At 63.2% G+C, this 46163-nt stretch carries 43 protein-coding genes and 1 tRNA gene (1 of these 44 running past the window's edge); 17 read left to right on the plus strand and 27 right to left on the minus strand.

Translation table 11 applies throughout. The features are described 5' to 3' along the window. Window positions 1–203: the 3' portion of a hypothetical protein gene (locus tag P3T23_RS29210; RefSeq protein ID WP_429319569.1), read on the plus strand. Its footprint begins 964 nt before the window's first position; only the last 203 of its 1167 coding nucleotides appear in the window; its start codon lies off the left edge, out of view; it ends in the stop codon at window positions 201–203. A gap of 244 nt (window positions 204–447) precedes the next feature. Here the strand turns inward: P3T23_RS29210 and P3T23_RS29215 are convergent, their stop codons facing one another. The 5 genes from P3T23_RS29215 to P3T23_RS29235 form a co-directional block, all read right to left on the minus strand. Beyond that, window positions 448–729, minus strand: coding sequence for a hypothetical protein (locus P3T23_RS29215; protein WP_429319570.1), 282 nt, complete (start codon window positions 727–729; stop codon window positions 448–450). Further along, window positions 717–878 carry a hypothetical protein gene (locus P3T23_RS29220; RefSeq protein WP_429319571.1) on the minus strand — a complete coding sequence of 54 codons (162 nt, stop codon included), beginning with the start codon at window positions 876–878 and terminating at the stop codon, window positions 717–719. The genes P3T23_RS29215 and P3T23_RS29220 overlap by 13 nt, the downstream gene beginning before the upstream one ends. A 385-nt stretch (window positions 879–1263) precedes the next feature. Next, window positions 1264–1422 carry a dihydroxy-acid dehydratase gene (locus tag P3T23_RS29225; RefSeq protein ID WP_429319572.1) on the minus strand — a complete coding sequence of 53 codons (159 nt, stop codon included), beginning with the start codon at window positions 1420–1422 and terminating at the stop codon, window positions 1264–1266. Between the two features lie 181 nt (window positions 1423–1603). Continuing rightward, the gene (locus P3T23_RS29230; RefSeq protein ID WP_429319573.1) at window positions 1604–2833 is read right to left on the minus strand and encodes a tyrosine-type recombinase/integrase; all 1230 of its coding nucleotides are present in this window, start codon (window positions 2831–2833) and stop codon (window positions 1604–1606) included. Window positions 2834–3005: 172 nt separating this feature from the next. Continuing rightward, window positions 3006–3092, minus strand: a tRNA-Leu gene (locus P3T23_RS29235). 367 nt (window positions 3093–3459) lie between these two features. On the opposite strand from P3T23_RS29235, the gene P3T23_RS29240 reads away from it, so the two are divergent. After that, window positions 3460–4293, plus strand: a complete 834-nt coding sequence (locus P3T23_RS29240) for a squalene/phytoene synthase family protein (protein WP_429319607.1) — start codon at window positions 3460–3462, stop codon at window positions 4291–4293. Window positions 4294–4315: 22 nt separating this feature from the next. On the opposite strand, the gene P3T23_RS29245 is transcribed toward P3T23_RS29240, so the two are convergent. The 3 genes from P3T23_RS29245 to P3T23_RS29255 all read right to left on the minus strand — a co-directional run bounded on the left by P3T23_RS29245 (window position 4316) and on the right by P3T23_RS29255 (window position 7710). After that, a complete protein-coding gene (locus P3T23_RS29245; protein ID WP_429319574.1) occupies window positions 4316–5542 on the minus strand; it encodes a DUF1501 domain-containing protein in 1227 nt (408 codons plus the stop codon). Between the two features lie 53 nt (window positions 5543–5595). Further along, window positions 5596–7194 carry a DUF1800 domain-containing protein gene (locus tag P3T23_RS29250; RefSeq protein WP_429319575.1) on the minus strand — a complete coding sequence of 533 codons (1599 nt, stop codon included), beginning with the start codon at window positions 7192–7194 and terminating at the stop codon, window positions 5596–5598. Between the two features lie 189 nt (window positions 7195–7383). After that, entirely contained in the window at window positions 7384–7710 is a 327-nt protein-coding gene (locus P3T23_RS29255; protein WP_429319576.1) for a hypothetical protein, read from the minus strand. A 228-nt stretch (window positions 7711–7938) separates the two neighbouring features. On the opposite strand from P3T23_RS29255, the gene ompR reads away from it, so the two are divergent. The 4 genes from ompR (at window position 7939) to P3T23_RS29275 (ending at window position 11462) form a co-directional block, all read left to right on the plus strand. Beyond that, the gene (gene ompR, locus P3T23_RS29260) at window positions 7939–8673 is read left to right on the plus strand and encodes a two-component system response regulator OmpR (protein ID WP_429319577.1); all 735 of its coding nucleotides are present in this window, start codon (window positions 7939–7941) and stop codon (window positions 8671–8673) included. Window positions 8674–8719: 46 nt separating this feature from the next. After that, window positions 8720–10069 (plus strand): ATP-binding protein, encoded by a 1350-nt coding sequence (locus tag P3T23_RS29265; protein ID WP_429319578.1) that lies wholly within the window; start codon window positions 8720–8722, stop codon window positions 10067–10069. Window positions 10070–10312: 243 nt separating this feature from the next. Further along, window positions 10313–10861: a peroxiredoxin gene (locus tag P3T23_RS29270; protein ID WP_429319579.1), complete on the plus strand. Its 549-nt coding sequence runs from the start codon at window positions 10313–10315 to the stop codon at window positions 10859–10861. A gap of 76 nt (window positions 10862–10937) precedes the next feature. Then, complete coding sequence (locus tag P3T23_RS29275; protein ID WP_429319580.1) at window positions 10938–11462, plus strand: carboxymuconolactone decarboxylase family protein; 525 nt, start codon at window positions 10938–10940, stop codon at window positions 11460–11462. A 146-nt stretch (window positions 11463–11608) separates the two neighbouring features. Here the strand turns inward: P3T23_RS29275 and ispF are convergent, their stop codons facing one another. After that, window positions 11609–12088 carry a 2-C-methyl-D-erythritol 2,4-cyclodiphosphate synthase gene (gene ispF, locus P3T23_RS29280; RefSeq protein ID WP_429319608.1) on the minus strand — a complete coding sequence of 160 codons (480 nt, stop codon included), beginning with the start codon at window positions 12086–12088 and terminating at the stop codon, window positions 11609–11611. Between the two features lie 81 nt (window positions 12089–12169). Continuing rightward, window positions 12170–12880 (minus strand): 2-C-methyl-D-erythritol 4-phosphate cytidylyltransferase, encoded by a 711-nt coding sequence (ispD, locus tag P3T23_RS29285; protein ID WP_429319581.1) that lies wholly within the window; start codon window positions 12878–12880, stop codon window positions 12170–12172. A gap of 118 nt (window positions 12881–12998) precedes the next feature. Here ispD and mfd point away from each other — a divergent pair, with 118 nt between their 5' ends. Further along, a complete protein-coding gene (gene mfd, locus P3T23_RS29290; RefSeq protein ID WP_429319582.1) occupies window positions 12999–16472 on the plus strand; it encodes a transcription-repair coupling factor in 3474 nt (1157 codons plus the stop codon). A gap of 68 nt (window positions 16473–16540) precedes the next feature. Here the strand turns inward: mfd and P3T23_RS29295 are convergent, their stop codons facing one another. After that, window positions 16541–16714 (minus strand): hypothetical protein, encoded by a 174-nt coding sequence (locus P3T23_RS29295; RefSeq protein ID WP_429319583.1) that lies wholly within the window; start codon window positions 16712–16714, stop codon window positions 16541–16543. On the opposite strand from P3T23_RS29295, the gene argE reads away from it, so the two are divergent. The 3 genes from argE to mscL all read left to right on the plus strand — a co-directional run bounded on the left by argE (window position 16707) and on the right by mscL (window position 19481). Then, window positions 16707–17843 (plus strand): acetylornithine deacetylase, encoded by a 1137-nt coding sequence (gene argE / locus P3T23_RS29300; protein ID WP_429319584.1) that lies wholly within the window; start codon window positions 16707–16709, stop codon window positions 17841–17843. The genes P3T23_RS29295 and argE overlap by 8 nt on opposite strands. A gap of 45 nt (window positions 17844–17888) precedes the next feature. Further along, window positions 17889–18914, plus strand: coding sequence for a threonine ammonia-lyase (locus P3T23_RS29305; RefSeq protein ID WP_133663341.1), 1026 nt, complete (start codon window positions 17889–17891; stop codon window positions 18912–18914). 120 nt (window positions 18915–19034) lie between these two features. Then, window positions 19035–19481, plus strand: a complete 447-nt coding sequence (gene mscL / locus P3T23_RS29310; RefSeq protein WP_429319585.1) for a large conductance mechanosensitive channel protein MscL — start codon at window positions 19035–19037, stop codon at window positions 19479–19481. An 81-nt stretch (window positions 19482–19562) separates the two neighbouring features. On the opposite strand, the gene P3T23_RS29315 is transcribed toward mscL, so the two are convergent. From P3T23_RS29315 to P3T23_RS29325, 3 genes are all read right to left on the minus strand, one after another. Next, complete coding sequence (locus tag P3T23_RS29315; RefSeq protein ID WP_429319586.1) at window positions 19563–21557, minus strand: response regulator; 1995 nt, start codon at window positions 21555–21557, stop codon at window positions 19563–19565. Between the two features lie 99 nt (window positions 21558–21656). After that, window positions 21657–22136 (minus strand): response regulator, encoded by a 480-nt coding sequence (locus P3T23_RS29320; protein WP_429319587.1) that lies wholly within the window; start codon window positions 22134–22136, stop codon window positions 21657–21659. A gap of 39 nt (window positions 22137–22175) precedes the next feature. Further along, entirely contained in the window at window positions 22176–23789 is a 1614-nt protein-coding gene (locus P3T23_RS29325; protein ID WP_429319588.1) for a sensor histidine kinase, read from the minus strand. A 399-nt stretch (window positions 23790–24188) separates the two neighbouring features. Between P3T23_RS29325 and P3T23_RS29330 the strand changes: the two genes are divergently transcribed. After that, window positions 24189–24686: a hypothetical protein gene (locus P3T23_RS29330; protein WP_228878737.1), complete on the plus strand. Its 498-nt coding sequence runs from the start codon at window positions 24189–24191 to the stop codon at window positions 24684–24686. A gap of 120 nt (window positions 24687–24806) precedes the next feature. Here the strand turns inward: P3T23_RS29330 and P3T23_RS29335 are convergent, their stop codons facing one another. Then, window positions 24807–27227, minus strand: a complete 2421-nt coding sequence (locus P3T23_RS29335) for an AsmA family protein (RefSeq protein ID WP_429319589.1) — start codon at window positions 27225–27227, stop codon at window positions 24807–24809. A gap of 189 nt (window positions 27228–27416) precedes the next feature. Between P3T23_RS29335 and P3T23_RS29340 the strand changes: the two genes are divergently transcribed. Together P3T23_RS29340 and P3T23_RS29345 are read left to right on the plus strand one after the other, a co-directional pair. Beyond that, the gene (locus P3T23_RS29340; RefSeq protein WP_429319590.1) at window positions 27417–28163 is read left to right on the plus strand and encodes an ABC transporter ATP-binding protein; all 747 of its coding nucleotides are present in this window, start codon (window positions 27417–27419) and stop codon (window positions 28161–28163) included. After that, entirely contained in the window at window positions 28160–28975 is an 816-nt protein-coding gene (locus P3T23_RS29345; RefSeq protein ID WP_429319591.1) for an ABC transporter permease, read from the plus strand. Before P3T23_RS29340 ends, P3T23_RS29345 begins: the two co-directional genes overlap by 4 nt. A 39-nt stretch (window positions 28976–29014) precedes the next feature. On the opposite strand, the gene P3T23_RS29350 is transcribed toward P3T23_RS29345, so the two are convergent. Then, window positions 29015–29563, minus strand: a complete 549-nt coding sequence (locus P3T23_RS29350) for a DUF6013 family protein (protein WP_429319592.1) — start codon at window positions 29561–29563, stop codon at window positions 29015–29017. Window positions 29564–29826: 263 nt separating this feature from the next. After that, window positions 29827–30843, minus strand: coding sequence for a zinc-binding alcohol dehydrogenase family protein (locus tag P3T23_RS29355; RefSeq protein ID WP_429319593.1), 1017 nt, complete (start codon window positions 30841–30843; stop codon window positions 29827–29829). Between the two features lie 175 nt (window positions 30844–31018). Here P3T23_RS29355 and P3T23_RS29360 point away from each other — a divergent pair, with 175 nt between their 5' ends. After that, on the plus strand, window positions 31019–31963 hold the full coding sequence (locus P3T23_RS29360) for a LysR family transcriptional regulator (protein WP_429319594.1): 945 nt from the start codon (window positions 31019–31021) through the stop codon (window positions 31961–31963). Window positions 31964–32069: 106 nt separating this feature from the next. On the opposite strand, the gene ligD is transcribed toward P3T23_RS29360, so the two are convergent. Together ligD and P3T23_RS29370 are read right to left on the minus strand one after the other, a co-directional pair. Continuing rightward, the gene (gene ligD / locus P3T23_RS29365; protein WP_429319595.1) at window positions 32070–34871 is read right to left on the minus strand and encodes a DNA ligase D; all 2802 of its coding nucleotides are present in this window, start codon (window positions 34869–34871) and stop codon (window positions 32070–32072) included. Between the two features lie 19 nt (window positions 34872–34890). Beyond that, window positions 34891–36141 carry a cytochrome P450 gene (locus tag P3T23_RS29370; protein WP_429319596.1) on the minus strand — a complete coding sequence of 417 codons (1251 nt, stop codon included), beginning with the start codon at window positions 36139–36141 and terminating at the stop codon, window positions 34891–34893. Between the two features lie 178 nt (window positions 36142–36319). Here P3T23_RS29370 and serB point away from each other — a divergent pair, with 178 nt between their 5' ends. The 3 genes from serB to P3T23_RS29385 all read left to right on the plus strand — a co-directional run bounded on the left by serB (window position 36320) and on the right by P3T23_RS29385 (window position 38546). Continuing rightward, entirely contained in the window at window positions 36320–37159 is an 840-nt protein-coding gene (gene serB, locus P3T23_RS29375) for a phosphoserine phosphatase SerB (RefSeq protein ID WP_429319597.1), read from the plus strand. 166 nt (window positions 37160–37325) lie between these two features. Beyond that, window positions 37326–38117, plus strand: a complete 792-nt coding sequence (locus P3T23_RS29380; RefSeq protein ID WP_429319598.1) for a hypothetical protein — start codon at window positions 37326–37328, stop codon at window positions 38115–38117. A 12-nt stretch (window positions 38118–38129) separates the two neighbouring features. Beyond that, complete coding sequence (locus P3T23_RS29385) at window positions 38130–38546, plus strand: DUF4279 domain-containing protein (protein WP_429319599.1); 417 nt, start codon at window positions 38130–38132, stop codon at window positions 38544–38546. 93 nt (window positions 38547–38639) lie between these two features. Here P3T23_RS29385 and P3T23_RS29390 read toward each other — a convergent pair whose 3' ends face one another. From P3T23_RS29390 to P3T23_RS29425, 8 genes are all read right to left on the minus strand, one after another. After that, entirely contained in the window at window positions 38640–39824 is a 1185-nt protein-coding gene (locus P3T23_RS29390; RefSeq protein ID WP_429319600.1) for a cystathionine beta-lyase, read from the minus strand. 46 nt (window positions 39825–39870) lie between these two features. Beyond that, the gene (locus P3T23_RS29395) at window positions 39871–40527 is read right to left on the minus strand and encodes a hypothetical protein (RefSeq protein WP_429319601.1); all 657 of its coding nucleotides are present in this window, start codon (window positions 40525–40527) and stop codon (window positions 39871–39873) included. 41 nt (window positions 40528–40568) lie between these two features. After that, complete coding sequence (bktB, locus tag P3T23_RS29400; protein WP_429319602.1) at window positions 40569–41753, minus strand: beta-ketothiolase BktB; 1185 nt, start codon at window positions 41751–41753, stop codon at window positions 40569–40571. A gap of 96 nt (window positions 41754–41849) precedes the next feature. Then, window positions 41850–42800, minus strand: a complete 951-nt coding sequence (locus P3T23_RS29405; RefSeq protein WP_429319603.1) for a sugar kinase — start codon at window positions 42798–42800, stop codon at window positions 41850–41852. Between the two features lie 3 nt (window positions 42801–42803). Continuing rightward, a complete protein-coding gene (gene rimO, locus P3T23_RS29410) occupies window positions 42804–44195 on the minus strand; it encodes a 30S ribosomal protein S12 methylthiotransferase RimO (protein WP_429319604.1) in 1392 nt (463 codons plus the stop codon). A 226-nt stretch (window positions 44196–44421) separates the two neighbouring features. Further along, window positions 44422–44997, minus strand: a complete 576-nt coding sequence (gene phaR / locus P3T23_RS29415) for a polyhydroxyalkanoate synthesis repressor PhaR (RefSeq protein ID WP_429319605.1) — start codon at window positions 44995–44997, stop codon at window positions 44422–44424. 133 nt (window positions 44998–45130) lie between these two features. Further along, window positions 45131–45871: a 3-ketoacyl-ACP reductase gene (locus P3T23_RS29420; RefSeq protein WP_429319606.1), complete on the minus strand. Its 741-nt coding sequence runs from the start codon at window positions 45869–45871 to the stop codon at window positions 45131–45133. Between the two features lie 190 nt (window positions 45872–46061). Next, on the minus strand, window positions 46062–46163 hold a 102-nt coding region (locus P3T23_RS29425; RefSeq protein WP_429319609.1), incomplete at its 5' end, for a hypothetical protein.

Raw genomic sequence — 46163 nt, forward strand, 5'->3', positions numbered from 1 at the left:
TACGGTGGGCGGGCATGGTTGCGCTACCGGAAGCGTCGACTGTACTTATCTCGCTGCCAATCGCACTTGGGCTGGCAGCAGTGCTTCACCACCACATGCCTGCGACATCACGCGGCCCGGAACGATCAACGCATTCCATGCGGCCCGTGCTCATTCCGTGGCTGCATCTTCCCCCCCGGGCGGGCGGCACAGCAGACAACTGAATCAAGCTCCAGCGAGCATGGCTCATCACCAATTCGCTGATCGCCGTCGCATTGGGTGGTGCGGTCTCCCAATGATGCCAGTACAGATCGACAGGTATCTTGTGATGCGGCGCCAAAGAGATCAGATTCCCGGAATCTATCAGTGCCCGTGCCTGTATGGAGGGCACGAGACCATAACCGACCTCGGACTGAATCGCCGCAAGCAAAGCCGCCGGCGACGGGAAATAATGCGTGGCATAGCCGCTCACTGAGAAACCCAGCAAGCGCTCGAATACAGTGCATGCAAACCATCCTTACGATTAAACAGGACGGCAGGCACCGCCAGGATATCGCGCAAGGTGAGCCCCTGAGCAAAATGCATCCGGGCAAACGCCGGATGGGCTACGCATTCGTATTCCATCGCACCGATGGGTTCGGCAACGAATCCAATCGGAGCACTACTTTCCGTCGAAACACACCCCATTGCCTCCCCCCGAGCCAATATGGGCAACGTGTGATCCTGGTCGTCGACGATCAGTTCGAGCACGAACTCATCCTTCGCAATGGCACAGGCGACAGGTTCAAACCAGGTTGCCAACGAATCCGCATTGAATTCAGCGCGCTGGCCGCACGGCCAAAATGCCGCAACTCAACCACGACGGCAAAGGTTTCCAACTGCTGGTGGTCGAAAACCATACAACCTCCTTCCCGTAAGCGCTGTTCGCCGTTACCCAATCGCCTGATACGGGACTTGTATTCTGCCACCAGTCGAGTCAATCCATAGACAAATCGCTCCTATCCTTCGCCGACGTTGCGTCTCCGCTGCAGCACGCCTTTCGTCGATGCCGTAGCCCAGCGGCATATAGATCCTGCATGTAATGTTCGCCGGTTGGCTTCGGATTAACGAATACAGACGTCGTTTCCCCCACCTCCTTCACTCGGTTGAGATCGATGCCATATTCAACACAGCGAACGTTCCGTCGATGTAAGGCGGCGCAAGGCATTGATATCCTGAGCATCGATTTCGTCGCGCGGAATTTGCCCGGAAGCGGCGACAATCCGAGTTCCCCAGACGCTCGCCTTATTGCGGCCCGTCGGCATCGGCCTGGCGACGAAGCCGAATGACGGGAATGTCGGCCGACGCTGCCCCCATCGACCGAGCCGGAACGGTCTTATCGCATCCGCCGAGCAAGACGACCGAATCCATCGAATGCGCCCGTACCACTTCCTCGATGCCCATCGACACAAGGTCGCAAAACTTCAGGCTCGTGGGCTCAGGAACGTCTCACCCGGCGAGATCGTCGGAAACTCGATCTGCAAACCACCTGCAGCCAGCACACCGCGCGTGACGGCCTGGATCATCTCCGAAAAGTGCGGATGGCAGTTGTTGACCCCGCTCGCCGAATGCGCCGATACCTCTGTTATGTAGCAGTGCTCGCGGTCTCGATGGGAATGACTTCCGCTCCCACCTTGAGCCTATCCAGATAGTCGGCCCACTTCTGCATCATCGTGCGTCGTTCCTTGATGAACTTCGTTCGGTTGTACGCCGCGCCCAAGTTGTCGGGTACCGCATGAGCCAATTGATGTTCAATCACCTCCGGCTTCTGCTCCATTTCCTCATGCAGAATCGTGCGAGCCATGGCCCGGAATCCGTGGCCGGTGATTTCGGTGCGCGTGTCATAGCCGAGCCGCCGCAGCGCGGCGTTGATCGCCGCATTACTCATCGGTCGGTTTCGGTCGCGCGCACCGGGGAACACATAGCGGCCGTTGCCCGTTAGAGCGTGTAGCTGTCGCAGGATTACCACTGCCTGCGTCGCGAGTGGCACAAGATGCTCTGTCCTTGTCTTGGTGACGAGATAGCGCCACTCCCCTTTGTCCAGGTGGAACTGTGCCCACTCTGCCTGCCGCAGTTCCCCCGGCCGCACGAACAGCATCGGCGCGAGCTTGAGCGCACAGAGCACCGTGAACGTGCCGCCGAACCCGTCGAACGCGCGCAGCATCTCGCCCACCTTGAGCGGCTCTGTGATCGACGCGAAATGAGTAGCACGGGTTGGCGGAATGGCACCGAGCAGATCGCGCGCCGGATCAACCTTGCAGTAGCCTTCCTTGACGCCGTAGCGAAAAGCCTGACTCAGTTCGGCACGCACCCGGTGGGCGGTGTAGCGCGCACCGCGGCCGTCGATGCGCTTGAGCAGCGTGAGCAACTCCGGCGCGTCGATCTCGGCGATGGGCCGCTTGCCGACCCATGGGAACACGTCATTCTTGAACCGCGCCATCGTCTTTTCGTACTGAGCGGGCTCGACCGACGCCTGGCGCTCATCCATCCAGGCCAGCGCTACCGCCTCGAACGAATTCGCTGCAGCGAGCCGGGCGGCGCGCTTGTCCGCCTTCTTCGCCGCGCCCGGATCGATGCCCGCCGCGAGCTTCTCGCGCGCCTCGTCGCGCTTCTTGCGTGCCGCCGCCAGCGACACGTCCGGGTAGACGCCGAGCGCCAACGTCTTGTCCTTCCCGGCGAAACGGTAGTTCATCCGCCAGTACTTCGCCCCGGACTTGTCGAGCTGCAGATACATTCTGCCGCCGTCGGACAGGCGGTTGCCTGTGCCGTCCGGGTTGTAGCGGGCGTTCCTGATCTGCGTATCGGTGAGCGGCATGGTGGTATCTCCGGGCTGAAAGGCCGAAAATCGAGCCGATACCACCAAAAATACCACCCGATATCACCGGCTGTCCACGGACTTTCCCGAAACATCCCGGAATGAAAAAACCCGCGAAGCCTTGTGCTGTCGCGGGTTTCCGGAATTTTCCGGAACACTCCGGAATGTTGGATGGTGCGTGAGGCCGGACTCGAACCGGCACGCCATTGCTGGCGTCAGGACCTAAACCTGGTGCGTCTACCAATTTCGCCACTCACGCGTCGTCGCCGTACCGGCATCGACTTTATACGTAGTCTGGCATGACCGTCGCGATATCGCTTGCGGTGCATGCCGCTGCGATGTGCATCATTGCGCGCATTGATTCGTGCAACCCGTCCATACCGACGGGTAGCCACGGGTAAGCGCCGGTAAGCACTACGCAGCCAGGCAAAATGCGTTGCGCACCCTGCCCGATTTTCTGTCTCGCCATCGGCCGCCGACTGCCGTCCGAAAGCGTAAGCGCGAGATTCTAACCGATTGCCCACGGCTTGTCTGCCCCCGCCTGACGTATCGCGATGCTACAATTTTTGACTGGCCGCCCGACCCGGTGCGCGCCGTCTGCATCCACTCCCCTCACCCCCAATCCAGTGAATTTCGACGACTATTGCCAGCAGAAGGCAGCGCCACCCGGCTCGAGCACCTACTACGCACTCAGGCAGGCGCCGGCCGCCCGCCAGCCGCTCCTGACCGCCCTCTTCGCCCTGCGGCGGGAGTTCGAGGAAACAGTCAAGGAAACCAGCGATCCGACCGTCGGCCGCACCAAGCTCGCATGGTGGCAAAAGGAAACCGCAGCGCTGGCAGCCGGCGAGGCGTCTCATCCGGTATCGAAAGCGCTCGCGGCGCATCTGCCCAGCACCGCCTCCGAATACGCCTCCCTGCAGGCGCTGCTCTCCGGCTTCGAAATGGACCTCGATCAGGCCCGCTATCTCGACTATCCAAATCTCCGACGCTATGTCGAGAGCGTCGGCGGCGCGTTTGCCGCGCTGGTCGCGCGGGCAACGGCACGCGACCCTTCACAGGCGTCGGGCTGGGCCGTACCGCTCGGCAACGCCTTGATGCTTGCGCAGTTCGTCGAAGAAATCGGCGACGATGCGCGCCACGGGCGCATCTATATTCCGATCGACGAGATGCAGCGCTTCAACGTCACCGCCGCGGATCTGATCAACCGCAAATACACCGACGCGTTCACCGAATTGATGCGCTTCCAGACCGGCCGCGCACGGGACTCGCTGCACGGCGCGCTCGCCGCGATTCCGGACGCCGAGCGCGCCACGCAGCGCACGCTTCGCGCGCAGGCCGCGCTCGCACTCGCGGTGCTGGACGAAATCGAAAGGGATGACTACCACGTTCTGCATCAGCGAATCACACTGACGCCGATCCGCAAATTGTGGGTTGCCTGGCGGGCCGCGCGCAAACGCTGATCACACCGCGCACCGGATGACGCTATGCGCGCAGCAACGGCAGCGGCTCGAATCGTTGCTGCAGCACGTTCGCAGCATCGAGACCCCACCAGGACCCAAGCACCGTCGCGTACAGTTGCCGGAAGTCGATGCCGACCGGCAGGTTGCCGTTGCCATCGAGTTGCGCGAGGACCGGCGGCACGCCGTACAGTCCACCCCGCACCCGCCCGCCCATCGCGAAGTGCGGGGCGACCGTGCCGTGATCCGTACCGTTGCTCTGATTCTCGCGCGGACGCCGGCCGAACTCCGCGTAGGTCATCACGAGCGTGCTGTCCCAGCGTCCCAGTTCCATCAGCGCCGACTTCATCGCCACCAATCCTTCCGCCAGCTGTTTGAGCAACGCAGCCTGCTGGCCAGGCTGATTCTGGTGCGTGTCGAATCCGTTGAGGGTGAGCCGGATCACCGCAACGCCCTGGCCCGTGACAGGTTGCCCCTGCGCCGTGTCGCCGGCGGCCAGGACCTGCATCGCGGTTTTGATCGACGCCCCGAACGCGCCCTGAGGGAATGGGGTCTTCAGCGGAACCTGACCCTGCCGCGGCCGCAGCCGGTCGGCTGCTTTCACGATGTCATTCTCGACGTCGAGAATATGCGCGAGTTCGGGGTTGCGCTCATGCAGCGAGACAGGCGTCGCGAGCCGCGACGCCCGGACGAACTGGGCCGGATTGACGAGCGCGATCGCCCGCGCGCCATTCGCGAGGGGGCCCATTTCCGCGCTGCCGATCACCACGCCATCGGCCGCGAAACCGGCCGGCACCGGCCGTAGCGCAAACGCGCGCGACAGCCATCCTTCGCGCAGATACTGGTCCGACCGCGACGCGGTGTCCCAGATCTCGATCGAACGAAAATGCGACAGATTCGGCTGCGGATAGCTGACGCCCTGCACGATCGCCAGTTGCCGAGCCTGCCAGAGCGGCATCAACGGCTGGAGCGCGGGATGCAATGCCGTCCGTTCGTCAAGCTGGATCGCCTGCTCGCGTTTGATGCCGATGTTCTTGCGCAGTTGATAGTAAGCGGGATCGGCGTACGGAATGACGGTATTCAGACCGTCGTTGCCGCCCTTCAACTCGACGAGGACCAGCAGGTTGCCATAGCCGCCAGCGGGCGATGCGCCGCCGTCCGCGAGCATGCCCGTCTGCGCGGCAAACGCCGCCGGCAACCACAGCGAGGCGCCGGCTGCTGCCGTCATCGAAAGGAAATCGCGTCGCTTCATGCTGCACCTCGTTCGTCTGCTGGAGGCATGCCGCCTGTCTCGTGCACCGACTCTTATTTCAGCTGGTAGGCGGGGTCCATCAACAACGCTTCAAGATACGCGCTCCCGGTGGAATCCGTCTCGATAGCATCGACCGGCGCGAGCGGCAACACCGCGTGCTGCAACTGCAGTTCGATCGATAGACCCGGCTTCGCATCCGGCGTCGTGTTGTAGCGCGCGAGCCATCTGTCGATATCGAAGCGCACGCCGCCCTGGCCCACACGCGCCATCGCGCGCTGCACCGGCGCGTTGGCATTCATGTTCTGCGCCATGCCATTTTGCATCCGCTGCGGGCCAGTGGTTTCAGTGGCGCGAAATAATTGCTCGACAAACTGCTTGCGGGCAAGCAGCGTCGAGCTGTTGATCCACGTGGGGCCGCCCGGCCAGCCCTTCACATTCGGCGGATAAAAGAGGTTCTCGCCGAGATTGCGGAACACACCCGCGAACGGTGCGGTGTTGTCGTAGCCAATATCAAATGCGCGTAACGTGCCGACCACGAACTCCGCCGGCGATTTCACCAGCACCCCGCGGTTGCCGTCGCTCCAGAAAGCATCGGAAAGGAACAGGCCGCGCAGGGCAACCTTGATGTCGTAACGGCTGGCTCGAAACCGCTCCGCGACTGGAGCGATCTGGACTTCGTCGGGTGTGTCGGACACGAACTCGCGCCACAGTTCCGTGGTGATGAACGTGGCCGTCTCCGGGCGGGCGAGCAGGATGTCGAGCACCTGATCGCCGTCGAACGCGCCGGTCTGGCCGAGGACAGTCTTGATACCGTCGTCGTGCAGGTTCGGCCGAAAGACATAGGCTTGCGTATCGGGATCGAGGCTCCATCCGGTGTAAGCGCGCGCCGCCTCCGACACGTCCTGCTGGGAATAATGGCCCTCGCCCAGCGTGAACAGTTCCATCACCTCGCGCGCGAAGTTCTCGTTGGGCTTGCCCTTGCGATTGCTTGCGCCGTCGAGATACAGCAGCATCGCCGGGTCTTTCGCGACGTCATGCAGCATGTCGCCAAAGTGGCCGACTGCCTCGCGCCTGAGCAGCGCGTTCTGCCTCGCAATATTCTGCGGGAACTCAACCTTGTCCTGGCCGGACGTGAAATGGTTGGTCCAGAAAAGCGTCATGCGTTCAGTGAGCGGCGACGGCGTATTCAACATCTCGCGGACCCACCACGCACGCAGTTCCTCGTAACGTTCGCGATGCAGGCGCTGGTCGTCGCGTCGCTGGTCGGGCGTCCATGCCTTGCGCTCGGCGCGGGTCGGCAGCGGCTCTGACACCCATGCCGGCAGCGGCGTCAACGCTTCGGTGCGCACTGAAGCCAGCACCCTGTCGACGGCCTGCTGCCGCGTGAGGCCGACGTACGCCGCGACCTCGCTGCTATCGGGTGCAAAACCGGTGCGGGTGAGAAAAAAGCGCGCTTCGCTGGCGTCGAGAATAGCCTGCTCTTCGTCGCTCACGGCCGATGCGGCCCGGTGATCCTTGTGATCCTTGTGATGCTTTGGACGCGACCCGTGCGGCACACTGTCCTGCGCAGCCAGGGCCGGCACGGTGAACGCAACGGCCGTCGCACAGATTAGCGCCGACGTACCGCGCGTAAGCGTCAGAAGGGTGTTCATAGCCTGTAAGCCTGTCGTCGGTGAACGTGACTTCGCCCGTGAAGAGCTTGCGCGAATAAGCCGTGTACCTGTCCTCGCTGCTCAACGGCAGGCCGGTCGGGTCAGTTGACGATGGAATTGCTACGAAATCTTTCGTGCAGGCAAAAAGCAGGAACGCACGCAACCGATACGTCGAATATAAACACCCGACTAGCGCTTGTAGAGTTCGCGCACGGCGTCTTCGATATGCTGGCGCAGAAGGCGCCGCTCCTCCGGCGTCATGTGACCGTCGCGGCGCCGCTGATCGAGGTCGGGCGGCACCGCGGTGCGCATCATGAGGTCGGACGCAGGCTGGTCGACGTTTGCGCGCGGTTGACGCGGGGGCTTTCCGTTATGCGAGGACGAGCGTGGGGTTGCCATCCGGTCTGCCGAAGGCTGGGCGCAGGCGAGCGTCGAGCCCAGTGTGCCTGTGAGCGTGCCGGCAACTGCCAGCGTAATGACGCTCAAGCGCACATTCGGCCAAACCCCTCCCTTCATCTTGTTCCCTTCTTGGTGCGGCAACCGGTACCTCAAATGCGTATGCAGACCCCGGCCAGGACCGGGTGCGAGAGTTTATTGTCATGTGAAGTATCTACCGAACAGCCGCAAACAGTAAAGGAGTCTAAGCGCGCATGCTTTACGTGGCGCCACAGGCGGGGTAAATTTTGTAACTGACTGTAACCCGATAATTGGTGCGAAGATGTACCTCTTTGTAATCGCGTTAAGATGCCGACCATGGAAACCAAAAACCCTTCGAAAATCCTCGTTGTCGATGACGATCCGCGTCTGCGCGATCTGCTGCGCCGCTATCTGGGCGAACAGGGCTTCAACGTGTATGTCGCCGAAAACGCGCCGTCAATGAACAAGCTGTGGGTCCGCGAGCGATTCGATCTGCTCGTGCTCGACCTGATGCTGCCCGGTGAGGACGGCCTTTCGATCTGCCGGCGTCTGCGCGGCAGCAACGACCGCACGCCCATCATCATGCTGACGGCGAAGGGTGAGGACGTCGACCGCATCGTCGGCCTGGAAATGGGCGCTGACGACTACCTGCCAAAGCCGTTCAATCCGCGCGAGCTGGTCGCACGCATTCACGCGGTGCTGCGTCGGCAGACGCCGTCCGAGTTGCCTGGTGCGCCGTCGGAAACCACCGAGGTATTCGAGTTCGGCGAGTTCGCCTTGAATCTCGCTACCCGCACGCTGACGAAGGCCGGCCAGGAAATCCCGCTGACCACTGGCGAGTTTTCCGTGCTCAAGGTATTCGCGCGGCACCCACGCCAGCCGCTCTCGCGTGAAAAGCTGATGGAGCTCGCGCGCGGCCGCGAATACGAAGTGTTCGACCGCAGCCTCGACGTGCAGATCTCGCGTCTGCGCAAACTGATCGAACCCGATCCGGGCAGCCCGCGTTTCATCCAGACGGTGTGGGGCCTCGGTTACGTGTTCATTCCTGACGGCGCAGCCTGAGGTTGTTTCTGCTGACGTTGTTTCTGTTTCTTGACGAGAAGGGCCCATGCGGATCGACCGGCGCCTCCTGACGCTCGCGTTCGGTGGCCTATTCTGGCGCACATTCCTGCTGATCGCGCTCCTGATCGCAGTCAGTCTCGCCGCGTGGTTCCAGAGCTTCCGGGTGATCGAACGCGAGCCGCGCGCGCAGCGCGTGGCGTTGCAACTCGTCGCCGTCGTGAAGCTCACGCGCACCGCCCTCCTTTATTCCGATCCCGACCTGCGGCGCGCACTGCTGCAGGATCTGGAGAGCAATGAAGGGGTGCGCGTGTACCCGCGCGAAACCACCGACAAGTACCGCCTGCAACCCGACGAATCGCTCAACCGGCTGATCGAGCATGACATCCGCGGGCGCCTCGGCGACGACACAGTGATCGCGCAGAGTGTCAACGACATTCCCGGTGTCTGGATCAGCTTCAAGATCGACGACGACGACTACTGGGTCGCGCTCGATCGCGATCAGCTCGACAACGTCACCGGTCTGCAGTGGGCCGGCTGGGGCATCTTTGCCCTTGCGTTGTCGCTGTTCGGCGCGGCGTTCATTACGAGTCTGGTGAACCGGCCGTTTGCGCGGCTCGCGATGGCGGCGCGCAAGGTAGGCTCAGGGCAGTCGCCCGAGCCTTTGCCTGAGCGCGGCATGGGCGTGGCCGCGGAAACCAATCGCAGCTTTAACCAGATGGTGACCGACCTCGAGCAACTGGAAGCCGATCGCGCGCTGATGCTGGCCGGCATCTCGCACGACCTGCGCACGCCGCTCGCGCGTCTGCGGCTCGAAACCGAAATGAGCCCGTCGGATCAGACCACCAAGGACGCGATGATCGACGACATCGAGCAGATGGACATGATCATCGGCCGCTTCCTCGACTACGCGCGTCCGGTGCAGCGCATGCCGGAGCCCGTCGACCTTTCCGTGATCGCAGGAGAGCTGGCGGCGCGCATGGCGAGCGAGGACGGCATGCGCCTCGTCACACGGCTCGCGCCGTCGGCGGTCATCGAGGCAGACGAGACGGACATGCGCCGTGTCGTCGGCAACCTGATGGAAAACGCGCGCAAGTACGGCCTGAGCGATGACGACGGCATTCCACGCGTCGTGATCGAAACGCGGGTCTCGCATTCGCGCGTGGAGCTGTCCGTGGTCGACGAAGGCCCCGGAATTCCCGAAGACCAGCTCGCGCTTGTCACACGACCCTTCTATCGTGTGAATGCCGCCCGCAGCCAGGCCAACGGCACTGGCCTCGGGATGGCGATCGTGCTGCGGCTCGTGGGCCGCTATCGGGGTTCCCTGCGGCTGCGCAATCGCACGCCGGGGCCGGGCCTCGAAGTGACGATCGAGTTCCCGCTCGCCAAGGGCGTCTGAAGCCGCGCGACAGGCGTCTCATGAAAGCCTCACCGCTTTTTCGCGAGCGCTCTGCTGCATTCCAGACCGTGCCCATCCATGGTGTTAACTATCGAAGCGTTGAATAAAAACTATTCGGTATATTAGTCAAAAACTATTGTCTTGATTGATCAATAGAGTTATAGTTAACCCTCATGTAACGTATCCGTTACAGCGCAGGTAGCTTGAACAGGTTGTTTTCTCAACTCATACAGGAGTATCCGCATGAAAACCGTGGGCGATAAACTCGAAGCTTTCACCGTCACCGCTGCGAAGCCGGGCTTCAACAACCATGAAGAAAACGGCCAGTCGGCGTTCGAAGAAATCACCGAACAGTCGTTCCCGGGCAAGTGGAAAATCATCTATTTCTACCCGAAGGACTTCACGTTCGTGTGCCCGACGGAAATCGTCGAATTCGGCAAGCTGACCAAAGACTTCGCAGAGCGTGATGCAGTTCTGCTCGGCGGCAGCGTCGACAACGAATTCGTCAAGCTCGCATGGCGTCGTGAGCACAAGGACCTGAACAAGCTGAACCACTACTCGTTCGGCGACGTGAAGGGCGAACTGATCGACCAGCTCGGCGTGCGCGACAAGGAAGCTGGCGTTGCACTGCGCGCGACGTTCATCGTCGATCCGGAAAACACGATCCAGCACGTTTCGGTGAACAACCTGAACGTCGGCCGTAACCCGGAAGAAGTGCTGCGTATTCTCGACGGTCTGCAAACGGACGAACTGTGCCCGTGCAACCGTGCAGTCGGCGGCGCGACGCTGTAAGCGTTGCAGTCAAAAGCCCGCTAAGCTTGAAAGAGCCGGCGGGCTTTTTTTATCGGCAATCTGATAGGAGATATCAATGGAATTCTTGTCTGCGATTAAAGAACTCGTTCCCGACTACGCCAAAGACATTCGTTTAAACCTGGACGGCACGATCGCACGTTCGTCGCTCGAAGGCACCGATGCCGTCGGCGTGGCGCTGGCCGCCGCCTTTGCCGCAAAGAGCCCGCTGATTGTCGATGCGATCCGCAAGTCGGGCGTGCTGTCGCCGGAAGAAACCCAAGGCGCGCTGACCGCAGCCGCGCTGATGGGCATGAACAACGTCTGGTATCCGTATCTCGAGATGGCCGACAACGCGGATCTGAAGACGCAGCCGGCAGGTTTGCGGATGAACGCTTATGCGTCGCACGGCGGCGTCGACAAGCGTCGTTTCGAAATGTATGCGCTCGCGGCATCGATCATCGGCAAGTGCCACTTCTGCGTGAAGTCGCATGCCGATACGCTGATCGCTGAAGGCATGAGTTCGACCCAATTGCGCGACGTTGGCCGCATTGCGGCCGTGGTCAACGCGGCGGCGCTGGTGATTTCGGCCGAAGGCAAGTAAGCCGATTCGAAGGCCGATGCGCAGCGGCCTGCAAAACGCCGCCGCAAATAAAAACGCCACGCGATTCGTCCCGCGTGGCGATTTTATTTTGTCGCGCTGACGGCGCCGGCCAGTGGCCGGCCCGCGGCGCACCGGCGATTCAGCAATCAGGCACGGGTGAGCAGCACGGCTGCCTGCGCCTCGATGCCCTCGCCTCGCCCCAGATACCCGAGCTTTTCGTTGGTCTTCGCCTTCACGTTCACCCGATCCAGCGGCAACTTCAGGTCTTCGGCGATATTCGCGCGCATCGCATCGATGTCGGGCGCGAGCTTCGGCGCCTGGGCAATCACGGTGCTATCGACGTTGCCGATCGCAAAGCCGGCCTCGGCAACCCGCTTTGCGCATTCGCGCAGCAGCACGCGGGAATTCGCGCCGGCAAACTGCTTGTCCGTGTCGGGAAAGTGACGCCCGATATCGCCCATCGCCGCCGCGCCGAAGAGCGCGTCCGTGATCGCATGCAGCAGCACATCCGCATCCGAATGGCCAAGCAGCCCGCGGTCATAAGGCACCGTCACGCCGCCGATGATCAATGGCCGTCCCGGTACCAGCGCATGCACGTCGTAACCCTGCCCGATCCTGAAATCCATCATCTAATGTCCGCTAGTGTGGGTTGAAACTGGTTTGAAGCGCGCTCGTTAATCCGTTCGTCAATCTCTGGCGAGGCTCATTCACGAAGCCGCTGGCCGGCTGAGAATCGCATCGGCCAGCTCGAAGTCCTCCGGATACGTCACCTTGAAGTTGCGCAGGCTGCCCTGCACGAGCCGCGGCGCGTGACCGAGCCACTCGATTGCGCTGGCTTCGTCGGTCAGATCGTGGCCGTCCGCCTGCGCGCGCAGGATCGCCTCACGCAGCATGCCGATGCGAAACATCTGCGGCGTCTGCGCCTGCCACAGACCATCGCGGGCTTCGGTGCGGGCAATGCGGCCGCCGCTCTCCGGCGCAATACGCTTGAGCGTATCCGCGACCGGCAACGCGATGATGCCGCCCACCGGATCGTCCTTCAGCGTGCCGATCAGCGAGCGGATCAGCGCCGGCGTGATGCCCGGGCGGGCCGCATCGTGGACCAGCACCCAGTCGTCATCATGTGCGCCGAATTCGGCCAGCGCGTGCAGACCATTCAGCACCGAAGCCTGGCGAGACACCCCGCCGCACCGGCGCACCGCGAAACGCAGGCCGGCGAAGCGGCGGGCGTCGAAATGCTGGTCGTCGGGGGCGATCACCACGAGCGTCTGGGCGAATTCGCTGCAGGCGTCGAAGGCGGCAAGCGTGTAATGAAGGAGGTCGCGGCCGGCGACAGCGCGATACTGCTTGGGCATCACGGCGCCAGAACGGCTGCCGGTGCCAGCACACGGGATCAGGGCAAAAAGACGGGAAGTCACAGGGGCGGACGCCGCGAAAGTCAAAGTGAAGGACGGATTTTATAATAGGTCCTTCGCGTCCACGTCGGGACACGCGTAAACTTGCCGCTCACGCGCCCCTACGGCTGCCTCTCTTTTTATGCCAGATATCGCCGCTTCAACGCAGTCCACTCCGCCCGTCGCGCTCGTCAAGGCCGGCCAGCGTTTTGCCTTCGACGGCACGCATGGCTCGTCCGATGCGCTCCTGATCGCCCGCTACCATCTCGCCTACCGCGAGCAGGTGCCGCTGCTGGCGGTTGTCTGTGAGAGCGCGGTGGACGCGCAGCGGCTGTCGCAGGAGATCGCGTTCTTCGCGCCCGCTGCGCGCGTGCGCCTCTTGCCCGACTGGGAAACGCTGCCGTACGACACGTTCTCGCCGCACCAGGATCTGGTGTCCGAGCGCCTCGCGACGCTGCACGATCTCGGCGAGGGCCGCTGCGACATCCTGCTCGTGCCGGCTACCACGGCGCTGTACCGGATGCCGCCGGCGTCATTCCTCGCCGCCTATACGTTTTCGTTCACCCAGGGCGAACGGCTCGACGAAGCCAGGCTGAAGTCGCAGTTGACGCTGGCGGGCTACGAGCACGTGAGCCAGGTCGTGCGGCCGGGCGAATACTGCGTGCGTGGCTCGCTGATCGACCTGTTTCCGATGGGCTCGCCGCTGCCTTACCGGATCGACCTCTTCGACGATCAGGTCGACTCGATCCGCGCCTTCGATCCCGACACGCAGCGCAGCCTCTACCCGGTGCGCGACGTGCGTCTCCTGCCCGGCCGCGAGTTCCCGTTCGACGAAGCCGCGCGCACCGCCTTTCGCAGCCGCTGGCGCGAGGTGTTCGAGGGCGATCCGAGCCGCGCATCGATTTACAAGGACATCGGCAACGGCGTGCCGTCGGCGGGGATCGAATACTACCTGCCGCTCTTCTTCGACGACACGGCGACGCTTTTCCACTATCTGCCCGAGCGTTCGCAACTGGCGTTCGTCGGCGATCTGGACGCCGCGATCAAGCGCTTCACCAACGACACGAAGCAGCGCCACAGCTTTCTGTCGCACGACCGCGACCGGCCGATTCTCGAGCCGCAGCGCCTGTTCCTGTCGGATGAAGACTTCTTCACGCTCGCCAAGCCGTTCGCGCGCCTCGTGTTGCCGGCGAATGCCGGCGGCTGGGCGACCTCGCTGCCGGATCTCGCCATCGACCGCCACGCGGAAGACCCGATCGCTGCATTGCGCGCGTATCTGGAAAAAACGCCGAATCGCGTGCTGTTTGCCACCGAATCGGCCGGCCGCCGCGAAACGATCGCGCAGTTGCTGGTGGACAACCATCTGCGGTCCCCAGCCACAGACAGCTATCACGACTGGCTGCTCTCCGACGAGCGCTTCGCGCTCGGTGTCGCGCCGTTATCGAATGGCTTCGCGATACCGGGCGAACAGATCGCGATCATCACCGAAACCGAACTCTACGGCCCGCTTGCCCGCCGCGCCGGCAGACGCCGGCAGGAACAGGCGAGCAACGTCGATTCGATGGTGCGCGACCTGTCCGAGCTCAAGCTCGGCGATCCGGTGGTGCATTCGCAGCACGGCATCGGCCGCTATATGGGTCTCGTGACGATGGACCTTGGCGAAGGCGAGACCGAATTCCTGCACCTCGAATACGCCAGCGACAGCAAACTGTACGTGCCGGTCGCGCAACTGCACGTGATCTCGCGCTACAGCGGCGCCGATCCGGAAAGCGCGCCGCTGCACTCGCTCGGCTCGGGCCAGTGGGAAAAAGCCAAGCGCAAGGCTGCGCAGCAGATCCGCGATACTGCCGCCGAGCTGCTGAACCTGTACGCGCGCCGCGCCGCGCGCGAAGGTCACGCGTTCGCGCTCGAACCGCGCGACTACGTGAAATTCGCTGAGAGTTTCGGCTTCGAGGAAACGCCGGACCAGGCCGCGGCCATCGCCGCGGTGATCGGCGACATGACGAGCGGCAAGCCGATGGACCGGCTGGTCTGCGGCGACGTCGGCTTCGGCAAGACCGAAGTCGCGTTGCGTGCCGCGTTCATCGCGGTGATGGGCGGCAAGCAGGTCGCGCTGCTGTCGCCAACCACACTGCTCGCCGAGCAGCACACACAGACCTTCACCGACCGCTTCTCCGACTGGCCCGTGCGCATTGCAGAACTGTCGCGCTTCAAGTCGACCAAAGAGGTCAACGCCGCGATCCACCAGATCAACGACGGCTCCGTCGATATCGTGATCGGCACGCACAAGCTGCTCTCATCGGATGTGCAGTTCAAGCGGCTCGGCCTCGTGATCATCGATGAAGAACACCGCTTTGGCGTACGTCAGAAGGAAGCGTTGAAGGCATTGCGCGCCGAAGTGGACGTCCTCACCCTAACGGCCACGCCGATTCCGCGCACGCTCGGCATGGCGCTCGAAGGCCTGCGCGATTTCTCGGTAATCGCGACGGCGCCACAGAAGCGGCTTGCGATCAAGACCTTCGTGCGACGCGAGGAAGACAGCGTGATCCGCGAAGCCATGCTGCGCGAGCTGAAGCGCGGCGGCCAGGTGTACTTCCTGCACAACGAAGTCGAGACAATCGACAATCGTCGCGCGATGCTCGAAGCGCTGGTGCCGGAAGCGCGTATCTCCGTCGCTCACGGACAGATGCACGAGCGCGAACTCGAACGCGTGATGCGCGATTTCGTCGCGCAACGCGCCAATGTCCTGCTGTGCACGACGATCATCGAGACCGGCATCGACGTGCCGAGCGCCAACACGATCCTGATCCATCGTTCGGACAAGTTCGGTCTTGCGCAGCTGCATCAGTTGCGCGGCCGCGTCGGGCGTTCGCATCACCAGGCGTATTCGTATCTGCTCGTGCATGATCCTCAGGGACTCACGAAGCAGGCACAACGCCGCCTCGAAGCCATCCAGCAGATGGAAGAACTCGGCGCGGGCTTTTATCTGGCGATGCACGACCTCGAGATTCGCGGCACGGGCGAAGTGCTCGGCGACAAGCAGTCGGGCGAGATTCATGAGATCGGCTTCCAGCTGTACACCGACATGCTCAACGATGCAGTGAAAGCGCTCAAGGAAGGCAGGGAACCGGACCTCAACGCGCCGCTCGCCGCAACGACGGAGATCAATCTGCACGCGCCCGCCATCCTGCCCGCCGACTACTGCGGCGACGTTCAGGAGCGGCTGTCGCTCTACAAGCGGCTCGCCAACTGCGAGCACAACGATACGATCGACGGCATTCAGGAAGAACTGATCGACCGCTTCGGCAAGCTGCCGCCGCAGGCGCATGCGCTGATCGAAACCCACCGTCTGCGGCTGGCGGCGAAACCGCTCGGCATTTCGAAGATCGATGCGGGTGAAGCGGTCATCGGGTTGCAATTCATCCCGAATCCTCCCGTCGATGCGATGCGTATCATCGAGATGGTGCAGAAGCACAAGCACATCAAGCTCGCGGGTCAGGACAAGCTGCGCATCGAAACGCGTACGCCCGATCTCGCGGTGCGGGTCTCGACCGTGAAAGAAACGTTGCGCGCGCTCGGCGCGCCGACTCGCGGCACCGCTGCCGCCGCTCGCTGAACGCCGATGTTGCGGTGCGCCATGAGCGCACCGCAACATGCGTTTTCTGTTGGGCGCTTTGGCCGGGACTATGTTTTTTGGGTATGATCAAAAAGATAACCAAGCTGGAGTCCTGTCATGTCATACGCCGCTGAAACAGCGCGATCCGCAGCACCGTCGTCCTCTTCCCCGTCTTCTGCTTCAGCCTCTTCCGCCTCTCCCGCGTCGCTTCCCTGGGTCAAACGGCTCGTGTCGATGGACACCGTCAGCCGCAATCCGAATCTCGGTCTGATCGAAACCGTGCGCGACGAACTGCGCGCCAAGGGCATCGAGGCGACGCTCACGCACGACGCAAGCGGCAAATGGGCCAATCTGTTCGCCACCGTGCCCGCGCATGACGGCGAAACGAACGGCGGCGTGGTGCTGTCGGGACACACGGATGTGGTGCCCGTCGATGGCCAGCAATGGGACAGCGACCCTTTCAAGCCGGAGATCCGTGACGACAGGTTGTACGGCCGGGGCACCTGCGACATGAAGGGTTTTATCGGCGCCGCGCTCACGCTGCTGCCGCAGATGCAGAACACGAAGCTGGCCAAGCCGATTCACTTTGCCCTTTCGTTCGACGAAGAAGTGGGCTGCGTCGGCGCGCCGCTCCTCATCGCCGACCTGATGAAACGCGGCGTGAAGCCGGACGGCTGCATCGTCGGCGAACCGACCAGCATGCGCCCGATCATCGCGCACAAGGGCATCAACACCTATCAGTGCTGCGTGCGCGGCCAGGCCGCGCACTCGTCGCTGACCCCGAAGGGGCTCAATGCGATCGAATATGCCGCGCGCCTCATTTGCTACATCCGCGACATGGCCGACCAGTTCCGCGACCAAGGTCCGTTCGACGAACTCTACGACGTGCCTTTCACGACGGCGCAGACCAGCACGATCCAGGGCGGCAACGCCATCAACACCGTACCCGCCGATTGCAGATTCGAGTTCGAATTCCGCAATCTGCCGACGCTCGATCCCGAGCCGATCTTCGCGCGCATCGACAAATACGCGAAGGAGACGCTGCTGCCGAAAATGCTGCGCGAGCATCCGTCCGCCGCGATCGAAATCACGAAAATCGCCGCGGCGCCCGGGCTCGACTCATCGGAACAGGCGGCGATCACGCAACTGGTCCGCGCACTGACCGCCGATCAGGACAGGCGCAAGGTCGCGTACGGCACCGAAGCCGGGCTGTTTTCGCTCGCCGGCATTCCGAGCATCGTGTGCGGGCCGGGCGACATCCAGCAGGCGCACAAGGCGAACGAATTCGTTGCGCTCGATCAGCTGGTGGCGTGCGAACGTTTTTTGAGCAGGTTCATCCACAGCATGTCGGTGGATGCGCACACACACTGAAGCTCGCACGCCCATCCACCAGGATCGCTTGACGACAGGCACGCCATGTCCACCGGCACTCCACAGCACACCGACCACACCATCGACGGCGAGCCGATCCCGACGCTCGACGACATCGCCGCGCAGCATTTTGCGCTGACGCCGTGGGTGGTCCGAACGCCGGTGTTCGAACGGCACGATTTTCCGTCGCTGGAAGGCACGACCCTCAATTTCAAGTTCGAACTGCTGCAGTCGGGTGGAAGCTTCAAGGCACGTGGCGCGTTCACCAACCTGCTCGCGCTCGACGAAGCCCAGCGTAGCGCGGGCGTGACGTGCGTGTCCGGCGGCAATCATGCGATTGCGGTTGCGTATGCGGCGATGCGGCTGGGTATCAGCGCGAAGGTCGTACTGTTCCGCTCCGCGAATCCGGCACGGGTTGCGCTGTGCCGGCAGTTTCAGGCGGAAGTGGTGATATCGGGCGGCCCGGCGGAAGCGTTCGACCTCGTGCGCCGGATCGAGGCAGAAGAAGGCCGCTACTACGTGCATCCGTTCAACGGCTACCGCACGGTGCTCGGTACATCGACGCTCGGTTATGAATGGGCGACGCAAACGCCCGACCTCGATGCGGTGATCGTGCCGATCGGCGGCGGCGGCCTTGCGGCCGGCGTCTCGACCGCGTTGCGGCTCGCCAATCCGCGCGTGCATATCTATGGCGTCGAACCCGTCGGTGCCGACGCGATGAGCAAAAGCTTTGCGGCCAACCATACGGTCAAGCTGCATCACCTGCACAGCATCGCCGATTCGCTGATGGCGCCGTACACGGAGCAATACAGCTATGAGTTGTGCCGGCGCCATATCGACCGGATCGTGACCGTCTCCGACGACGAACTGTGCGTCGCGATGCTCACGCTCTTCAATCAACTCAAGCTCGCGGTCGAGCCGGCCTGCGCGGCCGCAACCGCGGCGCTGCTCGGCCCGCTGCGCGAGACGCTGCAGGGCAGGCGCGTGGGCGTTCTGCTGTGCGGGACCAATACCGATCCGGCCTCCTTCACGCAATACATCGAACGCGCCCAGGCTTTGACGCGCGGGTGAGCGCTGGCGCGGTCTGCGAAAGCAAAACCCTATCCGTCCCTGGATACGTTCGCTATCATTGCCCTGTCGGCAAACGCCAAACCGAGGGCATTCGCCTCGTTTTCACGGAGGAAGCGATCTATGAGCATGATCCAGGAATTCAAGGAATTCGCAGTCAAAGGCAACGTGATGGATCTCGCCGTCGGCGTGATTATCGGCGGCGCATTTTCCACCATCGTCAATTCCATCGTGAAGGACCTGATCATGCCGGTTGTCGGTGTCGTCACCGGCGGCCTTGATTTCTCCAACAAGTTCGTCAAGCTCGGCCATATTCCCGACACGTACCGGGGCAATCCCGATTCATATAAAGACCTGCAGGCGGCCGGCGTCGCCGTGTTCGGTTATGGATCGTTCATTACGGTGTTGATCAACTTCATCATTCTCGCGTTCATCATTTTCATGATGGTGAAGTTCATCAACAATCTCCGTAAGCCAGCGGACGCCGCACCCGCCGCACCGCCCGAGCCGACAGAAGATGTGTTGCTGCTGCGTGATATCCGCGATACGTTGAAGAATCAGCAGCGCTGATTTTCGCGCGCTGACGCGCCTGAAAAGCAACGAAAAGGCCCGCGTGGAATGCCACGCAAGCCTCTTTTTTTCACATGCCTCTCAACGCGCGGCCGCTTCCGCCCCACCCGCTTTTCCTGCTTTCAGCGTCGCTGCCCGTTCGATCACCTCTTCGAGCTGGATGAAATTGACGGGCTTCGTCAGATGCGACGTGAAACCGGCCGCAAGACAGCGGCGCACGTCATCGTCCGTGCCAAAGCCCGTCAGGGCGACGGCCGGTGCCCCCGAGTGCTGGCGGAACGCCGTAATGAAGTCGAGCCCGGTGCCATCGGGCAAGCCGACATCGCTCACGATCAGGTCGAAGTCCGTCGCCAGCGTGGCAGCCAGCGCGTCGGCCACGCGGCCCACCACCGTGACATCGTGGCCAAGCCCGCTGATCAGCTGCGACATCACTTCCGCTGTATCGACGTGATCCTCGATCAGCAGGATAGTAAGCACGCCTGCCGGATGCGGTGCGGCGGGTATGGTCACGACGATGTCTTCGACCGGCTTCGCTGCCGTCGGCAACATAATGGTAAAGGTCGCGCCGCAATGCGCGCCCGGGCTTCGCGCCGTGACCGTGCCGCTGTGCACGTCGGTTAGCGCCTTCGTGATCGCGAGCCCAAGCCCGAGCCCACCGAACTGGCGCGTCATGCTCTGGCCGCCCTGCTCGAACGCGTTGAACAACTTGTCGATCTGTTCGGGCTCGATGCCGATACCGGTATCTTCGACCGAAATCTGCACCTGCATCCGCTCGTCGCGCGTGCGCACGTAGATGTGGCCGCCATCGGGCGTGAACTTCGCCGCGTTGCGGATCAGATTCCAGAGCATCTGCTGAAGCCTCGCACGGTCCGCAAGCACGTAGTGATGCTGCGCCGTCTTCTCGACGTGCACGTCCTGCTGCTTGACCTGGATTTCGCTGCGAAAGAGTTCGAGCACGCTATCGATGACGTCATGCACATCGACGGTTTCCAGAGACAGGCGCAGCTTGCCATTCGCGACCCGCGTGAGATCGAGCAGATCGTCGATCAGCCGCGCTTCGAGTTCGACGTTGCGGCGGATCATCCTGACGCCGGCACGCGCGCTCTCCGGCAAGTCGGGCACCAGTTCCAGCACGCGTGCGCCGGCAAGCACGGGCGTGAGCGGCGTGCGCAATTCGTGCGACAGCATCGCGAGAAAGCGGTCCTTCGAACGGTTCGCCTCTTCGGCGGCCTGGCGGGCGGCCTGCTCCGACGCAAGCAGGCGTTCGCGCTCTTCGATGGCTTCGCGCTGGGGATGGATGTCGGTGCAACTACCGAACCACTTGCTCACGCCACCGTGCGGATCATGCACGGCGACGATGCGCGCGTCGAACCAGCGCCACGCGCCGTCGTGGCGGCGAATCCGAAGCTCGTGCCGGTAGTCGGACGCGCCCGTGCGCACCGTCTTCAGCCACGTCCGGCGAATTTCCTCGCGATCGTCCGGATGAACCGCGTCGAGCCAGGCGAGCCCGAGCGAGGCAGCTTCGTCGAGACCCGTGTATTCGAACCACTGTTTCGACAGGAAATCGCAGTCGCCATTGGCGCTACAGGTCAGCACCAGGTGAGGCAACGCTTCGGACAGTGAGCGGTAGTGCGCTTCGCGGTCGCGCAGCATCGCCGCTTCCGCCGATGCCTTCTGCATCCGCACCTGGGACAGGACGCGCTCGACGGCCTCGGGCAGATAGCCGAGGTAATCACCCGACTTGGGCACGACGTCCGACACCCCGGCGCGCAAGGCTTCGATCACCCGCGACTCGTCGGTAAAACCGGTGACGAGAATCGCGGGAATCCGCACACCCTCCGCGCGCAGACGCCGGAAGAAATCGAGCCCCGTCTCGGCGCTGTTCAACTGATAGTCGAGCACCAGCAGATCGGGCGCTTCAATGCCGATCAGTTCGCGCGCGCGTTGAACCGTCGTGCAGGTCGCGACATGGCAGCCGGCACGGTCGAGCGACTTCCGCGCGAGAAGCAGAATGCCCTTGTCGTCGTCGACCACGAGAACACGCGCGGCCTTTGGCGAAGAAACGTCGTCGGTCATGCTGGTCTTTTTTCTCTGAAGGCCTTTTTGTGGCGAACAGGGTGCGATGGCCGCCGCCAATGCCGGCGTTGCAGCCCTGCGGACTGCAACGCATAACCCTTACGAAGATGAAAGCCGCTGTCCCGCCGGCAGCTTCACGACCTGCAAAAAGAAGCCGAGCCGGCGCACTGCCTCGATAAAGGCATCATATTCGACCGGCTTGGTAATGTAGACGTTGCAACCAAGTTCATAACATCGCTCGATCTCGCGCGGGTCGTCGGTTGTCGTGAGGACGATGACAGGCAGCGCGGCGGTCGAAGGCGCCTCCTTCAGGCGGCGCAGCACCTCGAAGCCGTCGACGCGCGGCATCTTCAGGTCCAGCAGCACGACGAAGTTGGCGAGATCGTCACGCGACAGACGGGCGGGCGCCGCCGTGTCGTCCAGCTGTGCGCCGAAAAAGTAATCCAGTGCGTCCTGGCCGTCGCCAAAACGGATGAAGCCATTCGTCAGGCCAGCGCGGCGCAGATTGCGCTCGACGAGCGTGGCGTGCCCATCGTCATCCTCGATCAGGATGATGCCCACCGATTCCCCTTGCGTCATGCTGCCCTCCGTATTCGGCGATCGTCGTTCACCGCGTTCTCATGACATGCGTACCGGCTGATCCGGCAGCGCAACGTAAAACGTCGAGCCCATCCCCTCCACCGATTCCACCCACGCCCGCCCGCCGTGGCGTTCGGCAATACGCCGCACGAGCACGAAGCCGATGCCCTCGCCTTTGGCCACGTCGCCGTGCAGGCGCTGGAAGGCACGGAATACCTTCGACAAGTAGTCCGCGGAAATCCCGAGGCCATTGTCGCGCACATAGTAGGTGCGCGTACTGTTTCGCATGGGGTGAGCCTGATCGACGGGATCGGCCTCGAGAGCGCCCACTTCGATGCGTCCCGGCCGTGCCGGATCGAGATAACTGAGCGCATTCGTAATCAGATTGCTGAAGATCTGCTCGATCGCGGCCGGGTCGCCCCACGCGGGCGGCAGGTCCCGAACGGTCACCACGGCTCCCCGCTCGCGCGTCGCAGATTGCAACGTATCGAGCACTTTCGCAACCGTCCGGCCGACGCTCACCCGCTGCCAGTGGTACTCGAGACGCCCGGCGCGCGAGATGCGCAACAGCGAGTCGATGATCGCCGCCGCCTGAGTCACCGCCGTACGCAAAAACTGCAGCGATTCGCGCACGTCGCCATCGAGCACCGCGGCAAGCCGCTGCTGTTGGGGCTCCGGCAGGCGGGCCGATTCGATCGTTGCGCGCAGGTCGTCGCACGAGACCTGCAATTCTTTCGAAAAGCCCCGCAGGTTGACGAGTGGCGAGCGCAGATCGTGCGACACGCTGTAGATGAACATCTCGTTTTCCTGCGTGCCCTGCCGCAATTCCTCGTTGACGGCCGCCAGCTCGACAGCGCGCGCCTCCAGTCTTGCCTTGAGCGACTCATGCTCGAGCCCTGCGGTTTGCAACCGGGCGCCCGTCTGGTGCAGCACGGCGTCGAGTCCGGCGATCTCGTCATTGCCTCTGAGAGGCGCGGCGAGCGGCTCGCCGTTGCCAAGGCGGCCGGCATTACCGGTCAGTACCTCGATGCGCCGCCCGAAATGAAGGGCGAGCACCCATGCCGTCAGCGCCCAGATCAGCATCGAACCCACCACCGCGGCGATCAGCGTGACCTGCTGGCGCTGCCGGTTGTCCGCGAACGCCGCCTGGTGCAGCGCATCGAGGCGCGACTCCTCGTCAACAAATGCATCCAGGCGGTCATGAAACAAGGCGATCGGCGCAGGGATGTCATCGCGCTCCGAAGCAATGAGCGGCGCGAGGCTGCTTGCGTTGTGCAATGCCGCCACGACGGCAGCGGCATGAGCACGATAGTCATCGACCGCGCCGCGCATGTCATGGACGCGCCGCACCTGGCGGGAGTTGTCCGCAACCAGTTGTTCGAGATGCGAGAGCCGTTCGTCAAGGTCGACCCAGATCGCAGGCCGGTCCGTGAACGACGCGTCCTTGACGATGAGCGCCGTACGCAGCCGTGCGGCCTCGCGCAGCAAGGGGTCCATCATCGCCGAGGCCTGGTAGAGAATCTGCTTGCTGCTGGAAACCCACTGGGCGGACTGCGCGGTCTGTTGCTGCGTATCGAACACGGCACCAAGCAGCGCCAGTTCGACGACACCTGGTACTGCGATCAGAAGAAGGCCCTTGGCAAGCAGTTTCATGTTCGTCCGGCAGCGTTTGCAATCGTGGCGACATGTCGCCCGAGCCTCGCCAGAGAGGCATCCCGGCGCCGTTCATGGGTTCGATGCACACACCCTCATCCGTCCGCCCGGGCCATTATCGACGGGTACCTGGGATATTTCAACGTGCTGCAAAGGCGCGACAGGGAAGCGGTGCCGCACACAAAAAAACAGCTTTTTTATGGGTGCCGGAGTCACCGGCGCGGCGGCTGAGTCTATTATGGAGTTAGATGTTCGGAGATGCGAAAGCGCGCGGCGAGCAGATACGGCATGAATCGTGCGGGTGGCGTGAGGCAGACGAACCGTCGAATCACCGTGAATCCGACCTCACCGTATGCTATAAAAGATCGACGTGCGGCGCGCGAAGCCGGGAGTGGTCGCATGAGGACGCTGCGTTTCTTGCAATTCTTTTTCAGGCGAATTTTTATGTCCTTCCCGAAAAAGCGTAGGCGCGCGAAGGCGGACGGCGATGAGTCGTTTCTCGCCGTGCTACGGCATTTCAAGCCATTCGGCCAGCTCGACACGAAGATCGCGCGGGCCCGCGCGCAAGATGAGCCTGTGCTCTACGCTCATGTTCTTCCAGGACTCGATGTCCTGCTGTGCAGCGTGCGCGGCGCGCATCCGCCCTATCCCGAGGTCGCCGAACTACGTCGTCGCTGTATCGAGTCGATTGCGAACGCGCTGGAGCAGCCGCTCGATGGACTCGAAAACGGCGGCTACTGGTATGAAGCCAACGGCTTTGGATTCCTGGTGTTCGCAAGCCGTGCACGTGCGCGGATCCTGCCCGAGTTCGGTGCGGCCAAGGCCGCGGCTGGTGCGCGACGCGGAGTTCGCAGGCAGGACGCCGCAGGCGATGCAGCCCCGCGGTCGCTTCGGTAATTCTCAGGTTAGTCCCTTGCGGTAGCCTTTATCTTCGACGGCGGAGCAGTGATGCTCCGCCGCTTTCGTGCGTCGGCTTCGCCACGCGGCAGCTTTCCCTGGCGTCAGCTTCCCCTCCCATCAGCTTCCCTTATATTGCACTGCGGGCTCCGGCGACGGCGACGGCGACGTGGCGGACGCCGGTTTCGTCGCGGTGGGACGCTTCGCGCCGCTGATGGCCGAGGCAGCGGCGTCGGCGCTGCGCGAGGTGGTCATCTTCTGCCCTGCCGGTGGCGCCTTGGGCTGTGTCCTCATCTGCGTGAGCAGCTCGTCGCAGGGCAATGGTTTGGTATTGCTAGGCGCGATCAGCGGAATCAGGGCGGCGAACGGATTGATGAGCCCCAGCCCCACAACGGCACCGCCACGCACCGCCAGCGCCGCCGCATTCACGCCGACATGCGGGTCCTTGAAGGTGCCCTTCACGTAGAGCGGCGAGCGCAGCGTAAAGACGCGGAAGCCCTTCGTGTGCGGATGGATGTTGAGATCCATCGACTCGTCGCGCAGATCGATGTGGCCGTCCATGTTGATGATTGCGTCGTCGGTGTCGAGCGCGAAGACTTTCGAATCGAGCACGCCGTTCGTCGCGACAAAATTGGCCGCTGCGCAGTTGATCTTCACGTCCCGGTTGCTGAAAAGCTTCTCGTAGACGACGTTCGCCACGTTCAGGCCGGCGGCTTCCATGTACAGACGGCTTACGGTGCCATCCGTGATGAGCGCCTTCACTTCGCCGTTCGAGGTCGCCGCGAGCGCCGCAGGCGAATTACCGGTTGCGGAAAGCGCGGCGTCGCCGTTGACTTCGCCCAGCGCGGTCTGCATCGTCGTCACATTCGGGAACAGCTGCCTGAGCTTCAGATGCCGCGCCTCGCTCGCGACGCGGCCCTTCAAGGGCCTTGCGCTGCCGTCGAGATGGATATCGGACGCAAGCGTCCCGCCCGCCACGCCGAATGTCAACGGCTGCAGCGACAGCACGCCACCCGTCATCACGACATGGGTGTACAGGTCGGTGATCGGCAGGCTCGGGTCCTTGATGATCCGGCGTCCGGTGAACTTCACGTCGGCGTCGATCGCATTCCAGCGATCAGTGCGGAACTCCTCGACCGGCAACGCGCGGTCCGACGGCTGTTTTGCCGCGTCACCGCGCGTCGCCTTGCTGGCGCTCGAATCGGCGCCAATGATCGGCGCGAGATCAGAGAACTGCAGCAGGTTCGACACCAATTCGCCCTGCAACAACGGGCGCGGCTCGCGCGCGAAATACGTCAGCGAGCCGTTGAGGTCGCTTCCGCCCACCCGCCCTGTAAAATTTTCATACTTGAAGACGCTGGCGTTCCGCTTGAACTGCCCGATGAGGCGACCCTCGGTTGCATACGGCGGGGTCTCCGGCAGCGTGACGCCCGTTAGCGAGTACAGATGCGCCATGCTGGCCCCCTGGAGCCACAGGCGCAGATCGACTGCGGCCAGGTGCGCGGGATCCGTGACCGTGCCAACGACCGCGATACGCGTATCGCCCGCTTTCACGTCGGCCTGCACGGGGAATGGACGGTTGGCATCCTGCAGCGCCAGCACGCCGCCCACCTTGCCGCTGCCCGACAGCGCCGTGCGGTTGTATGTGCCCTTCACCGTCCAGCCGATGCCGTACAGCGGAACCTGCTTGGTCTCAGGCGTCACGGCGACAGCGCTCGTAGCGGGCACGCTGGCCGCCGGAGCGCTTGCGACGACCGCTGCGTTTGAAGAAGCCGCGGAAGCCGCCGGCGCAGCCGTATCCGATCCGCCCAGCGCGCCTGAGGCCGCAGCGGCCGATGCACCAGCCGCCTCCGACGCTGCCGCCGCCTCCGCCTGCTTCGCGAGCCGGCTCGCGCCTTCTTTGCCGACGACCTGCGCCGACGCACTGCGCGACGCATTTTCCTGCGCCTTCATCACGTCGCCGATGGGCACCGGCTGGCCGAGCGTATCGACGGCCACCTGCACGTCGGTCTTCTTCTGTTCATCGGAGTACGCGACATTGCCTTTGGCGAACTGGATATCGTGCAGATCGAGCTTCCATTCGGACGGCCCTGAGGAAGCAAACTTGAACGTCCAGTTATTGCGCCCGTCGACGAGCCGCTCGAGATCGACCGATGGATTCACCAGATTGATCGCCGGGATCACGATGTCGTGTGCGAGGAGCGGCAACACCTTGACCTGAAAATCGATTTCGTCGAGCGTGGCGAAATGCTTCTGCTTCGACCAGTCGGGATTGGCGACGGTGATGTTGGTCGCCGAGAACCGGGGCCAGGGTAGCCAGGCGTGCCAGCCGGTCTCGCCAACCGGATGCCGCCAGCCAACCTTGAGATCGCCCTCGATGGCGAACGGCCGGCCGATCGCCTGGCTGACCTTGTCGTTGATATACGGACGGGCGCGATTCCAGTCGAACGCCAGGATGAAGATGACCACGGCTGCGATGAGGACAGCGATAGTCGCCACCAGCCACGCGATAATTTTTCCGATGCGTCGCGATAACGCCATGAGTGCTCCAGTGCAATTCTCTTTATTGTGCCGTAGCACATGCCATGCCCGGCCAAGGCCGTCTATTATGACGCACTGCCACATGTGCCTGATTCGCACTTGGCCTGCGTTCATCTGCGCTTACCCGTTTTCACTGGCATTCACCGGCCTGGACCTTCGACTCACCTTCGACTCGCCTTGACCCCAACCATGACGGCCATTCCCATCGTCGATGCACAGGACATCTCCCGTCGCGATGCACTGCGCGGGCAGGCCCTGCTTCAGCCAACCCGCTTCGTCCTGTCTGCCGGCGACCGTGTCGCGATCACCGGTCCGTCCGGGTCCGGCAAGAGTGTTTTTCTGCGCACGCTCGCGCTGCTCGACCCGCTCGACGGAGGACGCATCCTGTGGCACGGCAAGCCCGTCGCCCGCGCAACCATTCCGCGCTACCGGCGCAACGTCGCGTATATCCGCCAGCGCCCTGCGATCCTCGACGGCACGGTCGAGGACAATCTGCGCTACCCGTTCACGCTGCGTGCCTACCGCGATGTATCGTTCGATCGCGCCCGGGCCGCGTCGTTTGCGGCGCAGGCCGGCCGCGGCAGCGATTTTCTCGAGAAACACGCAAGCGAACTGTCCGGCGGCGAAGCACAGATCACGGCGTTGATCCGGGTGCTGCAACTGTCGCCGGAAGTCCTGCTGCTTGATGAGCCGACGGCATCGCTCGATCCGGAATCGACGCTCGCCATCGAAGGACTGGTGAACGCGTGGTTCAGCGCAGGCGAGGATCAGCGTGCTTCGATGTGGGTGTCGCACGATCTGGCGCAGGCTGAACGCATGAGCAGGCGGCATCTCACGATGCGTGCCGGGGTACTCAGCGAGCGCACTGCGGCGTCCGCCATGGCTGCCCCCGAAGCCCCGGATAACGACAACGGTTCACAGGAGCGCGCGCGATGAACCAGGGACTCCAGAACCTGAGTCTGTGGGACGTCGGTATCGCGGCGCTGCTGATCGTCGTGAATGGCGCGCTGTCGGTGCTGCTCAAGCTCGATCTCGAACGCAAGCTCGCATGGGCTGCGGCGCGCACCGTCGTCCAGTTGCTCGCGATCGGCTACGTGCTCGGCTGGGTCTTCGCGTACGACCGCTGGTTCGTCGTGCTGCCGCTGATGGTGTTGATGACCCTGATCGCCGGTTTCGCGGGCGCTCAGCGCGGCTCGCGCACGTATGCCGGACAACGTGCGGACAGCATCCTGTCGATCTGGGTGAGTTCGTGGCTCGTCGCGGCGGTGGGGCTCTTCGTCGTGATCCGCATTCATCCGTGGTACGAGCCGCAATACGCGATTCCGATTCTCGGGATGATCCTCGGCAACACGCTGACCGGCGTATCGCTCGGTATCGAGCGGATGACCGAAGAGCTGACCGCGCGGCGCGACCGCGTCGACATGGCGCTTGCACTCGGCGCGACGCGCTGGGAAGCGGCGCAGGGTCCGGCGCGACAGGCCGTGCGCGCGGGTATGATTCCGACGCTGAACCAGATGGCCGTCGTCGGCGTCGTGAGTCTGCCCGGCATGATGACCGGCCAGGTGCTGGCCGGACAGTCGCCGCTACAGGCGGTGCGCTATCAGATCGTGATCATGTTTCTGATTGCAGCGTCCTCGGCCTTGGGGACCGTCGGCGCGGTGCTGCTCACGTACCGACGGCTCTTTTCCGCGGAGCACCGCTTTCTCGCATCGCGGCTGGTGGAGCGGCAAACGAAGGCGAGCCGCTGAGGGCCTCGCCCGTCAGCGGACCCGACTATGCGCCACGAATCACCGGCGCGCCGTGACCGCCACCTGCGTGCCGTCGCTCAATGTGAGCGTTTTCGTGGACCCATTGGTCGGCAACGTGAAGCGGACGATCTGACTGAGCGAGACATCGTTCGGACACTTGAGGCTCTGGCCATTGGCGGTGACGGTCTTCGTGCCATGCGGCGTCTGCGCCTGGAAATTCATCTGAACCGTCGCCGTACCTTTTGCGTCGACCACCGGAGCGAGGCGTACCTGCATCTGGCGAATCATCGCGCCGTTCGCATCGACGGGCAGCGACGAATAGTTCGGGCATTGGTCGGTGCCGGGCACCGGGCCGCCTGGCGGCACCGTCTTCCACGTGTAATCGTCGGACTCGCCGGAGCGGATCTGGCGCGTCTCCTGCGCATTGCCGAACTGCTTCGACGTGATCTTGACGGTGTACTTGATCGGGCCGTCGGTGGCGGCCTGCGACGTTACCGTGATGGGCGTGGCGGCCTGCGACAGCGTCGCAAACCCGCATACGACAGAAGCAGCAACAGAAACGGCGAAGCATTTAAAGCTGGGGCTCATAACGTCACCTCGTTGTTGTGCCGCTGCGCACCCAGGACGCGGGCCGCGCAGCCGTTTTTGCGCGATGCCCTGTCAGTCTAACGCCAAGCGGCATCATGCGGGCCTCGCTCGGATCGGGTGTTAACCCGCTTGCAACAACAGCGTTTCTGTCGCCGTGATTTTTCTCTCCGGCCGCGTCGCAAGCGACCGGGCGTGTCATCGACGGGCCCGGTCACGCGGCTTCTGCGCTCACACTTGAGCCGCCATTTCCGCTACCGGCGTGCTCAGAAACCCGTCAACACGAGCTTGCCGATCGCCCTTCCTTCCTCGAGCAGACGATGCGCGCGCCGCACGTTCTCCGCGTTGATTCGCCCGAGTTCCAGCCCTACCGTCGTGCGCAGCGTGCCCGCGTCGACGAGGCGCGCGACCTCGGTCAAGAGCTTGTGCTGTTCGATCATGTCCGGCGTGCCGAACATCGAGCGTGTGAACATGAATTCCCAATGAAACGCGGCGCTCTTCGCCTTCAGCAATTCGACTGGAACCGGCCGTTCGTTTTCGACGATCGTGCAGATGCCGCCTTGCGGTTTGATGACAGCGGCCGCCGCCGGGAAATGCCTGTCCGTATCGTTGAACATCAGCACGTAATCGACCTGTTCGATACCGAGCGCCTTCAGCTGTGCCGGGATGTCCTTGAAGTGATCGACGATGTGGTCCGCACCCAGTTCGGTCGCCCACTTCGCCGATTCGGGCCGCGACGCCGTCGCGATCACCTTCAGCTTCCCAAGCTGTCTGGCGAGCTGGATGCCGATCGAGCCCACCCCGCCGGCGCCGCCGATGATCAGCACCGAACGCCCTTCATCGGCGCCCTGCGGCGACACGCCGAGCCGCGCAAAGAGCGCTTCCCACGCAGTGATGGCGGTGAGCGGCAACGCGGCGGCGTGCGTGAAATCGAGCGATGCCGGCTTGCGGCCGACGATCCGTTCATCGACGAGGTGATACTCGCTGTTCGCACCCGGTCGCGTGATGCTGCCTGCATAGAACACCGGATCGCCAACCTTGAACAACGTCACCTCGGGACCGACCGCGGCCACTGTGCCGGCCGCGTCCCAGCCGAGCACACGCGGGGTTTTTTCGGTCTGCTCCTTCGGCGAACGCACCTTGTAGTCGACCGGATTCACCGAAATCGCTTCCACCTTGACGAGCAGATCGTGGCCGGTCGCTTCCGGCTTGTCGATCTCGACGTCGAGCAGCGCTTCGGGGTTCTCGATGGGCAAATAGCGATAAAGGCCTACGGCTTTCATGAACGACTCCTGATTCGTTGAAGCAAGTGTTGAGGCAAATCGAAAACGTGACGAACGGCATGGCGCTCCGCTCACAGGAAGCGTTGTATCCGGTGGGACTGATGCCATCGTAGGTCGTTCTGTCTTCTTATGAAAGAGTCATAATGACTGAAACATCTTTCTGATTTTCCGAAGAATGACCATTTCGTCTACCGGTGCCGGCCGTGACCGGCTCGATCTGCTCGATGTCGCGCTGTTCGTGCGTGCCGCCCAGCTTGCCAATGTGTCAGCGGCCGGGCGTGAGTTCGGGTTGTCGGCGGCAGTGGCGAGCGCGCGTATCGCCAGTCTTGAGCGCCTGCTTGGCGCGCGTCTCCTGCATCGGACTACCCGTCGCATCAGCCTCACCCAGGACGGTGAAGTGTTCATGACGCGCGCCGTCGCGCTGCTCGAAGCCGCCGATGCCGCACGCGGCGCGGTCGGCCGTGCGCAGGCTACCCCGCAAGGACGGCTGCGGGTTTCGATGCCGTCTTCGTTCGGGCGGCAACACGTGTCGCCGGTGATCGCCGAATTCCTGCGGCGCTATCCTGGTGTCGCTGTCGATCTGCGTCTGTCGGATCATCTGGTCGACCTCGTCGACGCCGGGATCGACGTCGCGATCCGCGTGGGAGCCCTGAAGGATTCGTCGCTGGTCGCGCGACGGCTCGCGGTGAACCGGCGCGTGATCTGCTGTTCGCCAGCGTATCTCGCCGCGCGCGGCGCGCCGCAGCATCCCATGGATCTCGTCGATCACGAATGCATCATCCTGTCCGAGCAACGCGACTGGGGATTTGTCACGCCGGCGGGGCCTGTCAGCGTGCGGGTCGACGGCCGGCTCGTGACCGACAATGGCGAGGTGATCCGCGACGCGCTGCTCGCAGGCTTCGGCATCGCGTTGAAGTCGACGTGGGACGTCGCGCCCTACCTTCGTAGCGGGCAGCTGGTCACCGTGCTCGACAGCTACGCGCTCGCGGAGACCGTCGCGATCTGGGCGGTCTATCCGAGCCGCGCGTTTGTGCCGCCGAAAACCGTCGCGTTCATCGATTTTCTCGCCGCACACTTTGGTGATCCGCCGTATTGGGATCGGGAGCCGGGCTCCGCGTAAACCTGCTCCAGCCTGGATCAAGCGCACACGATCGTATCAACGCGGAGCCGGCGCGTTAGTGTTTGTGACGCCTCCCTTCCGGACGAGTATGAGCAGACAAAGACATTCATTCCGGCTCCGCCTCCTCCAGCCGCTGTTTCATTGCAGCGGTGATGCGCTGTCGCGTCTTCGCATAAGCGACCCACGGGTCCTGCTTCAACCCGTCGAGCCGCTCATGCAGGTTCGCGACATTCCATTGATCGCCCGACGTCGTGGCAGGCACCTCGTCCCACGTCAGCGGCACGGACACGCCAAGCCCGGGCCGCGCGCGCGCCGACCAGGCAACGACCGTGCTCGACCCGCGGTTGTTGCGCAGATAGTCGATGAAGATTTTCTTCCTGCGGTTTTGCGCCCCCATCTTCGCTGCGAAGTGCTTCGGTAGCGTCTTCGCCATATGCTGCGCGACCGCTTGAGAGAACGCCTTCACTTCGTCCCAGCCGGCCTGCTTCGCCAGTGGCACGACGACATGCAGGCCCTTGCCGCCGCTCGTCTTGCAGAACGACACGAGTCCCAGTTCTTCGAGCAGCGTACGGGTCAGTTGGGCGGCGTCGATCATGCTGTTCCAGCCGAGGGATGGATCGGGGTCGAGGTCGAACACCATGCGATCGGGCTTCTCGATGCTCGAAGCGAGCGCATTCCAGGTGTGCAGTTCGATGGTGCCCATCTGCGCGGCGCCGATGAGGGCCTTCACGCTGTCGATCGTAATCAGCGGTGGATGGCCCGGGTCCAGATCGGGATGTTGCGTGACATTCGGAATGGACAGCTTCTGGCTATGCTTCTGAAAAAACAGCTCGCCGCCGATGTCCTCCGGCGCTCGCACGAGCGATACGGGCCGGTTCTTTAGATGCGGCAGCAGCCAGTCGGCAACCGACTCGTAATAGCGCACGAGATCGATTTTGCGCGTGCCGGTGCTTTTGTCGATGACGCGGTCTGGATGCGACACGCGTACGCCGGAGACGATCGCATTGCCCGCTGTCGACGCGCCGGATTGAACGGCTGCGTCCTTGCCGCGAGAGGTCGCCGGCTTTGCGGACTTTGCCGTACGTGCCTCGTCGCCTGACGCGCCTGAATCACCGGCTGTCCGCTTGGTTGCGCGCTTCTTCGGAGCCGTTGGGTCCTGCATGGTGTCGCTGACGGTCTGCTGCACGTCGTCTCCTTTACGTGGCTCTTCCTGCACAATCTGCCGCGCCGGCTTGTCGCGGCGCAGCCCGACGAACGACGCCTGCCGCACGATCCGCTCGTCAGTCCACTCGGCGAAGTCACATTCGGCTACCAGTTCCGGCTTTACCCAATGCACGGGTGTACGGCTGCGTTCGAGCGGTGCACTGGCAAACGGCATGCGCGAGGTTTCGCGCGCGTCGAGTTCCTTCTTCAGCGAACCCAGAAGCGCGGCGCCGAAGCCGGTGCCGACGCGGCCCGCATACTGCAGCTTGCCATTGTCGTCATACACGCCAAGCAGCAGCGCACCGAAGCCTGCACGGCTGCCGGCCGGTTCGGTATAGCCGCCGATCACGAACTCCTGGCGACGCCGGCATTTGAGCTTGACCCATGCCGCCGTACGGCCTGATGTATAGACGCTCTCGCGACGCTTGCCGATGATGCCTTCAAGGCCCATTTCGCAGGCGCTCTTCAACAACTCGGCGGGGGCGAACGGAAAGTCATCAGAGAAGCGCAGGGTGTCGCTCTCGACGGGTTCAAGTAGTGCGCGCAGAAGCGCGCGACGTTGCACGAGCGGCACGCCGCGCAGGTCATAGCCGTTCAGAAACGGGATGTCGAACAGGTAGATCACGATGTCCTGAGGACGATCGGCATCGAAAGCGTTTTGCAGCGCCTGGAAGCTCGGCACGCCGTTGTTCGCCAGCACCACAGCTTCGCCGTCAAGCCAGGCGAAACCGATGTCGAGATCGTCGAACGCATCGATCTGCTTGCCGAATCTCGCGGTCCAGTCGTTGCCGGCGCGCGTGAAAAGCTGCACCTGGCGTTTCTTCGCATGACGGTCGATGCGCACCAGCACACGATAACCGTCGAACTTGATTTCGCAGGACCAGTCGGCGCCTCTCGGCGCGCTGTCGACGAGCGTCGCGAGTTGCGGCTTGAAGGTTGCGGGAAGGGGTGCCTTGACCGCACCCTCGATTGCCGGCGAAACAGCCAGTTCGCGCAGGGATTGAGCACTGCGTGTGGCGACGATGTCGGTTTTTTTCGAATCGGCTGCGCTCGCGCGCTTTCTCGCCACAGGCGCCTTCTTCACTGCCGCCTTGTTCGCTCGCGTCGCATGTGCGCCGCCATCGAGCACGCTACCCGGAAGTCTGGCCAGCACGTCGAACTCGCTTTCGCTACGCGCCGCCTGATCGCGTTCCTTGATGAGAAGCCACTGCTCCTTGTCACCGGTTCCTTGCATATGGCTGCGCACGAGCATCCAGTTGCCGTGCAGCTTCTCGCCGTGCAAGGTGAATTTCAGTTTGCCGGCCTTGTACGTTTCGCGCGCGTGCGCTTCTCCGCCGATGGGCTCCCACGTCCCGCGATCCCAGACGATCACGCTGCCCGCGCCGTAGTTGCCCTCCGGTATCTCGCCCTCGAACGATCCATACTCGACCGGATGGTCTTCGACATGCACGGCCAGCCGCTTCACCGAAGGATCGAGACTCGGCCCTTTCGGCACAGCCCACGACAACAGCGTGCCATCGAGTTCCAGACGGAAGTCGTAATGCAGACGGCGCGCGTGGTGTTCCTGGATGACATACGAGAGCGCAGGCGCGATCTCTGGCGACCGCGCATCGGCGCGCGCACGCTTTTTCGCACCGACGCCGGATGGCTCCGGCGTCTCGTTGAAGCGCCGCTTGCGGTGGTAGCGTTCGAGTCTGTCGGTCATCGTCCGGCTCGCCTGCACGCTATCGTCCTGCCTGTCCGACGTCGCAGGGCACCTCTGCGAAACCGCGGAAACGTACTCGACCGCCTCGCGTCGGTTCGCCGCTCAACCGGTAGGCCGGAAAGCGCTGCACAAACCGGCCGATGGCGACGCGTGCCTCGAGTCGCGCGAGCGACAGGCCCGCGCACTGATGGATCCCGAATCCGAACGCGAGATGCCGGTTCGGCTCGCGCCGGATGTCGAAGCGATCAGGGTCCGCGAACTGTTCCGGGTCGCGATTCGCCGCGCCGATGCACAGCGTGACCGGCGTGTCCTTTGCCACCGGGACGCCGCCGATCTCCGTATCGACGGTCGTGATGCGATTGCCGAGCTGGTTCGAGCTTTCGAAGCGCAGGCACTCTTCGACCGCGCCGCCGATCAGTTCCGGTTCGCGCTGCAACGCTTCGCGCTGGTCGGGCCACAGGCTCAGCGTGACGAGTCCATTGCCGATCAGGTTGGTGGTGGTTTCGTGACCTGCGTTCAGGATGAAAATGCAGTTCTGCAGCAGCTCGGCCTCGGACAGACGCCCGCCTTCAGCTTCGCCCTCCCCTTCGATGAGCCGCGTGAGCACATCATGGAGCGGATCGCCGGGCGCGCGCCTGCGCCGCGCAACGAGATCCTTCAGGTAGTGCACGAACTCCGTCACGGCGCGATTGCCGCGCTCGAGTTGTTGCGCGTTCAACGCAGGTTCGAGCGCGCCGAGAATCGCCAGTGACCATTCGCGCAGCGGCCCGCGCTCCTCATGCGGCCCGGCCAGCAGGTTGCCGATGATCTCGACCGGAATCGCCGACGCGAACCCGTCAATCAGATCGATACGCCCACGCGCCGCAGCCTCATCGAGCAGGCCGTCGACGAGGCGGATCAGGTCGGGCTCCATCGCCGCAATGGCACGCGCGGTCAACGCCCCGGCGATCAGCTTGCGCACGCGCGTGTGCAGGGGCGGATCGTTGAAGACGAGGCTCGTCGTGTGATGCTCGTACAGTGGCGATTCCCCATACTTCGGACGGAATTCGACCGTCTTGTCGGAACTGAACGTTGTCGGATCGCGATACACCGCTTGAACGTCGCGGTAGCGGGTGAGGAACAGCGAGCCGTTCGGCATCCGTTTGACAGGAGCATGTGCGCGCAGCGCGTGATACGTCGGATAGGGATCCGCATAAAACGCGGCGTCGAGGTGCTGCAGGTCGAAATCGCGTGCGAGTGCTTGATCGTCGATGGCGGCGGTCGGGGTCATCCGGTGTCTCCCTTTCTGTGCCACGTCTCCGGCCGGGCGCGCAGCACCGTTTGTGACGTCAGTATGAGGCACCTCGGCGCATTCGTGCACGGGCGCACGGATGCACGGATGCACAACGGCAAACCGTTACAATAGCGGGATTTTCCGCGCGCGCCGCGCGCTCTTCCCTGCGTCGTCCATGAACCTGGTCATCCAAAGCCCCGCGCCGCTCCCCGAAGCCCATGTCAAACCGCTCGTCGCGATCGCACGCGGTAGACGTGCCACCCCTGTCGACCAATACGCCCTGCGTATCGAAGGGGCGGACGCCGCCCAGCGCGGCGACATCGACGTCTACTGCGGCACGCATGAACTCGACTACGCGTTCATCGAACCGGGCCGGCGCTTCGCCGACTTCGGCCTCGTCGCGATGGACATGGATTCGACGCTGATCACCATCGAATGTATCGATGAGATCGCCGATTTTTGCGGGCTCAAGGCGGAAGTCGCGGCGATCACCGAAGCGTCGATGCGCGGCGAGATCAAGGATTTCAACGAGAGCCTGACGCGCCGGGTCGCGCTGCTGAAGGGCCTCGATGCAGCGGCTCTCGAACAGGTCTATGAAGAGCGGCTGCGGCTGTCGCCAGGCGCTGAGCGCATGCTTGCCGGAGCCAGAGCGGCCGGCCTCAGGACGTTGCTCGTGTCGGGCGGCTTCACGTTCTTCACCGAAAAGCTGAAGGCGCGTCTCGGTCTCGATTTCACGCGTGCAAATACGCTGGAGATTATCGACGGCAAGCTAACGGGCAACGTCGTCGGCGAAATCGTGAACGCGGACGTCAAGGCACGCACGCTGCGGGAAACCTGCGCGCAACTCGGCATCGAACCGGCCCGCGCGATCGCGATGGGCGACGGCTCGAACGATCTCAAGATGATGGCCGAAGCGGGGTTGTCGGTCGCCTTCCGCGCGAAGCCGGTGGTGCGCGAAGCCGCGAGCGTCGCGTTCAACCATGTCGGGCTCGACGGGTTGCTGCGGCTCTTCTGACGCACATACGGCCCGGCCACGATGATGTGATGGGCGCGTCGCCGTTAAAAAAAGCCGCCCCTGAACTCTGTCAGGAGCGGCTTTTTCGTTGGCGATCGATATCCCAAAAACATAGCCTCCCGACGATCTGCTAGGTTTACGCCGTCACAAGCGACAGGACCTCGCAATGGGCGGCACTGAACTGAAAACAGATTCGTTGCAACGGTGGATGATGTACAGCAAGGACGCCTACGGGAGCGGGCGCATCTTTCTTACTACCGAGCAAAAACAGGCTGTTAAAGAGGGCAAGAAGTTCGCGCAACGCGCATACGCCGAGGTATGGGCTCGGGATGCCGCGCTCGTCCAGCGCGTCCGCTCGTTCCTTGGGAAGAACTTCCATTGGCATGAGCGGCTGGCAAAGAATGGCGCGGACCTTGAGGTCATACAGACCTTGCAGTCCATGATTCGCGGCGAGAGTGTTGTCCTCACTGCCGAACAATCGCGGACAGGCGGCGCGTCGGGCGATCCGGCGCCTAAACCCAAAGCGTTTCCCAGCTTCCGCGAGCAGTTAATGACTGGCTCGGGCATGTCATACGAAGCGGCGACGGCCTACATGGAACGCTATAACGACATGGTGGACCGGGTTAATGCGGTTGCGGCCCGCTATGCGAACGGGGCCGCTTCGTCACTGGCCGACGCCGCGGGCGATTTAGCGGAAACCGCTACGCCGCTCGGCGATGCGCAGCCGTTCGGGTACACGCCGGACGCGGTAAGGGGGGACGTTGAAGAACTGGCCGCCAGCACGAACAACCCGAACTATGCTGCAAAAATGCTCGGGTACGAACGCAAGACGTTCGGCGACATGATCCATGCAATGAAGTTCGACAACCAGTTGAGGGGAGACGATAACGTTATCTGGCATGACAACGGCGACGTCTACTTCAATGGTATGAAAATTGACAACATGCACAACTATTGAAACGGGGCCGATATGAATTTGCATCCACTTGCACACGCGTCGTTTTCAATTGCGGGCGATCACGTATCACCTGAATTCTGGACTAGATATTTCGGCGTCGTCCCCGATGTTGCGCATACCAAAGGCGACCCAATCGTCGACCGTAACGGTCAACCGCGAGGTATAGAAAGGCGGACGGGAGTATGGGGTGTTCGTAGTAAATCCGCCGTCCAGAGCGATCGACTAGAGCCGCACCTCCGATATCTGATCGAGCGCCTGGCTCTGCCTCGCGCAGACCTGCCCGAACTACTTAGGCGCGGGAACGCCCGGATGCGCTTCTTCTGTTACTGGGACAACGAGACCGGAGACCGCGTGCCCGATGTACCGGACGACATTCGGCAGATGATGGAATCCCTTGGGGGCGTCGTCGAGATTGACGAGTATCGGTAGCCCGCTGTTCACAAAAGCCTATCAACGAAAAGCCGCCCCTGAACTCCGTCAGGAGCGGCTTTTCTATCGCCGTGTGCCGGTCAACGCAGTCGGTTACGCCAGGGCCGCGAGGCTGTGCTCGATATCCGCGCGCAAATCGGACTCTTCTTCGAGGCCGATATAGAACCGTACCAGCGTGCCGCGATGCGGCCATTGCGCGGTCGTTCGCATCGAAGCGACGTCATACGGCATCGCAAGGCTGTGCGCACCGCCCCAGCTCCATCCCAGCGAAAACAGCTCCAGCGACTCGCAGAACGTATCGAGCTGCGCCGCACTGTACTTCGCGTCGAACACGACGGAAAAGAGTCCGCCCGCGCCGGTGAAGTCGCGCAGATAGAACTCATGACCCGGACAGTCGGGCAACGCGGGATGCAGCACCGCTGCGATCTCCGGACGCGTCTTGAGCCACTTCGCGATATTGAGCGCGCTGCGATCGTGCTGCTCGAAACGGATCTTCATGCTCGGCAGGCTGCGCAGGATCAGCGAACAGTCGTCCGACGATACGCCGATTCCCATGCGCATCCGCGCCGCCTTCAGCTTCAGATGCAACTCGCGGTCGACGGTGATCGTCGCGCCCATCAGCACGTCGCCGCCGCCCGACTGGTATTTCGTCAATGCCTGCACCGATATGTCGACGCCCTGTTCGAACGGACGGAATGCGAGCCCCGCCGACCAGGTGTTGTCGATCGCCGTCACGACGTTGCGTGCGCGAGCCACCGTGGTGATCGCGCGTACGTCGGGCACTTCCATCGTCACGGAACCCGGCGCCTCGAGCCAGATGAGACGCGTGTTCGGCTGGATCAGGTCGGCGATACCCGCGCCGATCATCGGATCGTAAAAACGCGTCGTAATGCCGAAATCGCGCGCGAGCCAGTCGCCGTGATCGCGGTTCGGCGAATACACGTTGTCGGGAATCAGCACATCGTCGCCGGTTTTCACGAGGCCGAAATAGACGTTCGAAATCGACGACAGCCCCGACGGCTGCAACAGCGCGTGATTGCCGCCTTCGAGCGCCGCGAGACGCTGCGCGAGCACGAGCGAGGTTGGCGTCGCGTGCAAACCGTAGCGCCATTGCGCGTCGTTGCGCCAGTCGAGTGCGCGCATCGTCGCGAGATCCGGAAACACGACGGTCGAGGCGCGTGTAACCGGCACCGCGAACGATTCAAAGCCGGGCGTGAGATCGTCTTCCGCGCGCACGATGCGGGTCTGCAAGCCGCGGCTGGATTTAGCGTCAGTCATGTTGGATTCGTGAAAAGTGGGATGACTTCAGTGCACGGCCTGAGCGTCAGTCGCCCGTCGTCAGGTTGCTCACACCGCCGACCGGATGGCCGCCGCCCGTCGTCGGCGCGGGCGTGGCGGACGCCGCGGCGGCGGGTTTACCGGCCGCCGCGGCCGCGGCGGTGGCGGCCTGTCCTGGCCCGCTCGCGCTGCCTACGGCCGGGGCTGCCTGACCGGGTGCCAGCAGGTGCAGATCGAACGGTTGCGGATCGGAGTCGTCGACATTCGTCCGGTCGCCCGTGAGCGTGCCGTCGGCCGCAAACTTGCCGACCCAGTTGCCGGTGATATGCGTGCCGTCGTTGGACTCTTCGCCTTCCAGCGTGTCGCCATCGCGATCGCCCGCGACCAGGATCACCTGCCCCGTGTCCGTGAACTGGTATTCGCCGTGCACACCGGACGGGTCGTCGGTTTTCGGCCCGAGGCGCAGCACGATCTGGCGCGTCCCGAGCGTGCCTGTATAGCGCGGGAACTTCGCAAATTCCGCGCTCGGCTTCAAGGGCAACTGGATCGGCGCGGGCGCGGCCAGCTCTTTCACGGCATCACTTTCCGCCTGCGCCACCGCGGGCAGCAACGTGCCCGCGCCGGTCACCAGCGTGAGCGCGCATGCGCCGGCGATCATTGCGCGCCGCGACGTGACGCCCTTCATCGACTTCGATTGCTGCATCCTTTCCTTCCTTCGTCCAGCGTACCGCGCATGCCGCCGCGTCAGATCCGCTCAAAGATCGCCGCGATGCCCTGACCACCGCCGATGCACATCGTCACGAGCGCATAGCGCCCACCGATGCGCTGCAGTTCGTACAGCGCCTTCACGGTGATCAACGCGCCGGTCGCGCCGATCGGGTGGCCGAGCGAAATGCCGGAGCCGTTCGGATTGACCTTCGCGGAATCGAGCCCAAGTTCCTTGCTGACCGCGCAGGCCTGCGCGGCAAATGCTTCGTTCGCCTCGATCACGTCGAGGTCCGCGACCGTGAGGCCCGCGCGTTCGAGCACCTTGCGCGTAGCCGGCACCGGGCCGATGCCCATATAGGCCGGGTCGACGCCCGCATGCGCGTAAGCGACCAGCCTGGCGAGCGGCTTCGCGCCGCGCTTCTCGGCCACGCTGCGCTCCATCAGTACGACCGCGGCTGCGGCGTCGTTGATGCCCGACGCGTTGCCCGCCGTCACCGTGCCGTTTTCCTTCGCGAACACGGCCTTGAGCTTCGAGAAGTCTTCAAGCGAGGCGTTCAGTCGCACGTGTTCGTCCGTATCGAAGACCGTGTCGCCCTTCTTCGATGGGATTGTGATCGGAAGAATCTGTTCCTTGAAGTAGCCGCTCTCGATCGCTTTTGCCGCGCGGCGGTGCGATTCGAGCGCGAGCGCGTCCTGCGCTTCGCGCGAGATGTCGAATTTCTTCGCGACATTCTCGGCTGTCACGCCCATGTGGATCGACTGGAACGGGTCGTTCAGCGCGCCCAGCATCATGTCGATGAGGCGTGAATCGCCCATGCGCTGACCGAAGCGCGCGGCCGGCATCACGTACGGCGCGCGGCTCATGCTTTCCGAACCACCGCCGATCGCGATGTCCGCGTCCCCCAGCAGGATGCCCTGCGCGGCCGACACGATGGCCTGCAGCCCAGAGCCGCACAGCCGGTTCACGGTCAGCGCGGGCGCGTGCTGCGCGACGCCTCCGTTGAGCGCGGCGACACGGGCCAGATACATGTCCTTCGGTTCCGTGTGAACCACGTTGCCGAACACGACGTGACCGACTTCGTCGCCCGACACCTTTGCCCGCGTGAGCACTTCATGGACCACGCGTGCCCCCAGATCCGTCGGCGAAAAATCCTTCAGGCTGCCGCCGAAATCACCGATGGCCGTCCGTACGCCGCTCACCACTACGACTTCCCGTTGCATCGCTCGCTCCTCTCTGTCCTGAATCGTGATCTGGAATCTGCCCGGCGGCTCGCCGCCCGCCTTGTTTCCCGCTCTTCGCCGGACGGCGCGCTGCCGTCAGCTCGCCAGCACGCGCTCGACCGTTGCGCGGTCCGGAATCGGTGCGACCGCACCGAAGCCCTGTGTCGACAAACCCGCCGCCACATTCGCGTAACGCGCCGCATCAAAAGGATCGTCGCCCGCGACGATCCGCGCAATGAATGCGCCACCAAAGCAGTCTCCCGCGCCGGTCGCATCGACCGCGTTCACAGCGCGGCCCGGCACCACGCGCCGCTCATCCGGTGTCGCTACATAAGAACCCTCCTTGCCGAGCTTTAGCGCGACGACACGCGGCCCAAGCGCAAGCAGAAAATCGACGATTTCATCGCGGCCGGTGAGGCCCGTCAATTCGGTCACGTCGTCCCAGCTGGGCAGGCAGATGTCGGTTTGCCGGATCGCTTCGAGCATCACCGCACGTGCCCGTGCAAGCGGCCACAGCTTCAGACGGAGATTGGTGTCGAAGCTCACACGCACGCCATTCGCGCGCGCGTGTTCGATCGCGGCGAATGCAGCGTCGCATGCGCTCACGCTGATCGCAAAACTGATGCCCGACAGGTGGATCACCTTCGCGCCCGCGATGGCATCGAGCGGCAGATCGCGTGGCGCATAGCGGCTCGCGGCGGAACCCGCCCGCAGATAGTCGAACTGGTGGCCGCCCGGCCCGTGCGACACAAAATACACGCCGGTCGGCGCCTGCCCGTCGATACGCACCGCAGAAGTATCGACACCCTCGCGTTGCCACAGGTCGATCAGCAGCCGGCCAAAATGATCGTCACCGACGGCCGACACAAAGCCCGTACGCGCGCCCTGCCGCGACGCCGCGATGCAGAAATTCGACGTATCGCCGCCGAAGCCCTGCAGATAGTTCGGCTCACCTTTCGACGACTGGTTGAACTCGACCATCGCCTCGCCGAGCGCGAGAATCTCGGGAAATGCGTCGGGAAATGCGTCGGGAAATGCCTGGGCCATCGCTTAAACCTCGCCCCAGAGGTCGTGGCCGTCGGCGCCGGTGATCTTCACCGACACGAAATCGCCAACCTTGTAGCGCTTTGACGCCTTCGTCGACGGCGCGATATACACGACACCGTCGATCTCCGGCGCATCCGCCGCCGTGCGGCCGATGCCGCCATCGCTGTTGATCTCGTCGACGAGCACCTTCAGGGTCTTGCCGACCTTGCGCGCGATACGCTTCGCCGACACCTCCTCCGCCACTTCCATGAAGCGGGCGCGGCGTTCCTCGCGCACTTCGTCGGGCAATGCACCGTCGAGTTCGTTCGCGCTCGCGCCTTCGACCGGCGAGTAGGCAAAGCAGCCGACGCGATCCAGTTCCGCTTCGCGAATGAAGTCGAGCAGCGTTTGGAACTGCTCCTCCGTCTCGCCCGGGAAGCCGGCGATGAACGTGCTGCGGATCGTCAGGTCGGGACAGATTTCGCGCCACGCACGCACACGCTCGAGCACCTTCTCGGCGTTGGCCGGGCGCTTCATGCGCTTGAGCACTTCCGGGTGCGCGTGCTGGAACGGCACGTCGAGGTACGGCAGCACGTGGCCCTTGAACGGACCTTCGGCCATCATCGGAATCACTTCGTCGACACTCGGATACGGATACACGTAATGCAGCCGCACCCACGCGCCATACTGCGCGGCGAGTTCGCCAAGCGCCCCGACGAGGTCCGTCATACGCGTCTTGATCGGCTTGCCGTTCCAGAAACCAGTGCGATATTTGACGTCGACGCCGTATGCGCTCGTGTCCTGCGAAATGACGAGCAGCTCCTTGACGCCTGACTTGAAGAGGTTCTCCGCTTCGAGCATCACTTCCGCGACCGGGCGCGACACGAGATCGCCGCGCATCGACGGGATGATGCAGAACGTGCAGCGGTGATTGCAGCCTTCGGAAATTTTCAGATACGCGTAGTGACGCGGCGTGAGCTTCACGCCCGCGGCCGGCACGAGATCGACGAACGGATCGTGCGGCTTCGGCAGGTGGCTGTGCACGTGCTGCATCACTTCGCCGACTGCGTGCGGACCGGTGACGGCGAGCACTTTCGGATGCACTTCCTCGATGAGACCCGAACCGCTCGCGCTCTTCTTCGCGCCAAGGCAGCCGGTGACGATCACCTTGCCGTTTTCAGTGAGCGCTTCGCCGATCGCGTCGAGGCTTTCCTGGACGGCTTCGTCGATAAAACCACAGGTGTTGACGACGACGAGGTCCGCGCCCTCATACGTGCCGGAAATCTCGTAACCCTCGGCGCGCAGCTGCGTGATGATCTGCTCGGAATCGACGAGCGCTTTCGGACACCCGAGGGATACGAATCCGACCTTCGGGGCGGTGGCGTTGGGCGTGACGGAGGAGGAAGTCTGCGGCATAGGGATGGTTCGGCGGATGGCGGTAACGTAACCTCATATTGTACCGCGCCGCCGGCTTTGCCCGCCCGGAACGCGCGTGAAGCGCCTTACGCCCCGGCCAACCGGGTTCGACTGCAATCAGGCTGCAATACAGGCTGCAATCCATTGCAGTCCGGCTCACGCGTGGCTCTGCTGCGGCTCTGGCTCCGACTGACGCGTGAAGCCCGCTCGGGCCTCGCCCCAGCCGTTACTTCTTTTCCGGTTCCGGATTCGGCTGCTTGTTGAACGGGAAGGTGCTGAACATCGATTTCGCCTGGTTCTGCATCTGCTCCTGCATCTGCACGAACATGTTCTTCGACTGCTCGATGTAGCTCGTCATCATGCCCTGCATCATCGGCGCCTGCATGTTCATGAACTGGGACCAGACCTCCGGATTCATCGCGTTGCCTTCGTAGAGCGTCTTCGACTGGTCGGTGAGCTTGTTCTGGATGTCGATGAACGCCTGGATGTTCTTTTCCAGGTAGGTGCCCATCATGCCCTGCATCGCGTGCCCGTAGAAGCGGATGATCTGCGACAGCATCGACGACGAGAACATCGGCAGGCCGCCGCTTTCCTCTTCGAGAATGATCTGCAGCAGGATGGCGCGCGTCAGATCCTCGTTGCTCTTCGCATCGATGACCTTGAAGTCTTCCTGATCCAGCACGAGCTGCTTGACGTCCGTCAGCGTGATGTACGTGCTCGTCTCCGTGTCATACAGCCGGCGGTTCGGATATTTCTTGATCAGTCGTTCGGCCGTCGTCTTCTTTGTAGTAGTAGTCGTCATTTAACGCCTTTGAGCGCCATCGAGCGCAGAAACGGCGCCTGTCACACGCGCAATCGAACCCTTGCGCAATGCGGGACGCCGCCGGAACCATCTGACCCGCAGCACGCCCCGCCAGGACGGGGCGCGAGTGGGATCAGCCCATGTGCAGGCCGCCGTTGAGCGAAAAATCGGCACCTGTCGAAAAGCCCGATTCTTCCGAGGCAAGCCACGCCACGATCGAGCCGATTTCATCCGGACGGCCAAGACGGCGCACCGGAATCGTCGCCACGATCTTTTCGAGCACGTCGGGGCGGATCGACTTCACCATGTCCGTACCGATGTAGCCTGGCGAAACGGTGTTCACCGTCACGCCCTTGGTTGCCACTTCCTGGGCCAGCGCCATCGTGAAGCCGTGAATGCCGGCCTTCGCGGTCGAATAGTTGGTCTGCCCGAACTGGCCTTTCTGACCGTTCACCGACGAAATGTTGATGATGCGGCCAAAGCCACGCTCGACCATGCCGTCGATCACCTGCTTCGTCACGTTGAAGAGGCTCGTCAGATTGGTGTCGATGACCGCCGTCCAGTCTTCGTGGGTCATCTTGCGAAACACCACATCGCGGGTGATGCCGGCATTGTTGACCAGAATGTCGATCTCGCCGACTTCGGCCTTCACCTTGTCGAACGCCTGCTTGGTCGACTCCCAGTCGCCGACGTTGCCTTCCGACGCGACGAAATCGAAACCGAGGGCTTTTTGCTCGACCAGCCATTTTTCACGACGCGGGGAATTCGGGCCGCAGCCAGCGACGACCTTGTAGCCATCCTTGTGCAGACGCTGGCAGATACTCGTGCCGATGCCGCCCATCCCGCCCGTTACATACGCAATTCGCTGTGCCATAAACCACACTCCATTATCGTTGTGCGAGGTGCCGACCGGCAGCCTCCTTCCTCGCCTTCACCGTCTCCGTGCCTCTGCCGCCTTTTGCACTCTGCTGCAACAGAACCCGCCCGATTCGCCAGATTCAGCGAGAACGCCGGCCGGGCGCCGCCCTGAAACGGCGCCTGGCCACGGCGACCAGGTTATGCCGTCAAGCGCGCTCGACTGCGAGCGCGACGCCCATACCGCCGCCGATACACAGCGACGCCAGACCTTTCTTCGCGTCGCGCTTCTGCATTTCATGCAGCAGCGT

Source organism: Paraburkholderia sp. GAS448, from assembly GCF_050435685.1.
Taxonomy (GTDB): Bacteria; Pseudomonadota; Gammaproteobacteria; order Burkholderiales; family Burkholderiaceae; genus Paraburkholderia.

Coding starts and splice junctions, on each gene's coding strand:
- P3T23_RS29220 (WP_429319571.1), bottom strand. CDS start 878: ATGGTTTTCGACCACCAGCAGTTGGAAACCTTTGCCGTCGTGGTTGAG.
- P3T23_RS29225 (WP_429319572.1), bottom strand. CDS start 1,422: ATGGGCATCGAGGAAGTGGTACGGGCGCATTCGATGGATTCGGTCGTC.
- P3T23_RS29230 (WP_429319573.1), bottom strand. CDS start 2,833: ATGCCGCTCACCGATACGCAGATCAGGAACGCCCGCTACAACCCGGAC.
- P3T23_RS29245 (WP_429319574.1), bottom strand. CDS start 5,542: ATGAAGCGACGCGATTTCCTTTCGATGACGGCAGCAGCCGGCGCCTCG.
- P3T23_RS29250 (WP_429319575.1), bottom strand. CDS start 7,194: ATGAACACCCTTCTGACGCTTACGCGCGGTACGTCGGCGCTAATCTGT.
- P3T23_RS29255 (WP_429319576.1), bottom strand. CDS start 7,710: ATGAAGGGAGGGGTTTGGCCGAATGTGCGCTTGAGCGTCATTACGCTG.
- ompR (WP_429319577.1), top strand. CDS start 7,939: ATGCCGACCATGGAAACCAAAAACCCTTCGAAAATCCTCGTTGTCGAT.
- P3T23_RS29265 (WP_429319578.1), top strand. CDS start 8,720: ATGCGGATCGACCGGCGCCTCCTGACGCTCGCGTTCGGTGGCCTATTC.
- P3T23_RS29270 (WP_429319579.1), top strand. CDS start 10,313: ATGAAAACCGTGGGCGATAAACTCGAAGCTTTCACCGTCACCGCTGCG.
- P3T23_RS29275 (WP_429319580.1), top strand. CDS start 10,938: ATGGAATTCTTGTCTGCGATTAAAGAACTCGTTCCCGACTACGCCAAA.
- ispF (WP_429319608.1), bottom strand. CDS start 12,088: ATGGATTTCAGGATCGGGCAGGGTTACGACGTGCATGCGCTGGTACCG.
- mfd (WP_429319582.1), top strand. CDS start 12,999: ATGCCAGATATCGCCGCTTCAACGCAGTCCACTCCGCCCGTCGCGCTC.
- argE (WP_429319584.1), top strand. CDS start 16,707: ATGGACACCGTCAGCCGCAATCCGAATCTCGGTCTGATCGAAACCGTG.
- P3T23_RS29305 (WP_133663341.1), top strand. CDS start 17,889: ATGTCCACCGGCACTCCACAGCACACCGACCACACCATCGACGGCGAG.
- mscL (WP_429319585.1), top strand. CDS start 19,035: ATGAGCATGATCCAGGAATTCAAGGAATTCGCAGTCAAAGGCAACGTG.
- P3T23_RS29315 (WP_429319586.1), bottom strand. CDS start 21,557: ATGACCGACGACGTTTCTTCGCCAAAGGCCGCGCGTGTTCTCGTGGTC.
- P3T23_RS29320 (WP_429319587.1), bottom strand. CDS start 22,136: ATGACGCAAGGGGAATCGGTGGGCATCATCCTGATCGAGGATGACGAT.
- P3T23_RS29325 (WP_429319588.1), bottom strand. CDS start 23,789: ATGAAACTGCTTGCCAAGGGCCTTCTTCTGATCGCAGTACCAGGTGTC.
- P3T23_RS29330 (WP_228878737.1), top strand. CDS start 24,189: ATGAGGACGCTGCGTTTCTTGCAATTCTTTTTCAGGCGAATTTTTATG.
- P3T23_RS29335 (WP_429319589.1), bottom strand. CDS start 27,227: ATGGCGTTATCGCGACGCATCGGAAAAATTATCGCGTGGCTGGTGGCG.
- P3T23_RS29340 (WP_429319590.1), top strand. CDS start 27,417: ATGACGGCCATTCCCATCGTCGATGCACAGGACATCTCCCGTCGCGAT.
- P3T23_RS29345 (WP_429319591.1), top strand. CDS start 28,160: ATGAACCAGGGACTCCAGAACCTGAGTCTGTGGGACGTCGGTATCGCG.
- P3T23_RS29350 (WP_429319592.1), bottom strand. CDS start 29,563: ATGAGCCCCAGCTTTAAATGCTTCGCCGTTTCTGTTGCTGCTTCTGTC.
- P3T23_RS29355 (WP_429319593.1), bottom strand. CDS start 30,843: ATGAAAGCCGTAGGCCTTTATCGCTATTTGCCCATCGAGAACCCCGAA.
- P3T23_RS29360 (WP_429319594.1), top strand. CDS start 31,019: ATGACCATTTCGTCTACCGGTGCCGGCCGTGACCGGCTCGATCTGCTC.
- ligD (WP_429319595.1), bottom strand. CDS start 34,871: ATGACCGACAGACTCGAACGCTACCACCGCAAGCGGCGCTTCAACGAG.
- P3T23_RS29370 (WP_429319596.1), bottom strand. CDS start 36,141: ATGACCCCGACCGCCGCCATCGACGATCAAGCACTCGCACGCGATTTC.
- serB (WP_429319597.1), top strand. CDS start 36,320: ATGAACCTGGTCATCCAAAGCCCCGCGCCGCTCCCCGAAGCCCATGTC.
- P3T23_RS29380 (WP_429319598.1), top strand. CDS start 37,326: ATGGGCGGCACTGAACTGAAAACAGATTCGTTGCAACGGTGGATGATG.
- P3T23_RS29385 (WP_429319599.1), top strand. CDS start 38,130: ATGAATTTGCATCCACTTGCACACGCGTCGTTTTCAATTGCGGGCGAT.
- P3T23_RS29390 (WP_429319600.1), bottom strand. CDS start 39,824: ATGACTGACGCTAAATCCAGCCGCGGCTTGCAGACCCGCATCGTGCGC.
- P3T23_RS29395 (WP_429319601.1), bottom strand. CDS start 40,527: ATGCAGCAATCGAAGTCGATGAAGGGCGTCACGTCGCGGCGCGCAATG.
- bktB (WP_429319602.1), bottom strand. CDS start 41,753: ATGCAACGGGAAGTCGTAGTGGTGAGCGGCGTACGGACGGCCATCGGT.
- P3T23_RS29405 (WP_429319603.1), bottom strand. CDS start 42,800: ATGGCCCAGGCATTTCCCGACGCATTTCCCGACGCATTTCCCGAGATT.
- rimO (WP_429319604.1), bottom strand. CDS start 44,195: ATGCCGCAGACTTCCTCCTCCGTCACGCCCAACGCCACCGCCCCGAAG.
- phaR (WP_429319605.1), bottom strand. CDS start 44,997: ATGACGACTACTACTACAAAGAAGACGACGGCCGAACGACTGATCAAG.
- P3T23_RS29420 (WP_429319606.1), bottom strand. CDS start 45,871: ATGGCACAGCGAATTGCGTATGTAACGGGCGGGATGGGCGGCATCGGC.